This window comes from Salinivibrio sp. IB872 (assembly GCF_001995345.1).
GTDB classification, from domain to species: domain Bacteria; phylum Pseudomonadota; class Gammaproteobacteria; order Enterobacterales; family Vibrionaceae; genus Salinivibrio; species Salinivibrio proteolyticus.
In genome coordinates this window covers 1-57,671 of the sequence record NZ_MUFO01000007.1, presented here as the reverse complement: position 1 = coordinate 57,671, position 57,671 = coordinate 1, and the positions used below count along the sequence as shown (strand labels likewise).

Below are 57,671 nucleotides of genomic sequence, written 5' to 3'. Positions count from 1 at the left end.
AATGAGCAGGTGCACGAAGGCTGCTGCTGGCGTTGTGACACACCGGTTGAGCAAAAAGAAATCCCGCAGTGGTTTATTAAAATCACCGACTATGCAGAAGAACTGTTGCAAGACATCGATAAATTGGATGGTTGGCCAGAAATGGTTAAAACCATGCAACGCAACTGGATTGGCCGCTCTGAAGGGGTTGAACTGACCTTTGAAGTAGAAGGCGATCACCCTGCATTGGATGTGTACACCACGCGTCCTGATACCCTGATGGGCGTCACCTATGTGGGCATTGCCGCTGGTCACCCACTCGCGGATGCTGCTGCCAAACAAAATCCAGCGCTGGCTGAATTTGTACAAGAGTGCCGTAACACCAAGGTTGCTGAAGCAGAGCTTGCAACCATGGAGAAAAAAGGCATGGCAACCGGCTTGTACGCGACACACCCTCTAAACGGTCGTCGTGTGCCTATCTTTGTCGCCAACTTTGTCTTGATGGACTACGGCACAGGCGCCGTCATGGCCGTGCCAGCACACGACCAGCGTGACTTTGAGTTCGCCAGCAAATACGGCCTCGATATTGAACCGGTGATCCTTGACGAAAATGGCCAAGCGCCAGATCTGTCCGAGCTAGCGCATACCGAGAAAGGCAAACTGTTTAACTCTGGCGAATTTGACGGCCTAGACTTTGATGCCGCTTTTAATGCGATTGCCGCCAAGCTTGAATCGCTGGGTAAAGGCAAGAAAACCGTTAACTTCCGTCTGCGTGACTGGGGCGTTTCTCGTCAGCGCTACTGGGGTGCACCTATCCCAATGCTGAACACAGAAGACGGTGAAGTGGTTCCTGTCCCTAGCGAGGAACTGCCTGTCATCTTGCCAGAAGACGTGGTTATGGACGGCGTACAAAGCCCGATCAAAGCCGATAAGCAATGGGCGCAAACCCAGTATCAAGGCAAGCCTGCGCTGCGTGAAACCGACACCTTTGATACCTTCATGGAGTCATCTTGGTATTACGCACGCTATTGTTCGCCACAAGCAGACCAAATGCTCGACCCAGCAGCCGCGAACTACTGGCTGCCGGTAGACCAGTACATTGGCGGAATTGAACATGCGTGTATGCACCTGCTTTACTCACGCTTCTTCCATAAACTACTCCGTGACGACAACATGGTCGACAGTGACGAGCCGTTTAAGCAGCTACTTTGCCAAGGCATGGTGCTTGCCGACGCCTTCTACTACAACGACGAAAAAGGCGTGCGTGTTTGGGTCTCGCCAACCGATGTAACCGTCGAACGCGACAGCAAAGGCAAGATCATCAAAGCTATCGACAGTGAAGGACGCGAAGTCGTGCACACTGGCATGACCAAGATGTCAAAGTCGAAGAACAATGGTATCGACCCACAATTGATGGTCGAAAAATATGGTGCCGACACCGTACGCTTGTTCATGATGTTTGCCGCGCCAGCAGAAATGACCCTTGAGTGGCAAGAGTCAGGCGTCGAAGGCTCTCACCGCTTCTTGCGTCGCGTGTGGAAATTGGTTTACGAGCACAGCGCAAAAGGTGCCGTCGCAGCACTCGATGCTAGCGCCCTGAACAATGAGCAGAAAGCACTGCGCCGTGACGTTCACAAAACCATTGCTAAGGTGAGTGACGACATGGGTCGTCGTCAGACGTTCAACACTGCGATTGCTGCGATTATGGAGCTGATGAACCGTTTGGTGAAAGCACCACAAGAGAGCGAGCAAGACCGAGCCGTGCTGGATGAAGCGCTGAAAGCGATTGTTGTGATGCTCTACCCAATCACCCCACACATCAGCTTTACGCTGTGGGAAGCGCTGGGTGAACAGCACATTGATGACGCCCAATGGCCACAGGCTGACCAAGACGCCATGGTTGAAGATGAAAAGCTCATCATCGTCCAAGTTAACGGAAAACTGCGTGCCAAAATCACCGTTGCCGCTGACGCCGAAAAAGATGCGGTTGAAGCACAAGCGATGGCTGATGAAAATGTGGTTAAGTTTACTGACGGGAAAACCGTGCGCAAAGTCATCTATGTACCAGGTAAACTGGTTAACATTGTTGCTAACTAAACAAGGAGCAGTAGCGTGACCCTGTTTAAACCTGTGTTTCGCTTCCTGCTTGTTGCGGTGGTCGCTTTGACCACCGCCTCTTGCGGGTTTGCCTTACGTGACAGCTACAACTTACCGGACGAGGTCACGCAAGTGTCGTTAACCAGCGTCGACCCCTACGGTGAGCTCACTCGCCAGCTGCGCAATCAACTCAATCAACATAAGGTTGAACTGGTTGCACCAGCCAATACAGTGACCAATATTCACCTGCTTGGCGAAAGCAATAGCGAACAAACTCTATCGCTTTACCAAAACAGCCGTGTCGCAGAGAAAGAGTTCCGCTACGTCGCTCGCTACCGGGTGACTGTGCCGCAAAAAGGCAGTTATACTTTTTCAACCACGCTAAGTCGTAACTTTCTCGATAACCCGCTGACTGCATTGGCTAAATCGGTCGAGCAAGACAAGCTGGTTGCGGAGATGCGGACCGAAGCAACACGCCAAATCATGCGTCAACTCTCTCAGCTTAAAGGTGATATTGCCGAGTTTGAGCGCCGTGAGGCTGAACAAGCAGCGTTGGAACAGCTTGAACAAGGTGAGCGTCCAACCAAGCCAGAAATCATTATTGAAACGCGTCAGACTGAGACTGATACCGCGCAATGATGAGAACCTATCCAGAACAATTGGCGCAGCAGCTCAAGCAGCCACTGCGCCAAACCTATCTCGTGTTTGGCTCTGATCCTCTGCTTAAACTCGAATCACGCGATGCAATTTGTCGCTCCGCTCGAGAGCAAGGGTTTGAAGAGCATCATCGCTTTATCATTGATGCTCAGCTCAATTGGCAGGAGGTGATTGATTGTTGCCAAGCGCTGAGTTTGTTTTCTTCACGCCAGATTATCGAAATCACCTGCCCAGAAAACGGCCTTAACACCACACAAGCCAAGCAATTGGCTGACATCGCGCAATGGCTTAATCCTGATATTTTATTGCTGGTGCAAGGCGAGCGTTTAAATAAAAAGCAAGAGTCTGCCAAGTGGTTCACCGCCTTGTCTCAGCATGGGCTCTATGTGGTGTGTAACACACCCGATGCCCGCCAGCTGCCGCGTTTTATCGAGCAGCGCTGTCAAGGGCTGGGGCTTAAACCGGATCAACCGGCATTGCAGTTATTAGCGCAATGGCATGAAGGCAACTTACTGGCGTTGGTGCAAAGCCTGCACATACTGCAGTTGCTCTATCCGGACGGCGCCTTAACGCTCCCTCGCATTGAAAGCGCCCTGTCGCGCCATCATCACTTTACGCCTTTCCAACTTACCGATGCGTTATTAGAAGGAAAAGCGCAGCGCGCGCAGCGTATTTTGGAGCAGCTCTATGCAGAAGGAAACGAGCCTACCTTATTGCTACGATTGATCCAAAAAGAGCTCAAGCAGCTTTATGTGATTCATGAGCAAGGCCAACAAGGGCGACCATTAAACAAAATATTCGACCAACTGAGGATCTGGCAAACACGCCGACCAATGATGATTGCCGCGCTGAATCGCTTAACGCGACCGCGTCTGACTCAGCTTTTGCGGCAACTGGCTCAGCTCGAAATCGGTCTAAAAACCGATTACAGCCGCGATCCTTGGCCTGAATTGCACTATTTTTGCGCACTCATGTGCCAAACGCCTGAACCTCAGCCGCGCTAATGTGTCCAAATGGCAAGTGAGTGATATACTCGCTTGCCAGTAATCCAAACGGTAACCATAGAGGTCTCTTTTGCAAGCTACCGAGTTACAACAGTTTGTGGCCGATAAGGTCGATGATATGAAAGCCAGTGACATTGTGACACTGGATGTCCGTGACAAATCTTCCATTACCGATTTTATGGTGCTGTGCACCGGTAACTCCCGTCGCCATGTCGCTTCAATTGCAGAGCATGTGCGTGACGAAGCCCAAGCTATCAATATCGGCGCGATGGGCATGGAAGGCCAAGACGACAGCGAGTGGGTCGTGGTCGATTTGGGCGATGTGATGGTGCATGTAATGCAAGAAGAACAGCGCCAGCTCTATCAACTGGAAAAGCTCTGGAACTAATTGATGAAGATTCAGTTGATTGCCGTCGGTAATAAAATGCCGAAATGGGTTGAGCAAGGCTTCGCCGAGTACCAGCGCCGTTTTCCCAAAGATATGCCGTTAGAGCTGATTGAGATCCCCGCGGGAAAACGGGGCAAAAACGCCGACATTGCCCGCATTCTGCAAAAGGAAGGCGAAGCTATGTTAGCCGCGGTCAACCGCGGTAGCCGTATCGTGACACTCGACATTCCCGGTAAACCATGGGATACCCCGCAATTGGCTGAACAGTTAGAGAAATGGAAGCTTGATGCTCGTGACGTGGCGATCTTAATTGGCGGGCCAGAGGGATTGGCACCAGAATGTAAGGCCGCTGCGGAACAAAGTTGGTCTTTATCGCCACTGACACTGCCCCATCCGCTGGTACGTATTGTCATGGCTGAGAGCCTATATCGCGCGTGGAGCTTAACGACTAACCATCCTTACCATCGAGAATAATCACGGATGAAGCGCCAACGAAGTCAAATTCGCGACCATAGCGCCGAAGCGGCGCTGTTTGTCCGCCGAGCGATTGTCTGCTTCGTCGGGATTATTGCCTTAGTCGGGATCTTGCTGACCAACCTCTACCACATTCAGGTGGTTGAGCACCAAGATTATCAAACGCGATCAAATGATAACCGCATTAAAGTGGTGCCTGTCGCGCCCAACCGCGGTCTTATCTATGATCGCAACGGCAAATTGCTCGCAGAAAACCGTCCGGTATATCATCTCGAAATCACCCCTGAGCAAGTCGATGATATGCCCGCCACCTTGGCGCGCTTACAGTCATTACTGTCGCTGTCTGACAGTGATATCGACAACTTCCAAAAAGAACGCAGACGTTCGCGTCGCTTTAACGCGGTACCGCTAAAGACCCAGTTAACCGATAAAGAGGTCGCCATCTTTTCCGCCCACCAGCACCAGTTTTCTGGGGTGGAAATCAAGGCGTATCTAAAACGCCACTACCCTTACGGCGATGCGCTGACCCATGTGCTCGGTTACGTCGCAAAAATCAACGACCGTGATATTGCCAAACTGCGTCAAAAAGATGTGCTTAATAACTATCGCGCGACGCGTGACATCGGCAAACTCGGCATAGAAAAATATTACGAGCCCGTGTTGCATGGTAAAGCGGGCTATCAAGAAGTCGAGGTGAATAGCCGAGGCCGAATCATCCGCACCCTAAAATATGTGCCACCCGTGCCGGGTAAGGATTTGATCCTCAATCTCGACATTGATTTACAACTTTATATCCGTGGCATCCTAGGCGATCGCCGTGGCGCTGTAGTTGTGCTCGATCCGAAAACATCTGGCGTTTTAGCCATGGTATCGACCCCAAGCTATGACCCGAACCTTTTTGTTCACGGCATTTCCAGCACCCAATACAGTGCCCTGCTCAATGACAGAGACAGGCCATTGGTAAACCGTGCGACATTAGGCATCTATCCGCCGGCGTCGACGGTGAAGCCCTTTATTGCCGTCGCGGCACTGGAAGAAGGGATTATTACCACCAAGACGACCCGTAACGACCCCGGTTATTGGCGGATCCCCAACTCTAACACTCGCCCTTTCCGCGACTGGCTTCCATGGGGGCATGGCCGCGTAAATATCGTCCAGTCGATTGAAGAGTCGGTAGACACCTTCTTTTATCAAATCGCCTATGACATGGGTATTGATAAAATCTCTTTGTGGATGGAGAAGTTCGGCTTTGGCCAATACACTGGCATAGATATCCAAGAAGAAAGCAGTGCCAATATGCCTAACCGAGAGTGGAAAATGAGCCGCCACCGCCAACCTTGGTACAAAGGTGACACTATTCCTGTCGGCATTGGTCAGGGCTATTGGACTGCAACCCCAATGCAAATGGTCAAGGCACTGACCGTGGTATTGAACCGCGGCGAAGTCAGAGCGCCTAAATTATTGATGCTATCGCGCGATGAACAAGGCATGCATAAACCAACGCCTGAACCTTACCCACCCATAAAAGGGGTGAGCGATAAGTATTGGGACGTCGCCCTTGAAGGGATGCGATTGGTTAATCACGGTCGTAAAGGCACCGCAAGACGCTCGTTCCGTACCGCAAAGTATGTCTCTGGCGGGAAATCCGGTACCGCGCAAGTGTTCGGTTTGGGCGAAGATGAAGAATACAACGCCGACGAGATTGCTGAGCACTTACGCGATCATGCGCTTTACATTGGCTTTGCCCCCTTTGAACATCCCAAGGTGGCAGTTTCTATGGTATTAGAAAACGCCGGAGGCGGGTCAAGCAACGGGGCGCCCATCGCCCGTCGTATTTTTGATCATATCTTGATTGAAAAAGACGCTGAAGAGAACAAAGAGGCAAAACAATGAGTTCCTTAGCCCAAGTAAGCAGTAAGCGCTCGTTATTCGATCGCTTACACCTCGACTTGCCCTTGCTCATTGGCATTCTATTACTGATGGGCTTTGGTCTTGTGGTTATGTACAGCGCCAGTGGCCAAAGTATGGCGATGATGGAGCGTCAAGCAGTTCGGATGCTGCTAGCCCTGTCGGTGATGTTTGCGCTGGCGCAAGTGCCCCCGCGTCATTATGAGTTTTGGTCACCGTATTTATATGTGATTGGTGTGGCCCTACTGGCGGCGGTCTTATTGGTGGGGGAGACAGCAAAAGGAGCCCAGCGTTGGCTTGACCTTGGCGTGGTCACCTTTCAGCCTTCCGAGATAATCAAACTGGCGGTGCCGCTCATGCTGGCCCGTTTTATCGGCAAGGATCCGCTCCCGCCGAAGTTTACAACCTTGCTGATCGCGCTCTTTTTGTTGTTTATGCCCACCATTATGATCGCGAAGCAACCCGACTTGGGCACCTCTATTCTTATTGCCGCGTCAGGCGTCTTCGTACTCTTTCTCGCGGGGATCAGTTGGAAGCTGATTACCGCCGCTGTCGTTGCTATCGCAGGGTTTATTCCTGTGCTGTGGTTTTTCTTAATGCACGACTATCAGCGCACCCGCGTGCTCACGCTCTTTAATCCTGAGTCTGACCCATTGGGGGCGGGCTATCATATTATTCAGTCTAAAATTGCAATTGGTTCCGGAGGGCTGGCCGGAAAAGGCTGGTTGCATGGCACACAATCGCAGCTCGAGTTTCTCCCTGAGCGCCATACCGACTTTATCTTTGCGGTCATTGCCGAAGAATGGGGATTAATTGGCGTATGCGCCCTGCTCGCCTTATACCTGTTTTTGATTGGTCGTGGGCTCATGTTGGCGAGCCGTGCCCAAACTGCATTCGGCCGTATGATGGCCGGTAGTATCGTACTCAGCTTTTTTGTTTATGTTTTTGTCAATATTGGTATGGTCAGCGGCATTTTGCCTGTGGTTGGGGTACCCTTACCTCTGATCAGCTATGGCGGTACCTCTATGGTGACCTTGATGGCTGGTTTTGGCATTCTCATGTCCATTCATACTCATCGAAAAATGCTATCTAGGGCTTAATAAACATGCGAGCGATTGTAATTCTTTTCGCCATGCTCCTGAGCGCGTGCAGTACGCAACAGGGCCGATATCAAATGGCTGACGACCAAGCACCCGAGCGCCTTCCTGAGCAGGTGCACACTGATGATGCCCAGCCAAGGTATGAGCCTTATAGCTTAGCTGGCAACAAAGACTACACCTTAAATGGTCAACGCTACGAAATACTCCGTGAGCCTCGCGGTTACCAAGAGGCGGGTATTGCCTCTTGGTACGGCCAAAAATTCCACGGCCATAAAACCTCTAATGGCGAAGTGTATGACATGTATTCCATGTCTGCGGCGCACAAAACCTTGCCTTTGCCGAGCTAMGTCGAAGTCACCAATCAAAATAACGGTAAAAAAGCGATTGTACGCGTCAACGATCGCGGCCCTTTCCATAACGAACGCCTGATTGATCTCAGCTATGCGGCTGCAAAAAAGCTCGGTGTTTTGCAAACAGGTACCGCACCAGTCGCACTTCGTTTAATCTCTCCAGAGAAACCCGCGCAAGATGAGTGGCATTCGGCCCGCCACCATGCGTACTATGTCCAGTTGCTTGCATTGTCCGATGGCTTAAAAGCCAGCCAAAGTGCGGAACAATTAGCGAAAGCACACGGTCTACCTACCCACATTGCTCGCCGCGACCAAGTGTACCGTGTGCGTTTTGGTCCGTTTTACGACCGTGGCCAAGCTCAGCAAGCGATGCAAGTTGCTAAACAGCATCAACTGCCGGGCGCTTTTATCGTCACCGAAGCACTTGTTAATGACGACACATCTGTCACAAGTGCTAAAACAAACAATCAGTGAGTTAAAGGAATCGAGCCTGTCTCTCTGTGCCCAATTTGGTATAGTGAGCTTACAGTATCGACATCGATAACCGACAAAAGTACTAAAAATGATGAAAAAATCCGTTTCCCGCATGCGTACATTGCTATCTGCTGCGCTTTTCGTATCAGTGACGGCCCAAGCTGCGCCCGCTGTTGTACCCGATGCTCCACAAATTGCCGCCAAGGGCTACGTGCTTATGGACTACCACTCCGGTGAAGTCCTTGCCGAAAATAATGCCTACAAACGCCTTAACCCGGCCAGCCTCACCAAGATGATGACCAGTTATGTGATTGGCCAAGAGGTTGAGCGCGGTAACATCTCCATGGATGATGACGTGGTGATCAGCGAAAATGCGTGGGCGAAAAACTTCCCAGGTTCATCCAAGATGTTCATCGAAGTCGGGACCACGGTGAAAGCAGCCGACCTTAACCGAGGCATTATCATTCAATCAGGCAACGATGCCTGTGTCGCGATGGCGGAGCATGTCGCGGGCTCTGAAGATGCGTTTGTGGATCTGATGAACCGTTGGGGTGAAACACTGGGCATGGACAGCACGCATTTCTCGAATGTGCATGGCCTCGACTCTAAAGATCTTTACACTACCCCTTATGACATGGCGTTACTGGCGCAGGCGCTGATCCGTGATGTGCCAGCGGAATACCGCATTTACAAAGAGAAAGCGTTTACCTACAACGGGATTACCCAATACAACCGCAATGGCCTATTGTGGGACAAGAGCCTTAACGTTGACGGTATCAAGACGGGCCATACCGATGGTGCCGGCTATAACTTGGTGAGCTCAGCCACTGAAGGCGAGATGCGTTTGATTGCTGTCGTGATGGGCACCAAAAGTGCTAACGCACGTAAAGCTGAAAGTAAAAAGCTATTGAACTATGGCTTCCGTTTCTTCGAAACCGTCGCCCCACACAAAGCAAATGAAACCTTTGTGACTGAAAAAGTGTGGATGGGGGATACCGATGAAGTGTCACTCGGGGTGACCGAAGATACCTACGTCACACTTCCTCGCGGCAAAGCACAAGATCTAAAAGCGAGCTTCGTGCTGGAAAAAAACCTTGAAGCACCGATCAGCAAAGGGGATGTAGTAGGCAAGCTGTTCTATCAAGTGGATGGCGAGGATGTTGCCGAATACCCTCTGGTTGCGTTGAACGACGTCGAAAAAGGCGGATTATTCAGCCGGTTAATTGATTACATTGTTATGATGTTTCAAAACTTACTGGGCTAAGCCGCTTACCATTTAGTCCCATTCCCGCCCACCAACTTGGTGGGCGGCTTGTTTTCTGTCCCAGAGCAGATTAGTATTTCGCGTTAATCGTGATCCATCGCACATAGGTATGCCGTTCTCGGCCTGCCCATTGGGAGTTAACATGCAAGAGCAACCAAAACTAAAAGACTTGCTGGAGTTTCCTTGTCAGTTTACGTACAAGGTTATGGGCCATGCTAAGCCTGAACTGCCGGACCTTGTTCTAGGTGTGATCCAGCAACATGCGCCAGGCGACTACAGCCCAAAGGTGAAACCTAGCGCAAAAGGTAACTATCACTCGGTATCGGTGACCATTACTGCCACCTCTATCGAGCAAGTAGAAACCTTGTATAAAGAACTTGGCGAGATCGAAATCGTTCGTATGGTTCTTTAATCAGAATACCCACACGGCTGGCGGCTTTTAATCGCGCCGCCAACCTCTATAATACCCCCACAGATAACAATATGGGTAATCGGTTTGCAGCACCAACTAGTTGTTAGATATCTGGGCCGCCGACCTTATCCGCAAACCTGGCAGCAGATGCGTGACTTCACGGATAGCCGTGATGCACATACTTGTGACGAAGTCTGGTTGGTCGAACATGATCCCGTCTTCACCCAAGGTCAAGCGGGTAAACCGGAACACGTTTTGGTCCCTGGAGACATCCCCGTCGTACAATCAGATCGAGGGGGACAAGTGACCTATCACGGTCCCGGTCAGTTAGTCGTTTACTTTTTAATTGATTTAAAACGTAAAAAAGTCGGCGTTCGAGAACTGGTTAGCCATATTGAAAATCTCGTTGTCGCTACCCTCGCCCATTATGGCGTAACCGCCTACGCGCGTCCCGATGCGCCCGGTGTGTATGTGGATAGCGCAAAAATCTGTTCCCTTGGGCTCCGTATTCGTCGCGGGTGCTCATTCCATGGACTGGCACTCAACATCAATATGGATTTATCTCCATTTCAGCGCATTAACCCCTGTGGGTATGCGGGGATGGCGATGACGCAACTGAGTGATCAGGTTGAAGGCGCAACCCTAACAGACGTCCAACCTGTGCTAGTAGACACTTTAACTCAACAACTGGGATATACTCAGGTTGAGGTTACAACGGAAAGCAGCGATTTATGAGCAAACCGATTCAGATGGAACGCGGCGTTAAGTACCGCGATGCCGAAAAGATGGCGCTTATCCCGGTCAAAAATATGCCGACCGAGCAAAAAGAAGTGCTGCGCAAGCCTGATTGGATGAAGATCAAGCTCCCTGCCGAAACCTCTCGCATCAAAGAAATTAAAGATGCGATGCGCAAAAACAACCTTCACTCTGTGTGTGAAGAGGCCTCCTGTCCAAACTTGGCAGAGTGCTTTAGCCACGGTACCGCCACTTTCATGATTTTGGGTGCGATTTGTACCCGTCGTTGCCCATTTTGCGACGTCGCCCATGGCCGTCCGGTTGCCCCTGATGCGGACGAACCCAAGCATCTGGCGCAAACTATTAAAGACATGAAGCTTCGTTATGTCGTGATCACCTCAGTTGACCGCGATGACCTTCGCGATGGCGGGGCACAGCATTTTGCCGACTGTACCCGTGAGATCCGTGCGCTCAACCCAGAGATCAAAATCGAAACCTTGGTACCTGACTTCCGAGGCCGAATGGATCGCGCCCTAGATATCCTGCGTGACAATCCACCGGATGTGTTTAACCATAACTTAGAAACAGCGCCTCGCTTGTATCGTAAAGCGCGCCCCGGTGCCAACTATCAGTGGTCACTGGATCTGCTGAAAAAGTTCAAAGACATGCACCCAGATGTTCCTACTAAGTCTGGACTCATGATGGGCTTGGGCGAAACCAAGGAAGAGATCATTGAGGTTCTGAAAGACCTACGTGCCCACGGTGTCACCATGCTGACATTAGGTCAATACCTTGCGCCAAGCCGCCATCACCTTCCGGTTGAACGTTATGTGCCGCCCGAAGAGTTTGATGAGCTAAAAGCTATCGCGCTGGATCTTGGCTTTACCCATGCTGCATGTGGTCCCTTTGTCCGCTCTTCATACCATGCTGATTTGCAAGCCAAAGGTGTCGAGATTAAATAAGTCTCTATGCTGACGATACAAAAAAGCCGCGCTCGCGCGGCTTTTTTACGTTTTGCATATAACTTGCGTTTGTATGCTTAGGTTATTGACGTGTCAGGTAATCTGCTTTGCCGACCCACTTATACGTAGTCAGCTCTTCGAGTCCCATCGGGCCGCGCGCATGCAGCTTTTGCGTTGAAACGGCCACTTCCGCGCCTAAACCAAACTGGGCACCGTCAGTAAAACGGGTTGAAGCATTGACATAGACTGCAGCCGAGCCCGCACCATTGATAAAGGCTTCGGCAGCATCAATATCATTAGTCAGAATCGTATCTGAATGGCTCGCATTGTGTTCGCGCATATGACCGAGCGCGTCGTGCACATCGTCAACCACAGCAACACCGAGCGTTGGGCCCAACCATTCAGTATCAAAGTCTCCCTCAGCGGCTTCACGAAGCTGTGCGACACCGTCAAGGTAGGGCAAGGCACTATTCGCTGCGACAACCTTCAGTTTCTGTGCGTTAAGCGCTGGGATCAGGCGTGTAAACAACTGTGCTGCGACTTGCTTGTGAACCAATAACGTATCCAAAGCGTTACAAGCGGATGGACGATCCGTCTTCGCATTAATAATCACATCCGGTGCGCGTTCAAGATCGGCACTTTGATCCACATATAAATGGCTAATCCCAAAGCCACCAATAATCACCGGAATCGTGCTGTTTTGCTTACACATTTTATGCAAACTAGCACCGCCACGCGGAATAATCATATCCACGTACTCGTCCATGGTCAGCAGCTCTGCGACCAATTCTCGGTCAGGCTTGTCGATGTATTGCACCGCTGATTGCGGTAGCTCAGCCTTGCTCAGTGCAGATTGAATCACAGTGACCAACACTTGGTTGGTCGCAAAGGTTTCTTTACCACCACGTAAAATACTGGCATTGCCCGTTTTTAGGCACAGTGCGGCAATATCGATGGTGACGTTAGGGCGTGCTTCATAAATCACACCGACAACACCCAGTGGCTCACGGCGCTTCGATAACGAAAGGCCATTTTCGAGCACTTTATGGTCAAACTCTTGCCCAACCGGATCGGGCAACGACACCACATTACGCACATCTGCAGCAATCGCCGATAAACGTGCTGGCGTGAGTGCTAAGCGGTCGATCAACGCTTCGCTCATACCCGCCGCGCGTGCGGCTTCTAAGTCCGTTTGGTTAGCCGCTAAAATACTCGCTTGTTGCGCCTCTAGTTCGTCCGCAATGAAGGTCAGCGCGCGATTTTTTTTCGTGGTGGAAGTTGTCGCGAGTTGGTAAGCCGCCTCTTTGGCCGCTTTCCCCATCATTTGTAAACTCATGTTGTGTGCATCTCTTTTATTAATCGCCAATAACGACAAGGTCGTCTCGGTGTATGGCTACCGGTCCATACTCATAGCCTAAAATATCTGCGATTTGTTGGCTATGTGCACCTGCAATACGGCGAAGATCGGCCGCGGAATAACGGCAAATACCGCGCGCAAGGCATTGCCCCTCTACAGAGTAAATGCGTGCGACTTCGCCACGCGCAAAGTCACCTTTGACGCGTACGATGCCTTTACTCAGCAAGCTGCTACCTTTTTGCGTCACTGCCGTCACCGCTCCGGTATCAATGGTAATATCTCCCGCAGGAGGTGGTCCGGCTAGAATCCAGCGTTTACGGCTCTCTAATGGGCTTTCTAGCGGCAAGAATCGAGTGCCTGCACTGTTACCGGCGACCACGTTTTGGATCACTTCAGGCTTGCTGCCAGCGGCAATCGTGACTTCTATGCCCGCACGTCGCCCAATATCTGCAGCCTGCAGTTTCGTTGCCATGCCACCGGTGCCAAGACCTGTGACACTGCCTCCCGCTAATTTGCGTAAGGTTTCATCAATCGTATGGACTTCCCGAATAAGCTCGGCATCGGGTTGCGTTCTCGGATCCGCCGTAAAGAGTCCGGGTTGATCGGTAAGCAGCAATAATTTGTCTGCGTTAGCTAAAATTGCCACCAGCGCAGAGAGGTTGTCGTTATCACCGACTTTGATCTCAGATGTCGCCACCGCATCATTTTCATTCACAATGGGAATGATGCCGTTGTCGAGTAAAGCATGGAGCATGTCTCGCGCATTGAGAAAGCGCTCGCGGTGATCCAAATCAGCGCGGGTCAGCAGCATCTGTCCGACTTGAAAGCCATAAAGACTGAAAAGATGCTCCCAGGTTTGAATTAAACGGCACTGCCCGACGGCTGCGAGCATCTGCTTATTGGCGACCGTGTCAGCCAATACCGGATAATCAAGGTGCTCTCGCCCAGCAGCAATCGCTCCCGAAGAGACAATGATCACTTGATGGCCTTGTTGGCGCAGGCGCGCGCACTGACGAACCAACTCAACCATGTGGGCTTGGTCAAGGCGTTGCGAACCGCCAGTCAGCACACTGGTGCCTAATTTTACAACGATGGTTTGAGAAGAGACGGTGGCTGCAATGTCCCCGTCTCGAAGCGCGTCTTGAACTGTCATGATTGCCTGATTGACTAAAAGATAGATGTCTCTTTTATCAATCCCATGCCCATTTAACAAGGACTGAAATCAGGCAAATCACGTTTTAGTTAGAAAGGGCGAGTTCAGGCTCGGTCAGTTTTTGACTTGGGGAAAGGGAAAGCGATAGTTCATCGACCACCAATTGGCATAATTTGGTGTAGAAACTATCAAGGGTTTTCTCAACCTCAGCGCGCTGTTTGGCAGGGACGGCTTTTGCTAACCATTCCCCGTGCTCGTCATAGAGGCCATAACCGTAGTGATAACGGAACCCATCGTCTTCTGGGGTAAGCACTAGCCACCAGCCCCAGAATTCGCGCGCGTCGGGCTCCTTTTTCGCATCGACGCAGACAGACAAGCTATCGAAAAAATAGCTTTGTTCATCAGATTGCCCATCACGAAAATACGGGCCCAGCGCAGTAAAACGTGWTTTTAACCGTCCATGAGAAAGCGGAAGCGTTTGGGTCATGGTGTCCTCCAGTGGCACTCTATCTACCTAAGCTCAAGGTATATCATGACGTTATCGGTCAGGTGAACGCCAATCCCCCGCTTTCCGCACTCGATCACACCTTCGCCATCTTAGTTACAAAATATTGGCAAACCAAGAGACGGTCTCACACAACGCACGATGATAGCCGTCATGCAAAGGCGTATTCGGCAATGTCACCGCTTTACCACCACGACTATAGGTCGCAATCAGTTTATTGTCGGATTCTGGACAAACCGGATCATCTTTTAAGCTCAAGGCTAAAATGGGCACATCGGTGCGCCGTCCGGTGAGTAAGCCTTGATTTTTGAGTGACCACGCCTGCAAGCGTGTCCGAAGCGTGTCGATAGGAATATGGCGACCGAGCCGTGACCCTAGTGTATCGAGGTACATGGGTGGCATTTTTTTCATCATTGGTGCATTGGTTAATAGCGAATGCACGATGCCTCCCAGCGCCGCACTCGCTTTGACTCTATGTGGTTCAAGAAAGGCTAACCGAACCGCCGGATTGGCGCCAAACCGGATCCCCATGGTGCCCACGCGGTGGTGATCCACCCAAGGTACCTCCGCCAGTTTATCTAACATGGCACGATGTAAGCGGCTGGTATCTTCATTGAGATGCCAATGACTGCTGTGCCCCACTGAGGGCATATCTAAGGTCAATACCGCGATATCTGCGGGAGCAAAGTAATCGACGAATACCCGCCATAAATCGGTTTGCAAACTGTCTAAGCTGCCACTGAGAATAACCACCGGCAGAGTCGCATCGGTTCTTGGCAGATACAGGTAACCTTTTAGCGATTTGCCATCGAGCGTTGTTTCTACGGTTTTAACCGTGAAGGGAAGTTTATCCATGGCATGCTCAAAGGCTTTGTAGGCCAGCGTTTCCGATTGCAAAGCGAGCGTATCGCCTTTGAGGTGAGGATACGCCGCGATACCGAAATAGGTACAGGCTTGCAACCATTGCTGACTCGCTGCTTGATGCTCTCCTTTGTCTGCCAGCGCTTGGGCGCGCTTTTGGTGCTGCATGCCCACTGCTGTCCACTCGTAGTTCCAATTTCCCGAGCGGTAGCCTTCTACCGTATCCAGCAGACTGTCGACGGAGCGTGAATTATCCGAATGAGCAATACGGGCAAAAATGGCCTCCATCTCTATCGGATCTACTCCTTGCCACGTCCATTGTCCACGACGCCGCATTCGATACCAGCTGCGCTCACTATCTCCATCAAACGCCGAATAACTCGCTTGATCGATTTGCTGGATAGCGCCAAACAATGTCGACGTTTCTTTGGCATGTCTGTGTTTGGCAAACAGCTTGACCGACAAATTTTGAGATTCGCTTTCCGACACGTTCACTCCCGAGCGTTCAGTTTATGACGCTCCTAGTGTAAACCATACTCACAGCAAGGCCATGATTTTCAGTCAATCGCGTCCCTAGAAACCAAAAAACGCCGCAACTGTGTGCGACGTTTTGTTGACAGCAGATTATCAATAACCTTGCTGGCTATTATTTGGCAATCGGATCCACATAGCTCACCGCCATATCCCACGGCTGCTCAATCCATGTGTCTTGCGCAATATCGACGATATAATCGTCAACAAGATGCTTACCCGCCGGTTTGGCGCTTACAGTCACAAAGCGTGCTTTGGGATAGAGTTGGCGCACCATTTCTGCGGTTCCGCCTGTATCAACCAAGTCGTCCACCACAATAAAGCCTTCACCATCCCCAGGTGCTTGTTTCACGACACGCATATCGCGCTGATGATCATGATCGTAGCTCGAGATACACACCGTATCGACATAGCGAATGCCTAGCTCACGGGCCAGAATGGCGGCAGGCACCAAGCCACCGCGACTCACAGCAATAATTCCCTGCCACTGGTCAGCGGGCAGCAGCCTCTCCGCCAATTGGCGTGTGTACATCTGCATGTTGTCCCAGGTGATGATGAACTTGTTACTCATGATGAAAACCTCGTGGCGTTTCTCGCCTTGTTATAACGTCAATGTGGGCGGCTGTTTTACACCAAGAAAACGAACTTGAGTAAGAACAATCCAGCCAAGATCCAGATACTGACAGGGACCTCACGCCCTTTGCCCGCAAAGGTTTTTACGGCACAAAACGCAATAAAGCCAAGGCCAATCCCGCTCGCAATCGAGTAAGTGAGCGGCATCAGCAAGCACACCACGACCACCGGTGCGGCTTCGGTCAAATCTCGCCAGTTAATCCCTACAAGACCTGACATCATCAAAATCGCAACATAAAAGAGAGCGCCAGCTGTTGCGTACGCTGGGACCATACCTGCTAGCGGCGCAAAAAATAGCGCAAGCAAGAATAAGATCCCTACAACAACAGCAGTGAGTCCTGTACGGCCACCCGCTGCTACCCCTGACACACTTTCAATATATGAGGTTGTATTCGACGTGCCTAAAAGCGCCCCGACCGATGTCGCGGTACTGTCTGCCAGTAATGCACGATTTAAACGCGGCAGTTTACCATCTTTGTCCAAAAGTTCCGCGCGCTGTGCCACACCCACTAAGGTTCCTGCGGTATCAAAGAGGTCAACAAACAAAAATGCGAACACGATAGACACCAGACCAACTTCAAGGGCTCCGGCAAAATCAAGCTGCATAAAGGTCGGCGCGAGGCTTGGTGGCGCAGACATCACGCCGTGGTAGGGGACATCCCCCGCGACAATACCAATCACGGTGACCACTAAAATCGCAATCATGACCGCCCCTTTTAGGCCACGATGCACCAAACCGATAGTGAGGAAAAAGCCGAGTGCTGCCATCGCCGGGGCAAATGCCGTCACATCACCCAGTGCGACAAGGGTTGCCGGGTGATCCACGACGATCCCCGCATTTTGCAGTGCGATGAGCGCTAAGAACAAGCCGATACCCGCCGAGATACCGGTGCGCAGTGACATAGGAATCGAGTTGATAATCCACTCACGAATTTTCAACACACTGAGTAGAATAAAACACAAGCCCGAAATAAACACCGCAGCCAGCGCAACCTGCCACGAGTGGCCCATTTGCAGCACCACTGTGTAGGTGAAGAAAGCGTTCAGGCCCATACCCGGCGCTTGAGCGACCGGATAGTTGGCGACAATTCCCATCACAAAACAGCCGACGGCAGCAGCCAAACAGGTGGCAACAAATACGGCGCCCTTGTCCATTCCAGCTTCAGCCAAAATAGATGGGTTCACGAAAATGATGTAGGCCATGGTAAGGAAGGTGGTCACACCGGCAATAACTTCGGTGCGAAGATCCGTGCCATGATCGCTGAGTTTAAATAAACGCTCTAACATCGTTGGTATCCCGAATAAAAGGTGGCGCATCATAAGATGCAAAAGGAAAACGTTTGCGTGTCAAAAATTGGCGCAAATCTTACCGATCGATGAAGGAAATTTCCAGCGCGAAACCGCATGAATTGATCGGAATGTCATGGCTCTCGTGATGGTTGCTAACAAGATTGTCTATCATGACTGGCTTATCAGGCACCTGACATACCACCCATAAAAAAAACGCCACAACATTGTGTGGCGCCAGAACTAAAGCGTTTGCTTCTGGATCAGAAATGTCTCTGTAAGAGCGGGGGAATCGTAAAACTTACTTGCGGTACCCGAACGGCGCCGGATACGTAAATCCTTTGGTATACACTGACTGTTGGTTCCAGTAGTAGTTAGATACCATACCTTCCATCGTTTTTACCTCTCTCAAGTTTAAACCTAATGTTGTTCACATTTTGTCTCGGTTCCTTGGAGGCGAATACTCGGGTTCACTCCATGAACAATCGATAACCTGTGTTATCAGTGTCTAAATAATAACCCACACGTAATTATATTACAAGCAATAGAGTGACAAGAGTCACAAAAAGTTCATATTTGGTAGTTTTATTACGCCCACAACGCCTAGATATCCGGCATGCACTCTGTTTTTCCTTCCCTTGATCCTGCGACTGTCACCACCTAGTCGACAGTGGTATGCTTGGTAAAGTCCATCTATTTCAGTAAGGCCTACTGTTTAAAAGGCCAACAATAAAATAAAATGGAGTCTACCGTGTCTGAGATCAGCCAATTATCACCCCAGCCTGTTTGGGCTTTTTTTGACCAGATTTGTGCTATTCCACATCCCTCTTACCACGAAGCACAATTGGCAGCATTCATTGTCGATTGGGCGAAAGGCCGAGGTTTAGAGGTTCGCCAAGATCCCACTGGCAATATTTTTATCCGCAAACCGGCGACGCCGGGAATGGAAAACCGCAAAGGTGTAGTACTACAAGCCCACCTTGATATGGTGCCGCAGAAAAACGAGCACACCGAGCACGACTTTACCACCGATCCGATTCGCCCTTATATCGATGGCGAGTGGGTCACGGCGGATGGCACGACATTAGGCGCCGATAACGGTATTGGAATGGCCTCCTGCCTTGCCGTCTTAGCGGCTGATGACATTGAACATGGTCCGCTCGAAGTGTTGCTCACCACCAACGAAGAAGCTGGGATGGACGGTGCATTTGGCCTAGAAGCAGGCTGGCTTGAAGGAGAAGTGTTACTGAACACAGACTCCGAACAAGAAGGAGAAATCTACATGGGCTGTGTGGGCGGCGTCGATGCTAGCATGCACTTTCCGGTCGAGCGTCATCCCATCGGCGACAATTTTGCGCGTTTTACTGTCGGTATAAAAGGCCTTAAAGGCGGCCACTCTGGGGTGGATATTCACACGGGTCGCGCCAATGCCAATAAGCTACTTGCACGCATGCTCAGCCATCACCTCAGTGAGGTTGATGTCAGTCTGATTGCATTACGAGGCGGCACACTGCGTAACGCCATCCCGCGTGAAGCCTTTGCTGATATTGCCGTGCCAGTCGAGCAAAAAGACGCATTAGCCGCGGCGATAGATAACTACGCCCAGTTGCTTCACGATGAGTTGGGACGCTTGGAGGAGAACGTCACTGTTGTACTCGATGCGTCCGACAATCAAGCCGACCCTTTGACCCGTGCCGTACAATCTCGGCTACTCGCGGCCTTAAACGCGGCGCCAAACGGTGTTATACGGATGAGCGATGATGTTCCGGGTGTGGTAGAAACCTCACTGAACTTAGGTGTTATCCAAACCGATGAGCATACTATTACGGGATTGTTTTTGATCCGCTCATTGATCGATTCAGGGCGAGAAATGGTGCAAGGCATGCTGCGCTCACTGGCCGGTTTAGCAAACGTGACCGTCGAGTTTTCCGGCGCATACCCGGGGTGGAAGCCTGATCCGGACTCTGAAATCATGCATATTTTCCGCGATACCTATGAAGCTATCTATCAGCGTAAGCCTGATATCATGGTGATCCACGCGGGATTAGAATGCGGTCTATTTAAAAAACCTTATCCGGATATGGATATGATCTCGTTTGGTCCAACGATTAAGTTCCCTCACTCACCTGATGAGAAAGTGAACATTGAAAGTGTGGGTCACTATTGGCAACAAATGCGCGCTATCTTAAAAGCGATTCCTGAAAAGCGCGCTTAAGCGAGTAAACTTAGCTGGGGGTCATTGTCGTCCCCCAGCCCTACCGACAAACCAATCAGCCGCACCGCTCTACCCTCGCCTCGATAAAACGCTTCATGCAACAAGGTATCAAATAGCCCTCGATCTAACCGCTCACAGCGGTGTGCAACCGTCGTGGTTTGAAAGTCGTTGAATTTGAGTTTGACTCCTTGGCGACAAATCCGCCCATTCGCATCGGCTTTTTCGAGTCGCCGTTGGAGCTCTTCGTATAAAGTATCTAGCCACTGTAAACAATCATTCAGCGCCGCAAGATCTTGCGATAAAGTGCGCTCTACGCCAACGGATTTACGTATCCGCTCCACTTGCACTGGACGTCGATCAATACCGTGTGCTCGCTGCCATAGTACCTGCCCAAATTTACCAAACCGCTGGATCAGTTCACCATGATCGCTACACTGCACATCTCTACAGGTAAACAAATTCAGTTCATGAAGCTTGGTTAAGGTGACACGTCCTACGCCCGGAATACATTGCAAAGGGAGTTCAGCCACAAAGGTGTCGACCTCGTCAGGGGTGATCACGCATAAGCCATCCGGTTTGTTGATATCTGAGGCGACTTTGGCGAGAAACTTGATTGGCGCGACGCCTGCCGACGCGGTTAATGATAGCTCGTCGCGAATGGTGTGACGAATCGCTTCTGCAATGCGGGTTGCCGAGCCTTGATGACTGTCGCAATCTGTAACATCTAAGTAAGCCTCATCAAGAGAGAGGGGCTCAATAATATCGGTATAACGATGAAAAATAGCATGAAGCTGCTGAGAAACGGCGCGGTACTTGGCCATATTGCCACGCATAACCGTCAGACCGGGACATAGTTTAAGTGCTTGAGCTGTCGCCATCGCGGAACGGATCCCAAAGCGACGCGCGGGATAATTGCAGGTTGCAATCACCCCTCGCCCATCAGGTGACCCGCCAATCGCAAGAGGCACCTGTTGTAAGGCAGGGTTATCACGCATCTCCACTGCCGCATAGAAACAATCCATGTCGATATGGATGATTTTCTTCATGACAATCCTGCATGGCCACCAGATAAGACAGAGTGACTCACTGGTGGCTATCTACTGTACACCTGATCGCGTCAGGTCTCGGCTAGATAATTTGGTTTTTCTTCCACTCACGGGTTTTCTCTGCACGCGCTTCTCGCTTTTTACGTGCATCGCACGGCTCTGGGCAGTCGCATTCTTTTTCAATACCGATTGCGCCTAGGCCACCACAGCTCCCACTGATGGTTTTTTGCTGTACGATGTAGCCGATCGCCATCCCTGCAATCACAAGTACAAAAACAGCAAAGGTGATAAGAAATACTGACATAATTGCTCACCTACTATCGTTATTGCGTATTTAACGCTTTAAATAAGGCTTAAACGCCTCAGATGCGATTTCTTTAAAACCGTCATCCGTTTTCACTACCATAAAGGCAGGAATATTGGCTTGATTTGCCAATGCAACGGCTTTCTCTGGTCCAAGTACCATGAAGCCTGTTGCCAAACCATCCGCCGTCATACAAGACGGATCCAACACAGTGACAGACACTAAGCGATGATGAATCGGTCGTCCTGTTGCTGGATCAATGATGTGCGAATAGCGTACCCCATCATGCTCAAAGTAATTGCGATAATCCCCTGACGTGGCAACCGCCATATCCCCAGGCTCAATAATCTCTTGCACCGACTGTGTGCCGGCACTAGGCTTTTCAATCGCGATGCGCCAAGGTACGCCGTCTTGGTTCACACCTTTTAATTGTAACTCACCACCAATCTCAACCAAATAGTTATCGAGACCAAGTGACGCCAAATACTCAGCGACCACATCTACGCCGTATCCTTTGGCGATCGTTGACAAGTCGACATAAAGGTCAGGATTGGTTTTGGTCAACTGATTGCCCGATAAAGACAGGCTCTCTAACCCCGTCATCGCCATTCGCTGTGCGATTTCTTCGTCGGTCGGAATATTCTCTGGTCGTTTTTCAGGGCCAAAGCTCCAAAGATTCACTAACGGTCCAACCGTGACATCTAACGCGCCATCGGTGAAGGCGTTAAGACGCATCGCTTCTTTCACCACTTTCGCCGTCGCGTCAGATACCTCAACCGGAGAGTCAGCACGATGTTGATTGAAACGGCTCAGCTCCGAATCGTCTCGATACGTCGACATCTGGTCATTGACCAGCTCCAAACGCTTATCGATTTCTTTTTGGATAACCGCCTTCTCGGGCGTGTTTTCCGTTGCAATGTACTTAATGGAGTAATACGTGCCCATTGTACTGCCATTAAGATGGACCAGCTCAGGTGAACGCTCACAACCGACCAAAGCCACGAGCAGTGTCAGCGTTGCCACACAGCCTAACCAAAACTTCTTCATATGGGTGTCCTTCGACGCGAGGTTGATACGTAAAATGGCTGACCCAAAGGCCAGCCATTAAAAGGTAAGTCACACGTTGTGATCTTAGCCGCCGAAGTCATCCAGAAGGATGTTTTCGTCTTCAACACCTAAGTCTTTCAGCATACCGATAACGGCTGCGTTCATCATTGGTGGACCACACATGTAGTATTCACAGTCTTCTGGCGCTTCATGATCTTTGAGGTAGTTCTCATAAAGCACGTTATGGATAAAGCCTGTGTAACCATCCCAGTTATCTTCTGGTAGTGGGTCTGACAGTGCGCAGTACCACTTGAAGTTATCGTTCTGCTCTTGAAGCATATCGAAATCTTCAACGTAGAACATTTCACGCTTAGAACGTGCACCGTACCAGAAGGTGATCTTACGATCTGAGTTCAGACGTTTAAGTTGGTCAAAGATATGCGAGCGCATTGGTGCCATACCGGCACCACCGCCGATAAAGACCATTTCAGCGTCGGTATCTTTCGCGAAGAACTCACCGAACGGTCCTGAGATCGTACACTTATCACCGGCCTTCAGTGACCAAATGTAAGATGACATTTGACCCGGTGGCACATCAGGGTTACGTGGTGGTGGCGTTGCCACACGCACGTTCAGCATGATGATGCCTTCTTCTTCAGGGTAGTTCGCCATTGAGTAAGCACGGATGATTTCTTCATCCACTTTTGACTCATAGCGGAACAAGTTGAACTTCTCCCAGTCTTCACGGTATTCCTCAGGAATATCAAAGTCTGAGTACTTAATGTGGTGCGGTGGCGCTTCAATTTGAATATAACCACCTGCACGGAAAGGTACAGACTCACCGTCAGGAATGCGCAGCTTCAGCTCTTTGATGAAAGTGGCTTTGTTGTCGTTAGAAATAACTTCACAATCCCACTTCTTCACGCCAAAGATTTCTTCTGGCAATTCGATCTTCATGTCTTGCTTTACAGCAACCTGACATGACAGACGCTCACCTTCACGTGCTTCACCTTTGGTGATGTGATCAAGCTCGGTTGGCAGAATATCACCGCCACCTTCTTTGATTTTTACGCGGCACTGGCCACATGAACCACCACCACCACAGGCAGAAGAAACAAACACACCAGCACCGGCCAGTGCACCAAGCAGTTTACCGCCTGGCTGAGTAACGATCGCCTTTTCAGGATCGTCATTGATATCAATTGTGACGTCACCGGTTGGTACCAGCTTGGACTTGGCGAACAAAATCACCAATACCAGCGCCAGTACAATCAGAGTAAACATCACTACACCAAGAATAATGTCCATTGACTATTCCTTTTCTCGCAGTTTACCCGGCTTACAGTTGCACACCAGAGAAAGACATAAAGCCCAATGCCATCAAACCAACTGTGATAAAGGTGATCCCCAAACCACGCAGTGCTGGCGGCACGTCTGAATATTTCATTTTCTCACGGATACCCGCTAGGGCGACGATGGCTAGCATCCAGCCCACCCCAGAACCGAAGCCGTAAACCACTGACTCTGCGAAGTTGTAATCACGCTGAACCATGAATGATACGCCACCGAAGATGGCACAGTTCACCGTAATAAGCGGCAGAAAGATACCCAGCGCGTTGTAAAGCGGCGGGAAGAAGCGGTCGAGTACCATCTCAAGAATCTGTACCAACGCCGCGATAACGCCGATGAAGGTAACAAAGTTCAAGAAACTCAAATCGACGCCTTTCACCAGCGCGTCTTCACGCAGAACCAAGTTGTAAACCAAGTTGTTAACCGGCACTGAGATGGTCAGTACCACAACCACGGCCACACCCAGACCAAATGCGGTTTTTACTTTCTTGGATACGGCCAAAAAGGTACACATACCAAGGAAGAATGCCAGCGCCATGTTCTCGATGAAGATAGAGCGCACTAGCAGGCTCAAATAATGTTCCATGTGCTATTACTCCTTCGCTTCAACTTGTTCAGGTTTGAAGGTACGCACAATCCAAATCAAAAAGCCGATGAGGAAGAATGCAGATGGGGCCAGAAGCATCAAACCGTTTGGCTGATACCAACCCCCTTCATTGACCACAGGTAGAATAGACACACCAAACACTGAGCCAGAGCCCAGTAGCTCACGGAAGAACGCGACTGTCATCAGCACAAAGCCGTAGCCCAGTGAGTTACCAATACCGTCAATAAATGATGGCAATGGCGACGACTTCATCGCATACGCCTCAGCACGACCCATCACGATACAGTTGGTAATGATAAGACCAACGAATACGGACAGCTGCTTAGAAATGTCGTACACGAACGCTTTCAATGCTTGGTCAACCACGATAACTAACGACGCGATGATCGCCATCTGAACGATGATACGTACGCTGTTAGGAATGTGGTTACGGATCAAAGAAACACACAGATTTGACATCGCCGTTACGAACATCACCGCCAACGTCATAACAAATGCCGTTTGCATCTGTGTGGTCACCGCCAAGGCCGAACAAACACCGAGGACCTGTAAGGCAATCGGGTTATTGTCCAGTACCGGTGACAGAAGGTTTTTCTTCAGTTCTTTAGCTTCAGCCATCGATCAGGCCTCCCTCGCGAACTTTTGCTAGGAATGGACCAAAGCCCATGTCACTTAGCCAGAAGTTAAACTGGTTCTGAACACCATTACTGGTTAGGGTCGCACCCGACAATGCATCGATACCGTGCTCACTACCTTGAGGAGCGCCGCCTTTAACGATGCGAATCGCTGGCTCGCCCTGCTCGTTGAATAGCTTTTTGCCATCCCACTGCGCGCGCCATTTCGGGTTTTCAACTTCACCACCTAGCCCTGGTGTTTCACCTTGCTCGTAGTAAACGATGTCAGCAACTGTATTACCGTCGGGTTCTACCGCTACGAATGCGTACATCATGCTCCAAAGGCCAGAACCATTGACGGGCAAAATCAGACGCTGAGTTTGACCTGCCTCGTCTTTGACTAAGTACACCTTAGCGACGTCAGGACGACGACCGATATCGGCAATGTTTTCATCGCCACTCAGCTTTTTCGACAAGGCCGGATCATTGGCAGCCGCACGCTGATCGTAATCAGCTGCCGATTCAACGTTGACCGTCTCAGGGCTAACAAATTCACCGTCATCTAGGCTGACTAGACGAGTCTCAATGTACTTGTTGTAAGCATCATTGATCGCACTTTTGCCACCCGTGACATCAATACCAGCCACCGAAAGGATGTTTTTCTGTACGTCTAGCTTTGCATTAATTTGTTGCAAAGGACGTAGCGCTACTGCTGCACCAGACACCACAATCGAGCACACCAAGCTCAATGCGATAACAACGAGCAGCGTCTTTTTAATACTATCGTTACTACTTGCCATTACGAGCCAGTCTCCGTTTGATGTTGCCCTGAATCACCAGGTTATCGAACAGTGGTGCAAACAGGTTCGCGAACAAGATCGCCAGCATCATCCCTTCTGGGTATGCTGGGTTAACCACGCGAATAATCACGGCCATCGCACCAATCAAAATGCCGTACCACCATTTTGCTTTATTGGTGAACGCAGCAGAGACAGGATCCGTCGCCATGAACATCATACCGAACGCAAAACCACCCAGTACAAGGTGCCAATGAGCAGGCATGCTAAACATTGGGTTGGAATCAGAGCCAATCACATTGAACAAGGTTGCCGCGGCGACCATACCGAGGAAGGTACCCAAGATGATTCGCCATGATGCAATGCGCATGTAAACCAGCGCCGCACCGCCAATCAAGATGGCAAGCGTCGATACTTCACCCATTGAACCTGGGATGTTACCAATGAAGGCGTCCATCCAAGTCATGGTTTGACCGGTCACGTTGTGCATCAGCGCCATTTCACCGCCGGTTGACCATTGACTCAGTGCTGTCGCACCCGAGAAGCCGTCCGCAGCGGTCCATACCAAATCACCAGAGATTTGAGCAGGATACGCGAAGAACAAGAATGCACGGCCAGCCAACGCAGGGTTCAAGAAGTTACGGCCTGTACCACCAAAGATTTCTTTTGCAACCACCACACCAAAGGTGATACCCAAAGCGGCTTGCCACAATGGCAGCGTTGGCGGAACGATCAGTGCAAAAAGAATCGAGGTCACGAAGAAACCTTCGTTCACTTCGTGCTTACGGATAATACAGAACAGTACTTCCCAGAAACCACCCACGATAAACACGGTGGCATAAATAGGCAGGAAGTAGGTGGCACCCAAGACCATTTTGGTGCCCCAACCTGCACTCGCAAGCGGCCCCGCAATCGCCTCAGTCAGCCAATAGTGCCAGTTCCCTTCAATGATTTGCGCAAGCTGCGCGCCTTCATATAAATGGTTCAGGCCCATAATGGCTTGGTTACCTGTGTTGTACATACCCCAGAACATTGCGGGGAACACAGCAAACCACACCATGATCATGATGCGTTTCAAATCGATGCTGTCACGCACGTGAGCGCCAGCTTTGGTCACCATGCCTGGCGTGTACAAAATGGTCGCGACCGCTTCATACAGGGCAAACCACTTCTCGTGTTTACCGCCTGGCTCAAAGTGTGGCTCGATTTGCTCTAAAAAGTTTTTCAGGCTCATCTGTTACCCTTCCTTCTCAATTTTTTCCAGGCTCTCGCGGAGCATTGGGCCAAATTCGTACTTGCCAGGGCAGACAAATGTACAAAGTGCCAAATCCTCAGGATCTAACTCCAGCGCGCCTAACTGTTGCATACTATCTGTATCACCGGCACAGATATCACGCAGCAGCATAGTCGGCTCGATATCCAGCGGCATTACTCGCTCATAGTTACCGATTGGCACCATGGAACGATCACTACCGTTGGTCGAAGTGGTCATATTGAAAAGTTGGCCTTTAAACAGGTGGCCAAGGTACGCACGGGTCACAGAGAAGCGGTTTTTGCCGGGAGATAACCAACCGAACAACTCTTTCTCATTACCTTCGCGTAATACAGACACTTGCAGGTGGAAACGGCCAAGATACGCATGAGGACCAGTCGCTTTAGTGCCCGAGAGTACAGAACCAGAGATAATGCGGCTCTCGCCAGCCATCAGCTCACCGTCCGTCAACTCATCGAGGTTAGCGCCCAGTTGAGTACGTACCAAGCGTGGCTTATTGACCATAGGGCCAGCTAAGGCAACCACGCGATCGGTGTTGATTTCACCGGTCAGAAAGAAATGGCCAAACGCAATGACGTCTTGGTAGTTTAGGTGCCATACCATTTTTTCCATACTTGCTGAGCGCAAGTGATGGATATGGGTACCGACAAGACCAGCTGGGTGAGGACCAGCGAAGACGTGCTGCTCAACGTTTGATTGCTTGCTAGTCGGTAACTCTACGTCTGCTTTACAAACGAATACCGTTTTTTCGGTAAGGCGAGAAACCACATCTAGGCCAGCAACGAAAGCCTCTTTTTGCTCATCAATGATCACTTTCGGATCCGCAGCAAGCGGATTGGTGTCCATGGCATTGACAAAGATAGCTTCCGGCACGGCATCAACCGCAGGCGACTTGCTAAAAGGACGAGTACGAAGCGCTGTCCACATGCCAGACTCGACCAGTTGGTCAACAATGGCTTGGCGATCTAGCGATGCCAACTGTGAGGCTTCGTATTTATTAAACGTGACTTGCTCGTTTCCATCGACTTCAATGACGACAGACTGAAGAACACGCTTGGCACCGCGGTTAACTTCAACCACTTTACCAGCTGCTGGTGCAGTGAATTTCACGCCCGGATTCTTCTTGTCTTCAAAAAGAATCTGACCTTTTTTCACTACATCACCCACACGCGCGTGCATGGTGGGGCGCATTCCAACGTACTCTTCGCCAAGCAAGGCGACTTTCTTGACGGCTGGGCCGTCATTTATCACCTGAGTAGGAGTCCCGGCAATAGGGATATCCAAACCCTTTTTTATTGTAATCATACGCACTTGCACTACATTAACGGGAAAAAGAATTCTGTTATTGCGCAGTTAAAGACACGACTTTCGACTGTTTGGCGGCCATGACGGCCCACCGTCGCAACATCCTGCTAACCAAATCGTTACACAAAGGTAGCCTAGGTTAGTCTTTCAGCGCCGTATTCTATCACTAACCCCAGCGTTGATTCTATGGGTATTGTCACTGGAGCGTGGCAATTATCCATACCTGTACAAACAACACTCGCTATAAGCTCACAGTTTCACTGCTGTTTTTTTGTTCACCTTAGCAGGCAATGCGAATACTCGCCTGTGATGATGAAACGAAAGCCGTACGCAGTTACCACTCACCGAACCGCTCATATTTATGTAAGAATTTGTTGCCACAACGTGAAAACTCAACATCAGCGCTGACGCTATTTGCCCCCACCGCGACAAGCGGGTGAATCCGGAGCTTGCGCTTGTGACGTCCACTCTTGCGGCGTGTAAGTGTGGATCGCCAACGCATGAATATGATGGGCCAACTCATCAGATAAGGTCGCATTCACTGCGCGGTGACGTTGAATTAAACGCTGACCGTCAAATGCCTCTGATACCACCACGACTTTAAAGTGGCTCTCTGACCCTTCTGGCACGTTATGCATAAAGCTTTCATTACGAACATCCAGAAAGCTAGGCGAAAAAGCCTGCTCGAGCTTCTCGGTGATCTGTGTTTGTATTTTCATTTTGCTTCCCACATTTTACACGGGGAGCACAGGTGCTCTCAGTGTAGATGCTATTGATGATTTTGCGACTTTCGCGGTGGCGTGATCTTTCAACACCAGAGATGACGCCACGTTTTAAATTGCAGTCTCTGGCTGAGTGCGACAATATACCCACTTTATCTAGCGCGACGCAAAAACTCCGATGAAGACTGAAATGACGACGCCTGCGGGCCAGCCATTAATACTCCACCGTTATCCCCGACGTAAAAACGAGACGCTGCAAGCGTTCGACGCAGCCGACGAATACTTGATTGAGCACGTGGCTGAGTTGTCATTACCGGCCGGTGCGCGTGTGTTGATCATCAATGATCACTTTGGCGCGCTAAGCTGCTGGGCGTCACAACAAGGCTATGACACGATTCAAATCAGTGATTCTGTGGTGGCACAACAAGCAACTGTCCAAAACTTAGCCGCCAATGCCTTGCCTAGCATCGTCCAATTAACCAGCCTAGAGCCGCTGCCTGAGCGCATCGATGTGGTGCTATTACGGATCCCGAAAAGCACACGCATGTTGTCATGGCAATTACAGCAACTTGCCGCAATCACCGATTCATCCATTCCCGTCATCGCCGCGGCGAAGGCCAAAGAGATTCACACCTCAACGTTAAACCAGTTTGAGCGCCAGCTCGGCAACACAGTGACCTCACTAGCGAAGAAAAAAGCACGCTTAGTATTTTGCACGCCACGTGACGACAAACCCGAGTTAATCGACCAGCTACATACGTTCGATGTGCCTGATTACGCCATGACACTGGCGAATTTCCCCAATGTATTCTCTGCGCAAAAACTGGATATTGCGGCGTATTTGATGTTACCGCACATTCCGAGTGAACCCGGATTAAAAAGGATTGTCGATCTAGGGTGTGGTAATGGTGTGCTTGCCTTGCAAGCCGCTCGAAACAATCCAAATGCCTTTATTCATGCCGTTGACGAAAGCCATATGGCTGTCGCATCGGCGCAACGTAACCTTTTAGCGCATCACATTGCGCCCACGCGCTTTGAGTGTGAAGCGCGGGATTGTTTGAGCGAGTTTGCACACCATGATGTGGACTTGGTGATGTGTAATCCACCATTCCATCAACAACAAGCCATTACCGATCATATTGCTTGGCAAATGTTTTGTGACGCAAAACGTGTTCTGACCAATCATGGCCGCCTTTTAGTCATCGGAAACCGACATCTCGGCTATCATGCTAAGTTAAAACGCCTTTTTGGTAATGTCTCCGTCATTGCGTCGAATAAAAAATTCGTTATTCTTCAAGCAGTACACGCCCAACATTAAGTAAAGGATGCTGAACACAATGAAAAAACTGCTCGTTGCCGCTGCCGTGCTTATCCTAGCAGGCTGTTCATCGCCGCGTGATCCGCAACTGACTATCGCGCCCAAACCCGCCACCTCAAACCAACAGCAAGTGAATAACTTGCCCGTGGTTGTGAAAAGCCGTGATCTGCGTACCGCCCAGTTTGTGGCTGTCATTGACAGTGGTCGCTCTAACGTGAAGCCCCTGCATGCTAGCCAGAATCTGCGCGTTGTCTTAGAAGATACCCTTTCTCGCCAACTTTCTTCGCAAGGCTTCCGTGTAGTGGCGAATGGCCCGGGAACGCTGCGCCTCGATATTCTTGATGCCCTCGTGCGTGTAAAACACACGGTGTTTAAGCACAATATGGAAGCGTCGGTCCAGCTTCAGCTGGTCGCAGAGTCTCCTGATGGTCGCTTCGTGAAGCGTTACACTGGCAAATCAACCCAAGAAGGGATCAGCAGCGCATCGCCTGATGATATCGAAATGGCTCTGAACAACTTGCTTGAGGCGGTACTGCAAGATATTGCCAACGACGAGCAGTTGCTTAAGCACATGAAAGAGCACTTTTAATCATGCGTACCTTCTGCATGATGTGCATGCTTGCATTGGCTGCATTGCCAGCGCAGGCGGAAGTGTTGGTGAAGGTGGATACAACGCTCGGCGCATTTACGCTCAGTCTTGATGAGCAAAAAGCGCCCAAAACCGTGGCTAATTTTCTCCGTTATGTTGATGATGGCAGCTATGTTGGCTCTCAATTTCATCGCGTGATCCCGGGGTTCGTGGTCCAAGGTGGTGGGTTTGATAAAGACCTTGAGCGCCTGCCGGTATATGACACGGTTGACAATGAATCCACTAATGGCCTGAGCAACCGACGCGCCACGATTGCGATGGCCAGAACCAATGACCCCGATTCGGCCACGCGTCAATTTTACATTAATATCAACGATAACGGCTTTCTGGACGCCACGCCCAACAAGCTTGGCTACACCGTTTTTGGTCGAGTGGTTGAAGGCTTTGTCACGGTGCAAAACATTTCATCTCAATCAACCGTGACGATCCCAAGCAAGCGGATGCAAGACGTACCACAACAACCCATTGTGATAAATAGCATCTCTCGAATATCTTCTCAGTAGCTGACAGGCAGGCTTGCGATCATGTTACCTAATCTTAAGGGGGCGCTTGCGCCCTATGCCGACCGCCGACTCCTTTATGTGTTCTTAATGGGCTGCTGTAGCGGCTTTCCTTGGGTGTTAATCGGCTCCAACTTAAACGGCTGGCTCGCGGATGAAGGGCTCTCTCGTACCGCGATTGGCCTATTCGGCTCGGTGTTTGTGCTGTATGCGGTGAACTTTCTCTGGGCGCCTTTGATCGATAGACTCAAAGTGCCCATGCTTAATGAGCGCTTCGGACAACGCCGCAGTTGGATATTGCTCACCCAAGCGCTGATTCTGATCGCAACCTTGGCCTTATCTCAGCTTAATTTACACGGTTTGACAGCCATTGATCCTTGGGTGACCACTGTGGTGCTTTCATCGCTGATTTTTGCGATTGCACTCGCCTCTGCCACCCAAGATATCGCCATTGATGCCTTTCGTATTGATAATTTTGCGGAGCATGAGACCGATAAGTTCCCACTTGCCTCTGCCATGTCCGTCATTGGATGGTGGACGGGATATTCTCTGCCCGGCTACATCGGTTTTATCAACGCTGACGCCATCGGTTGGAATCAGGTGTATGTGATCATGGCCGGGTTCGTAGGCTTAATGTTACTGGCCACCTTATTCGTTAAGGAGCCTGCCAGTGACCGCGAACAGCGCCAAGATGCCGCGACCCGTTACTATCTAGGGAAAGGATACAGCAGTGCACGCACTTGGTTAGCAGTGACTGTGTTTGAACCTTTTGCCGAGTTTTTCCGCCGCAACGGTGTAAAAGTTGCGTTAGCCATTCTGTTGTTTGTTTTTCTCTTTAAGATTGGCGAGGCCTTTTTGGGCCGGATGTCGATTGTCTTTTACAAAGATGTTGGCTTCAGCAATGAGCAAATTGGTTATTACTCCAAGCTCGTAGGTTGGGGACTGACCGTGGTGTATACCTTAATCGGCAGCTACATTAACTTGCGCTTTGGGGTAATCAAAGGCTTGTTTATTGGCGGGGTGGCCATGGCCTCCAGTAATTTGATGTTTGCTTGGCTTGCTGTGGTGGGGCCAGACGAGCACCTGCTGCTAGGCGCGATACTGGTGGATAACTTCACCTCGGCTTTCGCCACCATTGCCTTTGTCTCTTTCTTGACCTTCTTAACCGGGCGCGCTTTTTCCGCCACTCAATACGCGCTGCTTGCATCGTTGGGTAACCTTGGCCGTACCTCTCTCGCATCCTTTAGCGGTATGATGGTGGATTGGCTGGATAGCTGGTCAACATTTTTCGTAATAACCTCATTGATGGTGCTCCCAGGTCTAGTCATGCTGCTCTATATTGGTAGACAATTTAGAAAAGAATCATCGCACCATGACGCACCTTCTGGACAATGTCTAAAAACCCGGCAAGACTAGCGTTTCCCTATCACAGCGGAGTGCAAAAAATTGTGCTCCGCTCGTCATTTTCTTTTAATCAAGATCACACAAAAATGACATGTAATCGGATACATTCCACCTTCAGTCACATCTAAAATTCGTGTCTACATTCGTTACATTCTTTATGGTGAACTTAATCAATATACTGCCTCCATTGAACTCAACGGTTACACACTTAAGCAGAGGCAGTCACCATGAAAAAGTCCCTACTCGCACTTGCCGTCATGGCAGCTAGCGCCGCACCTATCGCCAACGCGGCTGATTACTCAGACGATATCTATAAAAACGATCATAAATGGCTTCAGTTTAACGCCATGTATGCCATCAACGAGAAACCTCAGTTCGGTCCTGACACCGATAAAGATCATAATTACCTCGAGATGGAATTTGGCGGCCGTAAGGGCGTGGTTGATCTCTATGGCTATGTGGACATCTTCGACCTTGCCGAAAGCGATAGCGATAACAACAATAAAAAAGGCGCGCCTAAAGCCTTTATGAAGCTAGCACCACGCTTCTCAATTGACGGCATCACCGGGCAAGACTTGTCGTTTGGCCCTATACAAGAAGTATACTTCTCGACTTTGTTTAACTGGGGTGGTGGCGATAGTGACACTAACAACTCGTTCTGGGGTGTCGGTGCCGATGTTGAACTACCTTGGTTTGGCAAAGTAGGCATGAACCTTTACGGTTTGTATGACATCAACAAAAAAGACTGGAACGGTTACCAATTCTCGACCAACTGGTTCAAGCCTTTCCACTTTTTCGACAACGGTAGCTTCCTGTCATACCAAGGCTATATCGATTACCAATTTGGTGCCGATGACACTTTCAAAGGCAACAGCCAAGCGACCCACGGCGGCGCAATGTTTAACGGCCTATATTGGCACTCAGACAACTATGCCCTCGGTTATGGCCTAAAAGCCTATAACGATGTCTACTTGATTGAAGATGGTGGCACAACGGAAAGCTCAGGTATTTCCCACTACCTAAGCGCCACCTATAAATTCTAACTGACTGCGCCGGCCTCTCGGTCGGCGCTTTTTCCTCCCCCAACTTGTTTCTCTGTCTTGCTCTTACCTCGTGATAAACTATGCACTTTTAACCGCTCTGAGCTTGTCATGAACATAACTTTTATCGGTGTAGGCGCAATTGGTACTTTGTGGGCAACCCAATTAGTGCAAGCCGGTCATCGCGTGCAGGTGATCACCCGTGCAGGCACAGAAGTGTGTCGGCAATTGGTACTCGACAGCCATACCGTGACGGTCCCCGCTAACCAGCCACAAGCCATTACCGATTGCGATCTATTAATGGTGTGTACCAAGGCTTACGACGTCATGCATGCCTTACAACCTCTCATCGAGCAGCTTCATCCCGATACAATTATCGTCTTAATGCACAATGGGATGGGACCGCATGCGCAAATCAAAACGCTAGTGAGTCCGTCGCAACCTTTATTGCTCGCCACCACCTCACACGGCGTCTTTAGCCCCTCTCAAGGGAGCTATCAGCATACCGGCCACGGAGAGACTTACATCGGCGCGGCGAATCAGGCAGGTCAGCAGTGTGCCTTTGTCGCCGAGGTGTTGGATCATGCCTTGTCGCCAGTGTACTGGCACGAAGCGATTATCCATCAGCTATGGCATAAGCTGGCGGTTAATTGTGTGATCAATCCACTCACCGCGATTCATCAAGTGAATAACGGAGCATTGTTATCTGCCGACTACCAAGACACCATCCAGTTACTTTGCCAAGAACTTGCCCGTGTGATGCAAGCTGATGGACTCGCCACCCATGCCGAACAGCTAAAGACACAAGCACTGGCAGTGGCACGCGCCACCGCAAATAACTATTCATCAATGAATCGCGACTGCTATCATGGCAGAAAGACAGAGCTTGAACAGATCACAGGCTATTTACTGGCTCGAGCGGCACATCATCAGATTAAGGTGCCTACTCATCAGGCGCTGTATGACGCCGTGAAGCAACGTGAGGTACAAAAAGGATAATCATGAAACCGATTAACGTCTTAGTATGCGTGGCACCCGGCAGCGAGGAAATGGAAACCGTCACCGCCATTGATGTGATGAAGCGGGCTGGTTTTTGTGTCACCGTTGCCAGCGCCGACCCTGAAGGTTCACTCACTTTAACCTGTTCTCGTGGCGTACAATTAGTGTGCGATGCACCTTTGGCGAGTGTGGCCGACCAGCCGTTTGATTGCGTCATTTTACCCGGGGGTATTGACGGGGCGCAGTGTTTAGGCGACAGCGCGATCGTGATAGAAATTATCAAACAACAGCAAAGTGACCATGCATGGGTCGCGGCTATCTGCGCGGCTCCCGCGCTTGTTCTGCAGCGTCACCAGCTTTACCCCACCTCTCATATCAGTTGCCACCCCAGTGTCAGCGAGCAGATCCCAGAGCAATGGCGCAGTCGTCGCCGTGTGATGACTGATTATGATCACAAGTTGATCACCAGCCAAGGCCCGGGCTCTGCGCTCGAATTTGCCATTGAGATTGTTCACGTCTTGGCAGGGAAAGCACTGGCCTGGCAGGTTGCCGAACCTATGGTTCCCCTCCCAAACTTGCAGTACGAGAAAAAATTCGCCGAATAAAAAACAGGCAGCGAGGCTGCCTGTTTTTCTTTGCTTAAATCGTGCTTTGTCGCGATTAGCCGCGATAGACTTTGACATTTTCAAAGCCCATGTCTTTTAGATACAGCGCTTGAAGGCGGCTCATCACACCACGCTCACAGTACAGCAAGTAGGTTTTGCTTTGGTCTAGGTCGCCAAAGCGGGTCGCTAATTTAAAGAAAGGAATATGAACAACGTCAGTGCCGTCGATGTTCAGTGGCTTTTCCTCTTCTTCATCACTGCTGCGAATATCAATGACAATCGCGCCTTGCTCGGCCTCGTTAACCAGTTCAACCTCGGGAGCCTTTTCCTGACTAAGTTTCTCGATATCGCGAATATCCATCACCGAGGCATTGTTAACCACTTGCTCCAGTAACGCGAAGTCAAATTTCGCTTCCTCGGCCTCAAGTTTGGCTTTCTCGGCTTTGATCGTTGGGCTTTTCGAAATCACACCACAGAATTCAGGCATGGTTTTAGCGAAGTCTTCAGTGCCGATTTTACGGGCTGTCTGGATAATGTCTTCTTTATCCCAGTTGATCAGCGGACGCAGGATTAACGTGTCCGTCACGTTATCAATCATGCGTAAATTGGTTAGAGTTTGGCTCGACACTTGTCCTAAGGCTTCGCCGGTGACCAGAGCTTGAATACCGAAACGCTCGGCAACCATGCTTGCCGCACGCATAAACATCCGCTTTAGCACGACTCCCATCTGACCATCATCGATGTTTTCGAGGATACTGGCGACAACCGGCTCAAAGTCGATAGAAATAAATTTCACTTTCGCCGACGAGCCAAACTTGTTCCACAGGAAGTGAGATACCTGCTGCACACCCGTTTCATGGGTTTTGCCGCCTAAATTGAAGAAGCAATAATGGACCTTGCTACCGCGCTTAATATGCAAGTAACTCGACACCCCTGAGTCGAATCCTCCCGAGATCAAGCTCAGCACATCTTCTTGCGTGCCGAGAGGGAAGCCACCCAAGCCAGTATGACGGTGCTTTACCAAGTTCAGCTTATCGTGGTCCACTTCCATCATCACGGTCACGTCAGGCTTTTTCAGCTGTACGCTGGCGGTCGGAACGGCTTGGTTTAACCCACCTCCTACGTAACGCTCTACATCAATCGAGGTAAAGTCATGCTGGCCGCGGCGTTTAGCACGCACGCAAAAGGTTTTTCCTTCGATTTGATGACGAACACCCTCAAGGGTGAGTTCATAGATGTGGTGTAAATCGTTAAATAACGTTTGCTCAACCTCAAGCACCGTCTGCACGCCCGGCGTGTTGGTTAATACATCCAGGACAAGCTGACGCTCGTTTGGTTGTTTTAACGTCACCTCAATGTGATCCCTACGGTTATATACTGCCGTATTATCTGTCCGACGCTTTAAAATATTACGAATATTGCATTCGAGGATTTTAGTAAAACGCTTTCTAACAGACTCACTTTTGACGATCACCTCAGGGTGAATTTTAACGATAAACTTCATAACCGGTTCGATACAGCTGGAAACAAGGTCGCGGATTATACAATAACCACGTCCCAGCTGAAACCGGGTATTTTTGCGTCTAAACAAAAGTGAAAAATCCGACCGTAATAAACGTTTTTAATCAATCCATTACGGTCAGAATCTAGCTTATGGGGTAGGTGCAGCCGCATTGTCGGCCGATATTTCATCTGAAAAGCTGGGTTTTCCTTGAATCACAGCGATTTCCACACGGCGATTGGCTGCACGATTATCGGGCGAGTTATTGGGCGCGCGAGGCTGAGTGTCTGCCAACCCTTCCACTTTCATGCGCAAATGGTTAAACCCGGGCACTTTTTCCATTTCTTGCGCTACCGATACCGCACGCTGCGCGGATAAATCCCAGTTGGAACGGTACAGCTCCGATTCCAAAGGTGTGCTGTCCGTGTGGCCTGACACTTTGATTTCACCGGGCACGTCTTTTACCAATTCCGCAATTTGGCGCACCATGGGGCGGAACTTGGGTTGCAAAAAGGCCGAATTTTGTGGAAATGCGCCTTTTTCCCGAATACGGATCACCAGTTGTTGACCCAAGTTTTCAACTTCAACGGCTCCTTCTTCGATTTCACGCTCTAACGCCTGCACAATCATCTTTTGCAACTGTTCCATTTGCTGCTGGCTTTGTTGCTGCTCCAGTTGAGAAGCAACCTGTGCACTGGTGCCTCCCTCCATATCCGACGCAGTGCGTTGTGAGCCGCCCGAGCGGTCCGATTCGCCTTCTTGGAAATTAAGCGTTCGTTGGGTCATGTCGATGGTTTGCTGCATGATCACTTCGATAGGGGTCGGCTCTGGTCGCCCCGGACGGAACTCTTGCGCAATCACACTGGTACCTTTGGGAATGTCTTTGACTTCCAGAACATTTTGTACCCCGAAGGCAAACTTCATCGACCCTGCTATCTGCTTAAACTTCAAAACGTCCATCTCAGAGAAGGACAGCAAAAGCACGAAAAAGCACATCAGCAGTGACATCAGGTCAGCGAACGTCCCCATCCACGGCGGCAGGCCGGGCGGTGGACATTTGCATTCCTCTTCTTCTTGTTGTGCCATCTAGACTCCTTACCCACGGTTCACTGGCGTGATCGGCCAGTGCTTAATTATCGACATCCACTTCACGTTTGCTCTCGTTGAGGTAGTTTTTCAAAAATCCGTCGATAACACGCGGGTTTTGCCCATCCTGAATGGCCAACAAGCCATCCATAATTAAGCGCCGATTCAGTTTTTCTTGCCCTTTACGCAACGCAAGCTTGTTAGCGATCGGTGTTGCAACCATATTGGCGAGCATGGCGCCATACATGGTGGTCAACAAGGCCACGGCCATCGCAGGGCCTATGGCTTTCGGGTCATCCATATTGGAGAGCATCGCCACCAGACCAATCAAGGTCCCGATCATCCCCATTGCCGGCGCAACATCGGCTAACGCCGCATAAAAACTGATCCCGTGGTCGTGACGCTCCTCGGTCAGACTAATGTCTTTTTGCAGGGTGGCTCGCACCACATCCGCATCGTGTCCATCCACCAGTAAGTCGACCCCTTTTTGCATAAACGAGTTACTGACTTCCATCTCTTCTAACGCCAAAAAGCCGCCTTTACGGGCCGCATCTGCCATTTCAATAATCTTGGCAATCAAGTCTTCCGGATCGTCCGACTTAAACATGAACGCCTTGCCTGCAATCTTAAAGCAAGCAAAAAACTGTCCCATGGTGTAGTTGGTCAACACCACGAAAAGACTGCCCCCGATAACAATCAGTACGGACGGCACGTCGAAGTACATGTTCATGGTGCCGCCCAACAGCATGGCCATAATGACGAATGCGAACGAGCCTATAATGCCGATGAGCGTCGCTATATCCACGTCAGTCTCCCTTAGATTACATCGGTTCGTTATTATTTGTTTTTGTTGTCTTTGGTTGTATCGGCAACCAATCCTATAGGTTTAGCGCAAATCCGCAAATACCAACAAGCAGAATGCGTGATTTGCAAAGCAGCGTTTGGGGCACAAAAATCGCCTGATGAATTTGACCCCCTGTCAGCACTGGGTTAACGTCTGCCCCTCCCTCTCTAATTTTATTGCATCATGGCTGTGAAGAAACCAGAAAATATGACCTTTGAGGACACCCTCAAAGAGTTGGATGCGATCGTCGGTGCTTTAGAGACTGGCGACCTCGCCCTTGATACGGCAATGAAGCGCTTTGAGCGCGGTATTGCGCTTGCGCGCCAAGGACAAAAAACCTTAGCAGATGCTGAACAGCGCGTTGAGATTCTGCTTTTTCAAGATGATGACGCGCCACTGACTGAATTTTCTCACGACGACAATGACTGATTCCGTTGTACAGCTCGCGCTGCGGGAGACGCAACACCGCAGCAACCAACAGCTATCGCGTTGGCTAAACACACTCTCGCATCAAGATTTGCCGCTTATTAAAGCAATGCGCCACGGCTTACTGCTCGGCGGCAAGCGCGTTCGTCCTTTCTTGACCTATGCTACCGGACAATTGTTTGGCGTGCCCATCACTGATTTGGACACGCCCGCTGTGGCGGTAGAGTGCATTCACGCGTACTCCTTGATCCACGATGATTTGCCCGCCATGGATGATGATAGCCTGCGACGAGGTCAACCGACTTGCCATATCGAGTTTGATGAAGCGACCGCCATTCTCGCCGGGGACGCCTTACAAACCTTGGCGTTTACGGTGTTATCCGAAGGGTCGCTCAATCCAAACGCTGAATCTTACCGTATCGATATGATCAGAACGCTGGCAAACGCCAGTGGCGCCAGTGGAATGTGTCTAGGTCAAGCGCTCGATCTCACCGCCGAAGGCCAACACGTCGGGTTAGAGGCGTTAAAACAAATCCACCGTAACAAAACGGGGGCATTAATTAGAGGCGCGGTCAGACTGGGGGCTTTTGCCGCCGGCGAGAAAGGGGTGACGCACCTTGACGAGCTGGATACCTTTGCCAACGCCATTGGCCTCGCGTTCCAAGTGCAAGATGACATTTTAGATATCACAAGCGATACCCAAACATTGGGGAAACCGCAGGGATCTGACATGAGCGCGGATAAAAGTACCTACCCTGCGCTACTCGGTTTACAGGGCGCGCAAGAAAAAGCACAGCAACTTTACCAAGAAGCACTACACGCGCTGCATGCGATCCCCTACAATACCGAACAACTGGAAGTTTTTGCCCGATATATCATCGAGCGCAACAACTAGCATTACCAATAAAAGCGCCGAACCACTATGACACTGGATATATCAAAGTACCCTACACTCGCGTTGGCTGATACGCCGGAAGAGTTACGCACCATTCCGCGTGATCACCTTCCTGAACTGTGTGATGAGCTGCGTACCTACTTACTTAATACGGTTAGCCACTCAAGTGGTCATTTTGCGTCTGGACTTGGCACTGTCGAGCTGACTGTCGCACTCCATTATGTCTATAACACCCCTTTTGATCACCTTGTTTGGGATGTCGGTCACCAAGCCTACCCACATAAAATTTTGACGGGTCGGCGCGAAAAAATGCCGACGATTCGCAAAAAGGGCGGATTGCATCCCTTCCCGTGGCGCGAAGAAAGCCCCTATGATGTGTTGTCGGTAGGCCACTCTTCGACGTCAATAAGCGCCGCATTGGGGATGGCCATTTGTGCCGAAAAAGAAGGGAAAAACCGCAAAGTCGTGAGTGTGATTGGAGACGGAGCCATCACCGCGGGTATGGCATTTGAGGCGATGAACCATGCTGGGGACGTGAAACCCGACATGCTGGTGATCCTCAACGACAACGAAATGTCGATTTCAGAGAATGTTGGTGCTCTCAACAATCATCTGGCGCAGCTTCTTTCTGGTAATTTGTATACCACCATCCGAGAAGGGGGCAAAAAAGTCCTGTCGGGCGCGCCACCAATTAAAGAGCTGGTCCGTCGTGCTGAAGAGCACCTCAAGGGGATGGTAGTACCGGGGACCATGTTCGAGGAACTCGGCTTTAACTATATCGGCCCTATCGATGGTCATGACGTGGAAGAGCTGGTTAAAACGCTAAAGAACATGCGTAACCTGAAAGGGCCACAGTTCTTGCACGTGATGACGAAAAAAGGCAAAGGCTACGCGCCTGCGGAAAAGGATCCGATTGGGTATCATGCCGTTCCTAAATTCGATCCAAGCGTGCATACCCTACCGAAATCAAAGCCGGCCAGCCCGACATTTTCCAATGTCTTTGGTGACTGGCTGTGTGATATGGCCGAGCAGGACGACAAACTGCTCGCCATTACCCCGGCGATGCGTGAAGGCTCTGGTATGGTGCGCTTTTCCAAGGCGCACCCTGACAAATACTTCGATGTTGCGATTGCCGAACAACATGCCGTCACCCTAGCGGCAGGTATGGCGATTGGTGAGTACAACCCTGTGGTAGCTATCTACTCCACCTTCTTACAGCGTGCGTACGATCAGCTGATCCATGATGTCGCCATTATGAACTTACCGGTGTTGTTCGCGATCGACCGCGGTGGCATCGTGGGCGCCGACGGCCAAACGCACCAAGGGGCATTTGATTTAAGCTACCTAAGATGCATCCCGAATCTAGTGGTGATGACGCCAAGCGATGAGAACGAATGCCGGCAAATGCTCTATACCGGTCATATTCATCAGGGCCCGGCCGCAGTGCGCTACCCACGCGGGGGAGGCATGGGCGTTGATATTGAGCGCGATATGCATGCACTCCCTATCGGTAAAGGCGTACAAAAACGCCAAGGAAAGCGCATTGCGCTACTTAACTTTGGTACTCTGTTGCCCGGCGCCCTCGCGGCAGCAGAAGCGCTTGATGCAACCGTGGTAGATATGCGCTTTGCTAAACCTCTGGATACCGATTTAGTGGCAGAAATGGCGAAAACGCATGATTGCCTTGTCACTATTGAAGAAAACGCCACCGCTGGCGGGGCGGGAACCGGTGTGATTGAAAGCTTAATGACGCAAGGTGTCATCAAGCCGGTATTGCAAATTGGCTTGCCCGATCGCTTTATTCCACAAGGCACTCAGCAAGAATTGCATGCTGAGCTGCAATTAGATGGTGAGGGGATCGAAGCGCAAGTGCGTACTTACCTCGATAAAATAGGCCTGTCTTTATAAGACGGGACATTTAGACTAAAAAAGCCCGCGACACTAAGCGGGCTTTTTGATCCGTTATTACGCCATCACCTTGGCGATGATGACGATTACTTGGTACCGAAGATTTTATCGCCGGCATCACCTAGGCCGGGTACGATATAGCCTTTGTCATTCAGCTTTTCATCGATAGCTGCAGTATAGAGCTCGACATCCGGATGCGCTTTTTTCAACGCTTCAATACCCTCTGGGGCAGAGACTAACACCAACACTTTGATATGTTGACAGCCTTGCTCTTTGAGCAAATCGATAGTGGCAATCATAGAACCACCCGTTGCCAGCATAGGATCGACCACCAGCGCCATACGCTCGTCGATATTGCTCGCCAACTTGTGGAAATACGGTACAGGCTCTAGCGTTTCTTCATCACGGTAAATGCCGACCACACTGATACGGGCACTTGGCACATGCTCCAGCACACCGTCCATCATACCGAGCCCTGCACGCAAAATAGGCACCACGGTGACTTTTTTACCTTTGATTTGATCAACGCTGACTGGACCGTCCCAACCTTCGATGGTCACTTTTTCTGTTTCGAAGTCTGAAGTGGCTTCGTATGTCAGTAGGCTACCCACTTCAGTGGCAAGCTCACGAAATCGCTTAGTGCTAATATCCCGTTCACGCATCAATCCAATTTTATGCTTCACTAACGGGTGCCCGACTTCCACGACCTTCATCTTAGACTCCTTACAAAAAACAAATTCTCGGTAGTATACACGAAAGAGTTTTGCTAGCGTAGATCAAAGGCTTGACATCTCGCCTATTTCCTCACCAAACAGCTGACGCAAACGTTTTCCTTTCTAATTATCTACTGATAGAATAGCGCCGACTTTTGACTTCCAACTCCGGCGAGGAATTGCAGTGAGCGGTAAACAATCATCTCTTAGCTACAAGGATGCAGGTGTCGATATTGATGCGGGTAACGCCCTAGTCGACCGTATCAAAGGCGTCGTCAAACAAACTCACCGTCCTGAAGTAATGGGCGGCTTGGGCGGGTTTGGTGCCCTGTGTCAGTTACCGACCAAGTATAAAGAACCCGTGCTGGTGTCCGGCACTGATGGGGTAGGAACCAAATTACGTTTAGCGCTTGATGCCAATAAGCACGATACGATCGGCATTGATTTGGTCGCCATGTGTGTGAACGATCTAATTGTTCAAGGGGCTGAACCACTCTTTTTCCTCGACTACTACGCGACCGGAAAATTAGACGTCGAGACAGCGGCCGATGTGGTCACAGGGATTGCTCATGGATGCCAACAAGCCGGTTGTGCCCTGATCGGTGGCGAAACCGCTGAAATGCCGGGCATGTACTCAGGGGATGATTATGATGTCGCTGGGTTTTGTGTCGGGGTCGCGGAAAAATCCGCATTAATTGATGGCAGTAAGGTCGGTGAAGGCGATGCTCTGATTGGTCTGGCTTCTAGCGGTCCTCACTCAAACGGCTACTCTCTGATCCGCAAGATCTTGGAAGTCAGCGAGGCTGATTTAACCATGCCACTCGAAGGTAAACCTTTGGTTGAGCACTTGCTGGCACCGACCCGTATCTACGTGAAGTCAGTACTCACTTTACTTGAGCAATACCCTGCTCACGCCATTTCTCATATTACCGGTGGCGGCTTCTGGGAAAACATTCCCCGCGTATTGCCTCAAGGTACAAAAGCCGTTATTGATGGAAATAGCTGGCAATGGCCAGCCATCTTTAACTGGTTGCAGGCACAAGGCAATGTCAGTGACTATGAAATGCTGCGCACCTTTAACTGTGGCGTCGGCTTAGTCATCGCGCTACCGCAAGCACATGCCGAACAAGCGATCGCACTGCTCAATGAGTCAGGGGAAACCGCTTGGCAGTTGGGCCATATTGCAACAAGTGCTGAAGGCGAAGCGCAAGTGGAGTTGGTGTAATGACAAAACGCATCGTGGTGTTGATCTCGGGAAGTGGCAGTAATCTTCAGGCCTTAATCGATAAGAGCCCGCAAAACGCAAAGATTGTCGGCGTGATTGCAAACAAGCCAGATGCCTACGGCCTAACCCGCGCGGATAATGCTGGAATCGAGACTCGCGTGCTCGAAAACTCGCGCTATGACACTCGCGACGCTTACGATCATGCGTTGGCAACCGCCATTGATGCGTTGGCCCCTGACTTGGTCGTTCTCGCCGGCTTTATGCGTATACTCACCCCAGCCTTTGTCGAGCACTACCAAGGACGGATGCTGAATATTCATCCGTCGTTGCTCCCCAAATACACGGGCTTACATACCCACCAGCGCGCGATTGATGCGGGTGATACCGAGCATGGCACCTCAGTGCATTTTGTCACAGAAGAATTGGATGGTRGCCCGGTGATTTTACAAGCACGTGTCCCCATTTTTTCAGAAGACGACGCCAATACCGTTGCAGCACGGGTGCAACAACAAGAGCACCAGATTTATCCTTTGGTTGTTCGCTGGTTTGTCGAAGAGCGCTTACGCATGGAAGCTGGCCAAGCTTGGCTCGACGGCGCGCCGTTGGGCCCTGCTGGCTATGCCGCTGATGACGATGACGACCTAAAAGCCTAGTTTGATTCGCCCTGATCAAAAAAGGCGCCTGATGGCGCCTTTTCTATGCTGGCAAGACCGCAATCAGGTCGTTGCATACTGATCTTGATTGGTGCAATACACTTCACCAAAATGGAAGACGCAGTACTCCCCTTCTGCCATTTTGTGCCAGTTTTCATTATTGGTTAGCGGCTGGGTCGCGATCACAGTGACGACATCATTGGGCGTAGTCTCCTCATGAAAATCAACCGTCATTTCCTGATCGATCAAGCTCGCTTTACCAAACGGGGCCCGCCGCGTAATCCAGTGCAAGTTATTACTGCAATACGCCATCACATAGTCACCATCGCTAAACAGCATGTTGTACACTCCAAGTGCACGTAACCGATCGCAGCGCGAGGCGATAAAGTCGAACACCTCACACATATTATCGGGTTGCTGTGGATAGTGCTTGTATAGCTCATTAAGCAGCCAACAGAAGGCTTTTTCGCTGTCGGTTTCTCCCACAGGCTTAAAGTGGCCCGTTTCTAAGCTTTCAAACCCAGATAGCTGACCATTGTGGGCAAACGTCCAATAACGTCCCCAAATTTCGCGAGTAAAAGGATGCGTGTTTTCAAGGCTGACGCCACCTCGATTAGCCTGACGAATATGACTGACTACCGCACAGCTTTTGATCGGATAACTGGTTACCAACTCGGCCACTTTAGATTGGCAGCTTGGGGCGGGATCTTTAAAGGTGCGAAACCCTTTCCCTTCGTAAAAGGTAATGCCCCAGCCATCTCGATGCGGCCCTGTTTTTCCGCCGCGCTGAATAAGCCCAGTAAAACTAAAACAGATATCCGTAGGCACATTGGCACTCATGCCAAGCAGTTCACACATTCTTTCATCTACCTCCGAGCATTAGGCCGCCATTTCCTTTTCCACCAGCTGGATAAGAATATGGATAATCTTAATATGGACTTCTTGAATACGATCCGCATAGCCAAAATGAGGGACACGAATTTCGATATCCGCAAGACCAGCCATTTTGCCGCCGTCTTTCCCAGTCAGCATGATGGACTTCATGCCTTTCGCTTTCGCCGCATCGATCGCGTTAAGAATGTTACCGGAGTTTCCTGAGGTAGACAGACCAAAGAGGACGTCGCCTTTCATGCCGACGGCTTCAACATAGCGTGAAAAAACAAACTCATAGCCAAAGTCGTTGGAAACACAAGAAAGGTGGCTTGGATCAGAAATCGCAATCGCAGGATACCCCGGACGGTTTTCACGATAACGGCCCGTTAACTCCTCAGCAAAATGCATGGCATCACAGTGCGAGCCACCGTTCCCACACGAAAGCACCTTGCCACCCGCTTTGAAGCTATCGGCCAATAGCTTGGCAGCTTCTTCAATTTGTTGAATGTTTTTGTCGTCACTTAAAAAGGCATTCAAAACGGTAGCTGCTTCCGACAGCTCACCGCGAATAATATCTTGGTACATGGCATGTTCCCATCGTTGAAAAAGGCCAGGCTCTCACTCTGTGCACCGGGGGTGAGAGCGGATTTAAGGTCAGTGTAACCGTATCGTTTTGTGCCTGTCGACTGCCGCTTGCGTGTTGGTCTCGAGCTAGGTCACGTTTGTTCAAATGGCAACCTATCTTTCCAACTTTGGCGGAGAATGATTGATGATTTTCTCACCTTGCAAGCCACATCACACCGTACCAATTTACAAATATTTAAATTTTTGCTTACATTAAGTGGTACGACCTCTTACCTCATTTGAGGAGAGGCTAACTAAACCGAAGGAGATGACGTGATGGCGACAGGGTTATTTATCGCTGCCATGCTAATTGTGGCATGCGTACTCGCATACCATCGTGCCAATTTGCTGGTTTCAACAGCTGTATTGGCTGCGGGACTAGTAGTAGGGACTTTACTGGGGAGTGTTGGACAGATCACTTGGCTGATCTTTGCCGTAATCGCACTGCCACTTAATATCGCGACATTCCGTCGCAACTGGATCAGTAAACCAGCGTTTAAAGCATTTAAATCTGTGATGCCAGAAATGTCAGCCACAGAAAAAGAAGCCATCGACGCAGGTACAGTATGGTGGGAAGCAGATCTTTTCCGTGGTACGCCTGACTGGAACAAATTGCATGATATCCCAGCACCACGTTTAAGTGCCGAGGAGCAAGCGTTCCTGGATGGCCCTGTGAATGAAGTCTGCCGTATGGTTGATGACTATCAAGTCACCCACGAGCTGGCAGATTTACCACCTGAGGTATGGCAATACCTGAAGGACAACAAGTTCTTCGCCATGATCATCAAAAAACAATATGGTGGCCTCGAGTTCTCCGCTTACGCCCAGTCTTTGGTGTTACAAAAACTGTCTGGCGTGTCAGGCGTACTGTCATCTACGGTCGGGGTCCCTAACTCTCTCGGTCCGGGTGAGCTATTGCAGCACTATGGTACCGAAGAGCAAAAAGACCACTACTTACCGCGCCTTGCCGAGGGTAAAGAAATTCCATGCTTTGCCTTAACCAGCCCAGAGGCAGGCTCCGATGCGGGCTCGATCCCTGACTACGGGGTTGTCACAAAAGGGATGTGGGAAGGCAAAGAAGTGCTGGGGATGAAAATCACCTGGAACAAACGCTACATCACCCTAGCTCCTGTCGCTACCGTACTCGGTCTCGCGTTTAAACTTCGCGATCCGGACCATCTACTTGGCGATCAAGATGAACTTGGTATTACCTGTGCACTGATCCCGACCGATTTAGAAGGTGTCGATATCGGCCGTCGTCACTTCCCTCTCAACGTTCCATTCCAAAATGGACCGACACAGGGTAATGACGTCTTCGTTCCAATGGACTTTATTATTGGCGGCCAGAAAATGGCGGGCCAAGGTTGGCGTATGCTGATGGAGTGTCTGTCGATTGGTCGCGGTATCACCCTGCCATCGAACACCACTGGCGGCTTGAAGTCAGCAGCATTGGCAACCGGTGCTTATGCGCGTATTCGTCGTCAGTTCAAATTGCCGATCGGTAAAATGGAAGGTATTGAAGAGCCTCTAGCACGTATCGCAGGCAATGCTTACGTAATGGACGCCGCCAGTGCCCTGACCGTGACTGGGATTGACTTGGGAGAAAAACCGTCGGTAATCTCCGCCATCGTCAAATATCACTGTACGCATCGTAGTCAACAAGGTGTGATTGATGCGATGGATGTTGTGGGCGGTAAAGGTATCTGCCTTGGTCCTAAAAACTTCTTGGGACGCAACTATCAAGGCTCACCGATCGCCATAACCGTTGAAGGTGCGAACATTTTGACGCGTTCGATGATCATCTTCGGTCAGGGGGCGATCCGCTGCCATCCGTTCGTACTGGATGAAATTCGTGCCAGCGAAGACACCGATTCGCAACGTGCGTTAAGTGCCTTTGATCGCGCACTGTTTGGTCACGTTGGCTTTGTGATGAGTAACCTTGCTCGCACATTGTGGCTGGGCCTGACCGATGGACGCTTCTCGAAAACACCACGTAAAGACGAAACACGCCGTTATTACCAGCAAATGAACCGCTACAGTGCGGCATTAGCGCTGCTGGCTGACGTTTCAATGGCGGTTCTCGGGGGTAATTTGAAGCGTAAAGAGCGTCTGTCTGCGCGTCTGGGTGATGTGCTTAGTCAGCTTTATCTTGCCTCTGCAACCATGAAACGTTACGCCGATGAGGGCTATCAGAAAGACGATCTGCCATTAGTTCATTGGGGTATGCAAGATGCCATGTACCAAACTGAGCAAGCGCTGGATGAGTTCCTTGCCAACTTCCCAAATCGTATGATTGCAGGATTGGTACGTGCCCTCGTGTTCCCATTAGGTAAAGGTCGCCGCAAACCAAGTGATCGCTTAGACGGTAAGCTTGCGGTAATTTTGCAATCGCCAAGTGCAACACGTGATCGCATTGGCCGTGGACAATTCTTCGAGCCTGGTAATGCCATTGGGAATATCGAAAAAGCGCTTCACGACATTCTCACTGCAGAGCCGATCCACAAAAAAGTTTGTRACGGTATCGGCGAGAAACTGCCATTTATGTTCTTAGACCAAGTGGCACAGAGAGGTCTGGATGCGGGCGTGATCAGCGAACAAGAAGCACAGCTGCTCCGTGACGCCGAAGTGGGTCGACTAGAAACCATCAATGTTGATGACTTCGATCCTGCAGAGCTTCCTGCTGCATCGACCAAAGTGGGAAAGATGCATGATGCAGCTTAATGATTCGCGTTAAGCTGCCCAACCAAAAAGAGAAGGCAATTGCCTTCTCTTTTTTATTCTTTATCCGGTTTATCCATGTCCAACTCATCGCCCATCTCTTCACGCGTGCCTTCATCGGGTGGCGGCGCTTCCAACTCTTGAGCCGCTTCAGCGAGCTTACGGGCTTTGCGCTTTTTCAACACAAACCAAACTGCTGCGCCGAGCAAAAGAATCAATAGATTCCCTACACCGATAATCAATAACGATGTCGTGCGTGCCTTTTCCTTCTCTCGCTCACGACGCCGCTCTTCCGCTGCCGCTTGCAATTCGCGCTCACGCGCCAACCGCTCGGCTTCTGCTTGTTCAAGCGCTTCATAATCAGTCACCGCAAACGCCTGCTCAGGTAAACTAAAAACCAGCGGTCGGCCTGACAATAAATCCGTCGCATAAAGCATACTGCTCCATTTGTACTGGCCCGGCGTGGATGCATACGGGATGTCCAGTGTCATCGTCATGGATTTATCATCGTTCGATGTTTGGTAAACTGTGGTCTTCCCTTCCGTGTCGATAAATTTAGCATGCACCGATATGCTACCCGGCTCAATACTGGCTTCCTCGGCCTGAATAACCAGCTTGTGTGGCTCATCATCAATTTGGCTTTGTTTAAACGTCGCCATCAATGGCGTCGGGTACACCAGCACTTCTTGCTCTAAGGTGCGGAAAAAAATGCCATTGCCTGACGTCACACGCGCTCGGTATTTACCGGGCATCACATTCACCGGCAGTGCGACGGTGAAGATACCATCATTGGGCTTTTCATCTAACCCCGTCCCGTCGTCACTAAAATGCCCGAGTGAGCGAGGCTGAGGGCGCTGATCAGGGTTGAGCGATTCAGGATCTTCGACGTACTCGGTAAAGGTGACATTCAAATCAACGCGCTCGATGAAATCGCGCAGGATGAGAGGCTCATCGCCAAGTTTTAATCGCGCCGTGAATTTCACCGTTTCCCCCTGATATAAACGCGGAGGAAGATCATCAACCTGCATACGCAGATCGCTTAGTACTTTTACTTTGTTATCAGGGCTAACTCGGCCAATCGCTTGCCACGGACCGGGCATGGGATCAGTGATAGAAACTATGTCCATGTCCGATTCTTGGTGCCAAGAAACTTTATCTGGGTGTCGCCATGCGTAGTACTTAGTGCCGTCGGGGCGCACAAGGACCACAGGGACACTGGGATCTTCTCGGTAAATCACGAACGCGGCACGCTCAATGGTAGGATCAACCCGAAAGCGGTTTTCCAGCAGACGTATTTCTTGCTCACTGGCTTGCGCCAATAATGGGATACAAAGACAGGCAGTCCACCACCGCTTTTTCATGTGCTCTCCTACTGTCGCCAAAGACAGCTACCATTTTGCTCAATAAAATCTAAACGCGCTTCGTGTGCACTTAGTTCATCGGCGGATGCGGGGATAATCTTTAGCGGTTTCTGACGTTTGACCGAACGCGGCGCCATTGGGCTCGCATTGTCCGTATCGGTTCCCGCGTTAAAAGACAAGCTGGTTTGCCCGCCCGTCATCAGTAAGTAAACGTCGGCTAAGATCTCGGCATCAAGTAATGCCCCGTGCAACGTGCGGCGAGAATTATCAATACCATAGCGCTCACATAAAATATCTAAGTTATTGCGCTTACCCGGGAAGATTTTCTTCGCCATAGCAAGGGTATCTGTAATTGAACAGATCTCGCTCGTCTTTAACGCCACTCCCAGGTTTTTAAACTCGTAGTCCATGAAGCCGACGTCAAAGGGCGCATTGTGGGCAATTAGCTCCGCCCCTTCTACAAAGGACACAAATGCCTGATGCACATCGGCGTATGTCGGTTTGTCGGCGAGAAAAGCATCCGTGATACCGTGTACTTCAATAGCTTCAGGATCAATCGCACGTGTCGGTTTAATGTAGGCATGAAAGTGCCGACCGGTTAGCTTACGATTGATAATTTCAACCGCGCCGATTTCGATAATGTTGTGTCCCTGGTAATGAGGGCCACCTTCGCGGTTCATACCTGTGGTTTCGGTATCAAGAACAACAAGGCGATCGTAATTCGCTTTCATGGCAATACTTATGTCAAACTTGGCAGATTCTAATTCCCGATAGTACCAAAGATGACCAAGCAGGTAGAAATTTTCACAGACGGTTCATGCCTCGGTAACCCAGGTCCCGGTGGTTACGGTGTGGTGATGCGTTATAAACAGCACGAAAAAACCTTGAGCGCCGGTTATACCCTCACAACGAATAACCGTATGGAGCTCATGGCGGCTATCGTCGGGCTGAACGCCCTTACCGCGTCATGCGAGGTCGTGCTTACCACAGACAGCCAATACGTGCGCCAAGGGATCACACAATGGATCCATAATTGGAAAAAACGTCAGTGGAAAACTGCAGATAAAAAGCCAGTGAAAAACGCTGATTTATGGCAGCAACTCGATGCTGCGGCCGCCAAGCATACGGTGACTTGGAATTGGGTAAAAGGCCACGCTGGCCACCCAGAAAACGAACGCTGTGATGAATTAGCCCGAGAGGCGGCCAATCACCCTACTCTGGTTGATGAAGGGTATCAGCCGCAATAAGCAGGTTTTTATCCACCGTTTGGCACGACTCCACCTAAAGGCGCAACGGCTTTTTTCAGCTTCCAGCGTGGTTTGATGGGTTTTAACGGATAGCTGCGTTTACGGGCGATAATAAAGTAGACGCAGCCGACAAAGGGCGTGAATTCAGCAAAGCTGCTTTCTACCCAAGCGTGTCTCGCCTTGGGCTGTTTCGTTGGCCACAAACCAAAGTGCGTTGCAGTGGTCACCTCATAATTCATCACACTTAGCCAATCGCGGATCCTCAGTGGAGAAAACATACGTCCACTCCATGGCAGTCGCTGGCCGCGTCCCCGCAATACACGCTTGATTCCCATCACGCTGGTCGGGTTGACGCCGGATAAAATAAGATATCCATCGTCAATCATCACGCGATCCACCTCACGCAGCAGCCGGTGAGGGTCATCGCTATAGTCGAGCTGATGAGCCAGCAAGCACGCATCAAACGATTTTTCGATGAAAGGAAGCGCATAATGGTCTGCGGTTAAGTTGCGCATTGGATTACGTTTATCCACACAGACTTGGTGTTGAATGTTACACTGTTGGCTGACCAGTTCGCAGCTTAGCCCGCCGAGCTTCAGTAAATGGTAGCCAAACAGGTTAGGCAAACATTCATCTAAACGCGTTTGTAACTGCGCTCGTGTCCAATCCCCATACGCAACTTGGTCCCACGTATAGGGGTAATCATAGTGATAATCGATGCGCGCTGGTTTCATGGTCAAGGCTCATTCTATTGCTGGAGAACCCAATGCTCAGTGTCAAAAGCATACCTGCATTTAACGATAATTACATATGGCTCATTATTAGTGAAGATAACCGTTGTGCGGTGGTCGATCCGGGTGAAGCACATCAAGTTATCGACTACATTCAGGCACATGAGTTGACCTTATCCTGCATTTTAATCACACACCATCACTGGGATCACACCAATGGCATTGAAGATTTAGTACGCTTTGCGCCAAGTGCTGCGGTGATAGGTCCCGATGTAAAGCCTATCCCTCGACTTACGATGGCAGTGAAAGACGGTGACCAGATCGATGTGTTTGATCACCGTTTTCTGGTGGTGGGCGTAGAAGGCCATACCGAGGATCATATCGCGTTTGTCGGCGATGGTAAGCTATTCTGCGGCGATGCTCTATTTTCAGCAGGATGCGGCCGCTTACTCGGTGGCACCGCAGAACAAGCCGTTAACTCATTGAAAAAGCTTGCATCCTTACCGATCGAAACTCAGGTTTTTTGTGCGCATGAATACACGGCGGCCAACGTCGCTTTCGCATTAACCGTTGAACCGGAAAATGATGCGCTACATTTGTATAGAGAAGAAGTAAATAGGTTGCGTGCGCAGCAAAAACAGACTCTACCGAGTACCATTGAGCGCGAACGGCGCATAAACCCATTTTTACGAACGAGCGAACCGACTGTGATTCAAGCGGTGAGTGGCCGAGCCACTGATGACAGTGAGCTAGAAGTATTCAGGGCTCTGCGGCAGTGGAAGGACGAATTTTGAGCTGAGTCTCTTGTCATCAATAGAGCCAGCCCCTATTATCATCGGCTATTTTGGACGAAGGTTTTATGCAATGAAGTACCGTTTTGTTATCTTGAGCACCCTGTTGCTGAGCGGCTGTCAGCTGACAGGTGATGCTCAGAATACGGATATCGCAACAAAAAAGGCCCCAGTCGCGGCTACTCCGGTTAAAGCAACACCGACCGTTTCCGCGACCAAGAAACAACCGACCCCAGCGACACCAACGGTACTTTCACCGCAAATGCAGGAGGATGTGTGGCAACGAATCAGCATGCAGCTGTCACTGCCCGTCCCTAATAACAGCGCTATCCGCCAGTACCGCAATTGGTACCTGAAATATCCAAACCACATTGCCACCGTCGCGGAACGTGCCACTCCTTTCTTGCACTTAATTGTTGAGAAAGTAGAAGCGCGCAATATGCCGCTTGAGATCGCATTGCTACCTATCGTCGAAAGCTCGTTTGATCAATTTGCTTACTCTCACGGTCGTGCCGCTGGCTTATGGCAGTTTGTACCAGCAACCGGTGAACGCTTCGGACTGGAACAAAATTGGTGGTATGACGGTCGTCGTGATGTGGCAAAAGCCACCGATGCCGCCTTGGACTATTTGGAATACCTTAACGGTATGTTTGATGGCAATTGGCTTCACGCTATTGCCGCCTACAATTCCGGTGAAGGCCGCGTTGCTCGTGCGATTCGTAACAATGAGAAACGGGGCAAGCCAACCGACTTTTGGCACCTCGATTTACCCAAAGAAACCAGTAGCTACGTCCCCAAGCTGATTGCATTGGGCGACGTCATTCGTCATAAAGATAAATATGGCCTTGAGGTTCCCGCCATCGCGAACAAACCTGCACTGGCATTGGTTGAACCCAATATCCAAATGGACCTAGCACTGGCAGCCAACTATGCTGGCCTGAGCGTGTCAGAGTTACAAAGCCTTAATCCGGCTTACAACCACTGGGCAACCGCGCCTGCCGGTCCGACCCACTTGTTACTTCCCATCGATAAAGTCGATCGTTTCAACACCGAACTGGCGAAAAATAACAACCAAGGGCTACGTGTGGAGCGTTATTACGTCCAATCGGGCGATAGCCTGAGTGAAATTGCCGCCCACTACAACACGACGGTCAAGGTACTACAGCGCGCTAACCAACTGAGTACCACACGTATCCGTGTCGGTCAGCCTCTGATGATCCCAGTCTCATTGAAAGACGAATCTCAGTACACCTTAAGCGCCCCTCAGCGCCTTGCAGCATTACAAGCCGCTGAGCGCGACGGTTACAAACGTACCCATACCGTGCGTAAAGGGGATAGTTTCTGGACAATTGCTCGCCGTTATGACGTTGACTACCGACAACTGGCAAAATGGAATGGCATGAGTCCTCGAGATACCTTGAGTATTGGGCAAAAGCTGGTCGTTTGGGATAAAAACGATAACGCAAAACGTGTTCGTACCATCACTTATCAGATTCGCCAAGGCGACTCCCTAAGCAGTATCGCGCAGCGTTACAATGTGTCCGTGTCTGATCTGGTTAAGTGGAATCAGCTACGCAAGAACGCCTATATTCAGCCGGGCCAGCGCCTCACCCTGCATATTGATATCTCGCGGAGTAGCGGCTCATGATGGTAGCGTCCTCTAACCCTTTGTTCGCCTTGCGTGATATCGTAATCCGGCCGAGTGCCTGCTTTGCCGCATTGAGCCAGCGTCCTGCATGGGCGTGGCTGGCATATTTATTACTGTGCTTTAGCTCAATGGCGTTTTGGAACGCCTATTTCGACCACACTGATCTGGCTACCCTTCAGCGAGTGTTAATTCAAACACTCTCTATGTCCGAAGGCGATGCCCAGCAATGGTTGGAGCGTGAGACCCTATTGGCGTCAGAGGTGCTAGGAGACTGGTTTGGACGCGCGGCGGTCATCTTCGCGCTGGCACTTTGGTTCCGTCTTGCCACTAAACAAGAAGCACCAACTTTTGGCTACCGACATTGGCTTGCGGCAACCAGCTTTATCCTACTGCCCGCAATCGTGGGTGATCTGGCCAGCTATACCAATATGATGTTGTCACCGAGTTTCATTCTACCTGCCCACGCAGATCTCAACAGCCTTAACGGGCTGTTAAAACTGCCGTTGACGTCAGAGTGGAGTGCTTGGGCGGCGAGTCTCCCCATTCTTCTTCCTTGGTATTGGGTGCTCAGTATTACCGTCTTGGCCCTCTGGACGCCGCTTGAACAAGGTAAAGCTATTGTGGTTGCCACCCTGCCTTGGTTTGCCGTCTTTGGTGGATGGGCCCTGATGATTGCCGTTAGCTAATCACCCTCAACTGCGCCTCCATCGGAGTATGATCGGAGGCGCCGTTATCCAACGCTTTTGCGCCTTCCACCACTAACCCTCGATAAAAAACATGATCCAACGGCAAGCCAAATTTCGTGATCCGCTCATCAGGGCTAAACGCCATTTCCTGAAGCGATAATCTAGAGACCATTGCCCTTACCGCCTCTAAACGACGCTGAGACCAAGTATTGAAGTCTCCAGCGAGAATAATCGGCCCTTCAACCTGCGCGAGCACTTTTTCTAACGCCGCCAGCTGTTTCTTATACGCTGACATGGCGTACGTAAAGTTAATGCTATGAATATTTACCACTGCCAGTCGCTGACCATTAGACAGTTGATATTCGCTGTACAAAGCACTTTTCGGCAGCCTTAGATAAGGTTCAACGGCGGTATATGCACAGCTATGCATCGGGTTAACCTGAGACAAATTCATCACCCCAGCCACAGCATCTTGCATAGCAAACGCATAAGCCTGATCGTAGTGAAGTGACGCTTGATTTATCCAGCGAGCAAGCTGAGGACCAAAACTGGCTTCTTGCAATAACATTAACCGGTGAGGGTCACGGTATTGACTCAGCGCCGTCTCCCAATGAGGACGTTGCTGTTTATAAATATTCCACACCAGTAATGAAAAATGCCCGTCTTCATCCAATGGAGAAGCATGAATATAATCAACACATTGCCGGTGAATACCTGAGACGGTATGCAACTGGGTACTATCTGGCACGGTAAAATAGCCATTTACACCCACCACAGCGGCCGGCACTAGAATCGCTGTGCCCCACGCCATCGCTTTACCAATTCGCCGTTTCATCACGTCTACCACTTTTGATTACTCAGCCACTGTGAGTATAACCTGCCATCAGTTCGGGCGCCGATTTTGCGCGTCTTGCGGTTAAAATACAAGCAAAGATCTCACTTTATGACTTGCCGATAATCGAGCCCCAGAGATAGGATGTGAAAGCAATAATAACAATATACATTCAAGGAGCGACGCCACATGCTCAATAACCTATTTGTGTATGGCACCCTGTGTCCGGGGGAACGGAATCATTATTTACTTGCTGATGTTCAAGGAGACTGGTATCCCGCTACATTACAAGCAGTACGCACGGATCGTGGATGGGGATCGGCAAAAGGCTATCCAGGGATTGAACTCAGTGACAATCCCGACGATATCGTGCACGGTTGGTTGCTAAAAGCAAAAGACCTCACGGCGACCATCCCCCAATTAGATGAATTCGAAGGGGCGGGCTATCAACGCGTTATTGTAGAAATTCGTTATCAACCAAATATGGATATGGTACAGACCACGACCGCCTTCACTTATGAGCTCTGCTTCAGCCATCAGCCAGAAGAAGCGGGCCCAAGCCAGTTTGTCGCCAAAAACTATTAGCGCTGTCAGACAGTCAAAAGCACCGACAAGCGTCAGTGCTTTTTGAGTAGCAGAGATAGATGGGTTCGATCGGTAATATTGATGTCAAAAAAAAGCACCGACAAATGTCGATGCTTTTTAGGTGGCAGGGGTGGAGGGATTCGAACCCCCAACACGCGGATTTGGAATCCGCTGCTCTGCCAATTGGAGCTACACCCCTATAAGTAGTGGCGGAGTGGACGGGACTCGAACCCGCGACCCCCGGCGTGACAGGCCGGTATTCTAACCAACTGAACTACCACTCCGCACCAATTCTGTATGATTAAAGGCTTATATCTCTTTGCTTTAATCAATTGTATTCAAAGCCTGGCGATGTCCTACTCTCACATGGGGAGACCCCACACTACCATCGGCGCTGC

General features: G+C 50.3%; 57 protein-coding genes and 2 tRNA genes (1 of these 59 running past the window's edge). 31 read left to right on the top strand and 28 right to left on the bottom strand.

Annotation, left to right across the window (positions count from 1 at the left end):
- The 12 genes from leuS to lipA form a co-directional block, all read left to right on the top strand.
- On the top strand, positions 1 to 2,076 hold the 3' portion of the coding sequence (leuS, locus tag BZJ18_RS05115) for a leucine--tRNA ligase (RefSeq protein ID WP_077455583.1). 501 nt of this gene lie to the left of the window's left edge; only the last 2,076 of its 2,577 coding nucleotides appear in the window; its start codon lies beyond the left edge, outside the window; the stop codon is at positions 2,074 to 2,076.
- Between the two features lie 15 nt (positions 2,077 to 2,091).
- Positions 2,092 to 2,715, top strand: a complete 624-nt coding sequence (locus tag BZJ18_RS05110; RefSeq protein ID WP_069587420.1) for an LPS-assembly lipoprotein LptE — start codon at positions 2,092 to 2,094, stop codon at positions 2,713 to 2,715.
- A complete protein-coding gene (gene holA, locus BZJ18_RS05105; RefSeq protein ID WP_077455611.1) occupies positions 2,715 to 3,737 on the top strand; it encodes a DNA polymerase III subunit delta in 1,023 nt (340 codons plus the stop codon). The genes BZJ18_RS05110 and holA overlap by 1 nt, the downstream gene beginning before the upstream one ends.
- A gap of 70 nt (positions 3,738 to 3,807) precedes the next feature.
- Complete coding sequence (gene rsfS, locus BZJ18_RS05100) at positions 3,808 to 4,125, top strand: ribosome silencing factor (RefSeq protein ID WP_069587421.1); 318 nt, start codon at positions 3,808 to 3,810, stop codon at positions 4,123 to 4,125.
- A 3-nt stretch (positions 4,126 to 4,128) separates the two neighbouring features.
- Positions 4,129 to 4,599, top strand: a complete 471-nt coding sequence (rlmH, locus tag BZJ18_RS05095; protein WP_069587422.1) for a 23S rRNA (pseudouridine(1915)-N(3))-methyltransferase RlmH — start codon at positions 4,129 to 4,131, stop codon at positions 4,597 to 4,599.
- A gap of 6 nt (positions 4,600 to 4,605) precedes the next feature.
- Complete coding sequence (gene mrdA, locus BZJ18_RS05090) at positions 4,606 to 6,492, top strand: penicillin-binding protein 2 (RefSeq protein ID WP_077455582.1); 1,887 nt, start codon at positions 4,606 to 4,608, stop codon at positions 6,490 to 6,492.
- A complete protein-coding gene (rodA, locus tag BZJ18_RS05085) occupies positions 6,489 to 7,607 on the top strand; it encodes a rod shape-determining protein RodA (RefSeq protein ID WP_077455581.1) in 1,119 nt (372 codons plus the stop codon). The genes mrdA and rodA overlap by 4 nt, the downstream gene beginning before the upstream one ends.
- Before the next feature lie 5 nt (positions 7,608 to 7,612).
- Positions 7,613 to 8,431, top strand: coding sequence for a septal ring lytic transglycosylase RlpA family protein (locus BZJ18_RS05080; protein WP_077455580.1), 819 nt, complete (start codon positions 7,613 to 7,615; stop codon positions 8,429 to 8,431).
- A 91-nt stretch (positions 8,432 to 8,522) separates the two neighbouring features.
- Positions 8,523 to 9,695, top strand: a complete 1,173-nt coding sequence (locus BZJ18_RS05075) for a serine hydrolase (RefSeq protein ID WP_077455610.1) — start codon at positions 8,523 to 8,525, stop codon at positions 9,693 to 9,695.
- Between the two features lie 142 nt (positions 9,696 to 9,837).
- On the top strand, positions 9,838 to 10,107 hold the full coding sequence (ybeD, locus tag BZJ18_RS05070) for a DUF493 family protein YbeD (protein ID WP_069587426.1): 270 nt from the start codon (positions 9,838 to 9,840) through the stop codon (positions 10,105 to 10,107).
- Positions 10,108 to 10,191: 84 nt separating this feature from the next.
- On the top strand, positions 10,192 to 10,842 hold the full coding sequence (gene lipB, locus BZJ18_RS05065; RefSeq protein ID WP_069587427.1) for a lipoyl(octanoyl) transferase LipB: 651 nt from the start codon (positions 10,192 to 10,194) through the stop codon (positions 10,840 to 10,842).
- The gene (lipA, locus tag BZJ18_RS05060; RefSeq protein WP_069587428.1) at positions 10,839 to 11,804 is read left to right on the top strand and encodes a lipoyl synthase; all 966 of its coding nucleotides are present in this window, start codon (positions 10,839 to 10,841) and stop codon (positions 11,802 to 11,804) included. The genes lipB and lipA overlap by 4 nt, the downstream gene beginning before the upstream one ends.
- Before the next feature lie 82 nt (positions 11,805 to 11,886).
- Here lipA and BZJ18_RS05055 read toward each other — a convergent pair whose 3' ends face one another.
- The 6 genes from BZJ18_RS05055 to BZJ18_RS05030 all read right to left on the bottom strand — a co-directional run bounded on the left by BZJ18_RS05055 (position 11,887) and on the right by BZJ18_RS05030 (position 18,131).
- Positions 11,887 to 13,140, bottom strand: a complete 1,254-nt coding sequence (locus BZJ18_RS05055) for a glutamate-5-semialdehyde dehydrogenase (protein ID WP_077455579.1) — start codon at positions 13,138 to 13,140, stop codon at positions 11,887 to 11,889.
- Positions 13,141 to 13,159: 19 nt separating this feature from the next.
- The gene (gene proB / locus BZJ18_RS05050) at positions 13,160 to 14,314 is read right to left on the bottom strand and encodes a glutamate 5-kinase (RefSeq protein WP_077455578.1); all 1,155 of its coding nucleotides are present in this window, start codon (positions 14,312 to 14,314) and stop codon (positions 13,160 to 13,162) included.
- Positions 14,315 to 14,399: 85 nt separating this feature from the next.
- Positions 14,400 to 14,801 carry a sigma factor-binding protein Crl gene (crl, locus tag BZJ18_RS05045; RefSeq protein WP_077455577.1) on the bottom strand — a complete coding sequence of 134 codons (402 nt, stop codon included), beginning with the start codon at positions 14,799 to 14,801 and terminating at the stop codon, positions 14,400 to 14,402.
- 114 nt (positions 14,802 to 14,915) lie between these two features.
- Complete coding sequence (gene frsA, locus BZJ18_RS05040; protein WP_077455609.1) at positions 14,916 to 16,169, bottom strand: esterase FrsA; 1,254 nt, start codon at positions 16,167 to 16,169, stop codon at positions 14,916 to 14,918.
- 157 nt (positions 16,170 to 16,326) lie between these two features.
- Complete coding sequence (gene gpt, locus BZJ18_RS05035) at positions 16,327 to 16,782, bottom strand: xanthine phosphoribosyltransferase (protein WP_069587432.1); 456 nt, start codon at positions 16,780 to 16,782, stop codon at positions 16,327 to 16,329.
- 56 nt (positions 16,783 to 16,838) lie between these two features.
- Positions 16,839 to 18,131: an NCS2 family permease gene (locus BZJ18_RS05030; protein ID WP_069587433.1), complete on the bottom strand. Its 1,293-nt coding sequence runs from the start codon at positions 18,129 to 18,131 to the stop codon at positions 16,839 to 16,841.
- Positions 18,132 to 18,870: 739 nt separating this feature from the next.
- Here BZJ18_RS05030 and BZJ18_RS05025 point away from each other — a divergent pair.
- Complete coding sequence (locus BZJ18_RS05025; RefSeq protein ID WP_077455576.1) at positions 18,871 to 20,346, top strand: aminoacyl-histidine dipeptidase; 1,476 nt, start codon at positions 18,871 to 18,873, stop codon at positions 20,344 to 20,346.
- On the opposite strand, the gene dinB is transcribed toward BZJ18_RS05025, so the two are convergent.
- The 10 genes from dinB to bolA all read right to left on the bottom strand — a co-directional run bounded on the left by dinB (position 20,343) and on the right by bolA (position 29,408).
- The gene (gene dinB / locus BZJ18_RS05020) at positions 20,343 to 21,392 is read right to left on the bottom strand and encodes a DNA polymerase IV (RefSeq protein WP_077455575.1); all 1,050 of its coding nucleotides are present in this window, start codon (positions 21,390 to 21,392) and stop codon (positions 20,343 to 20,345) included. The two genes, BZJ18_RS05025 and dinB, sit on opposite strands and share 4 nt — an antisense overlap.
- An 82-nt stretch (positions 21,393 to 21,474) precedes the next feature.
- Positions 21,475 to 21,696: a (Na+)-NQR maturation NqrM gene (gene nqrM, locus BZJ18_RS05015; protein WP_069587436.1), complete on the bottom strand. Its 222-nt coding sequence runs from the start codon at positions 21,694 to 21,696 to the stop codon at positions 21,475 to 21,477.
- 30 nt (positions 21,697 to 21,726) lie between these two features.
- A complete protein-coding gene (locus tag BZJ18_RS05010) occupies positions 21,727 to 22,743 on the bottom strand; it encodes an FAD:protein FMN transferase (RefSeq protein WP_069587437.1) in 1,017 nt (338 codons plus the stop codon).
- Positions 22,744 to 22,827: 84 nt separating this feature from the next.
- On the bottom strand, positions 22,828 to 24,051 hold the full coding sequence (gene nqrF / locus BZJ18_RS05005) for an NADH:ubiquinone reductase (Na(+)-transporting) subunit F (protein ID WP_077455574.1): 1,224 nt from the start codon (positions 24,049 to 24,051) through the stop codon (positions 22,828 to 22,830).
- A 31-nt stretch (positions 24,052 to 24,082) separates the two neighbouring features.
- Positions 24,083 to 24,679: an NADH:ubiquinone reductase (Na(+)-transporting) subunit E gene (nqrE, locus tag BZJ18_RS05000; RefSeq protein WP_069587439.1), complete on the bottom strand. Its 597-nt coding sequence runs from the start codon at positions 24,677 to 24,679 to the stop codon at positions 24,083 to 24,085.
- A gap of 6 nt (positions 24,680 to 24,685) precedes the next feature.
- The gene (locus tag BZJ18_RS04995; protein WP_077455573.1) at positions 24,686 to 25,318 is read right to left on the bottom strand and encodes an NADH:ubiquinone reductase (Na(+)-transporting) subunit D; all 633 of its coding nucleotides are present in this window, start codon (positions 25,316 to 25,318) and stop codon (positions 24,686 to 24,688) included.
- Complete coding sequence (locus tag BZJ18_RS04990) at positions 25,311 to 26,114, bottom strand: Na(+)-translocating NADH-quinone reductase subunit C (protein WP_077455572.1); 804 nt, start codon at positions 26,112 to 26,114, stop codon at positions 25,311 to 25,313. The genes BZJ18_RS04995 and BZJ18_RS04990 overlap by 8 nt, the downstream gene beginning before the upstream one ends.
- On the bottom strand, positions 26,104 to 27,345 hold the full coding sequence (locus BZJ18_RS04985) for an NADH:ubiquinone reductase (Na(+)-transporting) subunit B (protein ID WP_069587442.1): 1,242 nt from the start codon (positions 27,343 to 27,345) through the stop codon (positions 26,104 to 26,106). Before BZJ18_RS04985 ends, BZJ18_RS04990 begins: the two co-directional genes overlap by 11 nt.
- Positions 27,346 to 27,348: 3 nt before the next feature.
- Positions 27,349 to 28,689 carry a Na(+)-translocating NADH-quinone reductase subunit A gene (locus BZJ18_RS04980; RefSeq protein ID WP_077455571.1) on the bottom strand — a complete coding sequence of 447 codons (1,341 nt, stop codon included), beginning with the start codon at positions 28,687 to 28,689 and terminating at the stop codon, positions 27,349 to 27,351.
- Positions 28,690 to 29,099: 410 nt separating this feature from the next.
- Complete coding sequence (gene bolA / locus BZJ18_RS04975) at positions 29,100 to 29,408, bottom strand: transcriptional regulator BolA (protein ID WP_077455570.1); 309 nt, start codon at positions 29,406 to 29,408, stop codon at positions 29,100 to 29,102.
- Positions 29,409 to 29,601: 193 nt separating this feature from the next.
- On the opposite strand from bolA, the gene BZJ18_RS04970 reads away from it, so the two are divergent.
- From BZJ18_RS04970 to BZJ18_RS04940, 7 genes are all read left to right on the top strand, one after another.
- Entirely contained in the window at positions 29,602 to 30,729 is a 1,128-nt protein-coding gene (locus tag BZJ18_RS04970; RefSeq protein WP_241824918.1) for a methyltransferase, read from the top strand.
- A 19-nt stretch (positions 30,730 to 30,748) separates the two neighbouring features.
- Complete coding sequence (locus tag BZJ18_RS04965; RefSeq protein ID WP_069587446.1) at positions 30,749 to 31,318, top strand: YajG family lipoprotein; 570 nt, start codon at positions 30,749 to 30,751, stop codon at positions 31,316 to 31,318.
- 2 nt (positions 31,319 to 31,320) lie between these two features.
- Entirely contained in the window at positions 31,321 to 31,881 is a 561-nt protein-coding gene (locus BZJ18_RS04960; RefSeq protein WP_069587447.1) for a peptidylprolyl isomerase, read from the top strand.
- A gap of 21 nt (positions 31,882 to 31,902) precedes the next feature.
- Positions 31,903 to 33,294, top strand: a complete 1,392-nt coding sequence (locus BZJ18_RS04955) for an AmpG family muropeptide MFS transporter (protein WP_077455568.1) — start codon at positions 31,903 to 31,905, stop codon at positions 33,292 to 33,294.
- Positions 33,295 to 33,509: 215 nt separating this feature from the next.
- Entirely contained in the window at positions 33,510 to 34,325 is an 816-nt protein-coding gene (locus tag BZJ18_RS04950; RefSeq protein ID WP_077455567.1) for a nucleoside-specific channel-forming Tsx family protein, read from the top strand.
- Positions 34,326 to 34,433: 108 nt separating this feature from the next.
- Positions 34,434 to 35,321 (top strand): 2-dehydropantoate 2-reductase, encoded by an 888-nt coding sequence (locus BZJ18_RS04945; protein ID WP_077455566.1) that lies wholly within the window; start codon positions 34,434 to 34,436, stop codon positions 35,319 to 35,321.
- A 2-nt stretch (positions 35,322 to 35,323) separates the two neighbouring features.
- A complete protein-coding gene (locus tag BZJ18_RS04940) occupies positions 35,324 to 35,926 on the top strand; it encodes a DJ-1 family glyoxalase III (RefSeq protein ID WP_077455565.1) in 603 nt (200 codons plus the stop codon).
- Between the two features lie 55 nt (positions 35,927 to 35,981).
- Here the strand turns inward: BZJ18_RS04940 and thiI are convergent, their stop codons facing one another.
- From thiI to pomA, 3 genes are all read right to left on the bottom strand, one after another.
- Positions 35,982 to 37,430, bottom strand: coding sequence for a tRNA uracil 4-sulfurtransferase ThiI (thiI, locus tag BZJ18_RS04935; RefSeq protein WP_069587452.1), 1,449 nt, complete (start codon positions 37,428 to 37,430; stop codon positions 35,982 to 35,984).
- A gap of 147 nt (positions 37,431 to 37,577) precedes the next feature.
- Positions 37,578 to 38,513, bottom strand: coding sequence for a flagellar motor protein MotB (locus BZJ18_RS04930; RefSeq protein WP_077455564.1), 936 nt, complete (start codon positions 38,511 to 38,513; stop codon positions 37,578 to 37,580).
- 43 nt (positions 38,514 to 38,556) lie between these two features.
- Positions 38,557 to 39,318, bottom strand: a complete 762-nt coding sequence (pomA, locus tag BZJ18_RS04925) for a flagellar motor protein PomA (protein ID WP_077455563.1) — start codon at positions 39,316 to 39,318, stop codon at positions 38,557 to 38,559.
- A 222-nt stretch (positions 39,319 to 39,540) separates the two neighbouring features.
- Here pomA and xseB point away from each other — a divergent pair, with 222 nt between their 5' ends.
- Genes xseB through dxs form a run of 3 tightly spaced genes read left to right on the top strand, consistent with a single transcriptional unit; the run spans position 39,541 to position 42,586 of the window.
- Positions 39,541 to 39,786, top strand: a complete 246-nt coding sequence (gene xseB / locus BZJ18_RS04920; protein ID WP_077455562.1) for an exodeoxyribonuclease VII small subunit — start codon at positions 39,541 to 39,543, stop codon at positions 39,784 to 39,786.
- On the top strand, positions 39,779 to 40,678 hold the full coding sequence (ispA, locus tag BZJ18_RS04915) for a (2E,6E)-farnesyl diphosphate synthase (RefSeq protein WP_077455561.1): 900 nt from the start codon (positions 39,779 to 39,781) through the stop codon (positions 40,676 to 40,678). Before xseB ends, ispA begins: the two co-directional genes overlap by 8 nt.
- Before the next feature lie 27 nt (positions 40,679 to 40,705).
- The gene (gene dxs / locus BZJ18_RS04910) at positions 40,706 to 42,586 is read left to right on the top strand and encodes a 1-deoxy-D-xylulose-5-phosphate synthase (protein ID WP_077455560.1); all 1,881 of its coding nucleotides are present in this window, start codon (positions 40,706 to 40,708) and stop codon (positions 42,584 to 42,586) included.
- A gap of 86 nt (positions 42,587 to 42,672) precedes the next feature.
- Here dxs and upp read toward each other — a convergent pair whose 3' ends face one another.
- Positions 42,673 to 43,299, bottom strand: coding sequence for a uracil phosphoribosyltransferase (upp, locus tag BZJ18_RS04905; protein ID WP_069587458.1), 627 nt, complete (start codon positions 43,297 to 43,299; stop codon positions 42,673 to 42,675).
- Between the two features lie 184 nt (positions 43,300 to 43,483).
- Here upp and purM point away from each other — a divergent pair, with 184 nt between their 5' ends.
- Together purM and purN are read left to right on the top strand one after the other, a co-directional pair.
- Positions 43,484 to 44,524: a phosphoribosylformylglycinamidine cyclo-ligase gene (gene purM / locus BZJ18_RS04900; protein WP_077455559.1), complete on the top strand. Its 1,041-nt coding sequence runs from the start codon at positions 43,484 to 43,486 to the stop codon at positions 44,522 to 44,524.
- Positions 44,524 to 45,177 (top strand): phosphoribosylglycinamide formyltransferase, encoded by a 654-nt coding sequence (purN, locus tag BZJ18_RS04895; RefSeq protein WP_077455558.1) that lies wholly within the window; start codon positions 44,524 to 44,526, stop codon positions 45,175 to 45,177. Before purM ends, purN begins: the two co-directional genes overlap by 1 nt.
- Positions 45,178 to 45,240: 63 nt before the next feature.
- On the opposite strand, the gene BZJ18_RS04890 is transcribed toward purN, so the two are convergent.
- Both BZJ18_RS04890 and lpcA read right to left on the bottom strand, forming a co-directional pair.
- On the bottom strand, positions 45,241 to 46,035 hold the full coding sequence (locus BZJ18_RS04890) for a class II glutamine amidotransferase (RefSeq protein WP_077455557.1): 795 nt from the start codon (positions 46,033 to 46,035) through the stop codon (positions 45,241 to 45,243).
- Between the two features lie 21 nt (positions 46,036 to 46,056).
- Complete coding sequence (gene lpcA, locus BZJ18_RS04885) at positions 46,057 to 46,635, bottom strand: D-sedoheptulose 7-phosphate isomerase (RefSeq protein ID WP_069587462.1); 579 nt, start codon at positions 46,633 to 46,635, stop codon at positions 46,057 to 46,059.
- A gap of 315 nt (positions 46,636 to 46,950) precedes the next feature.
- Between lpcA and fadE the strand changes: the two genes are divergently transcribed.
- Positions 46,951 to 49,395, top strand: a complete 2,445-nt coding sequence (gene fadE / locus BZJ18_RS04880; protein ID WP_077455556.1) for an acyl-CoA dehydrogenase FadE — start codon at positions 46,951 to 46,953, stop codon at positions 49,393 to 49,395.
- Positions 49,396 to 49,448: 53 nt separating this feature from the next.
- On the opposite strand, the gene BZJ18_RS04875 is transcribed toward fadE, so the two are convergent.
- Both BZJ18_RS04875 and dnaQ read right to left on the bottom strand, forming a co-directional pair.
- Complete coding sequence (locus BZJ18_RS04875; RefSeq protein ID WP_077455555.1) at positions 49,449 to 50,753, bottom strand: TIGR03503 family protein; 1,305 nt, start codon at positions 50,751 to 50,753, stop codon at positions 49,449 to 49,451.
- Between the two features lie 8 nt (positions 50,754 to 50,761).
- On the bottom strand, positions 50,762 to 51,484 hold the full coding sequence (gene dnaQ / locus BZJ18_RS04870; RefSeq protein ID WP_096631103.1) for a DNA polymerase III subunit epsilon: 723 nt from the start codon (positions 51,482 to 51,484) through the stop codon (positions 50,762 to 50,764).
- 51 nt (positions 51,485 to 51,535) lie between these two features.
- Between dnaQ and rnhA the strand changes: the two genes are divergently transcribed.
- A complete protein-coding gene (gene rnhA / locus BZJ18_RS04865; protein ID WP_069587466.1) occupies positions 51,536 to 52,000 on the top strand; it encodes a ribonuclease HI in 465 nt (154 codons plus the stop codon).
- A gap of 8 nt (positions 52,001 to 52,008) precedes the next feature.
- On the opposite strand, the gene BZJ18_RS04860 is transcribed toward rnhA, so the two are convergent.
- Entirely contained in the window at positions 52,009 to 52,734 is a 726-nt protein-coding gene (locus tag BZJ18_RS04860; protein ID WP_069587467.1) for a methyltransferase domain-containing protein, read from the bottom strand.
- 32 nt (positions 52,735 to 52,766) lie between these two features.
- Between BZJ18_RS04860 and gloB the strand changes: the two genes are divergently transcribed.
- The 3 genes from gloB to BZJ18_RS04845 all read left to right on the top strand — a co-directional run bounded on the left by gloB (position 52,767) and on the right by BZJ18_RS04845 (position 55,856).
- Entirely contained in the window at positions 52,767 to 53,525 is a 759-nt protein-coding gene (gene gloB / locus BZJ18_RS04855; RefSeq protein WP_069587468.1) for a hydroxyacylglutathione hydrolase, read from the top strand.
- 70 nt (positions 53,526 to 53,595) lie between these two features.
- A complete protein-coding gene (locus tag BZJ18_RS04850; RefSeq protein ID WP_108743118.1) occupies positions 53,596 to 55,170 on the top strand; it encodes a lytic transglycosylase in 1,575 nt (524 codons plus the stop codon).
- Positions 55,167 to 55,856 (top strand): YIP1 family protein, encoded by a 690-nt coding sequence (locus BZJ18_RS04845; RefSeq protein WP_077455554.1) that lies wholly within the window; start codon positions 55,167 to 55,169, stop codon positions 55,854 to 55,856. Before BZJ18_RS04850 ends, BZJ18_RS04845 begins: the two co-directional genes overlap by 4 nt.
- Here the strand turns inward: BZJ18_RS04845 and BZJ18_RS04840 are convergent.
- On the bottom strand, positions 55,849 to 56,691 hold the full coding sequence (locus tag BZJ18_RS04840) for an endonuclease/exonuclease/phosphatase family protein (RefSeq protein WP_096631098.1): 843 nt from the start codon (positions 56,689 to 56,691) through the stop codon (positions 55,849 to 55,851). The genes BZJ18_RS04845 and BZJ18_RS04840 overlap by 8 nt on opposite strands.
- Before the next feature lie 186 nt (positions 56,692 to 56,877).
- Between BZJ18_RS04840 and BZJ18_RS04835 the strand changes: the two genes are divergently transcribed.
- Positions 56,878 to 57,273: a gamma-glutamylcyclotransferase family protein gene (locus BZJ18_RS04835; protein WP_069587470.1), complete on the top strand. Its 396-nt coding sequence runs from the start codon at positions 56,878 to 56,880 to the stop codon at positions 57,271 to 57,273.
- Between the two features lie 122 nt (positions 57,274 to 57,395).
- Here the strand turns inward: BZJ18_RS04835 and BZJ18_RS04830 are convergent.
- Both BZJ18_RS04830 and BZJ18_RS04825 read right to left on the bottom strand, forming a co-directional pair.
- Positions 57,396 to 57,472, bottom strand: a tRNA-Trp gene (locus BZJ18_RS04830).
- An 8-nt stretch (positions 57,473 to 57,480) separates the two neighbouring features.
- Positions 57,481 to 57,557: transfer RNA gene (locus tag BZJ18_RS04825), tRNA-Asp, on the bottom strand.
- Positions 57,558 to 57,671: the final 114 nt, after the last annotated feature.

Bases quoted from the DNA above. Each gene is read 5' to 3' on its own strand.
- holA (WP_077455611.1), top strand. From the start codon at position 2,715: ATGAGAACCTATCCAGAACAATTGGCGCAGCAGCTCAAGCAGCCACTG.
- rlmH (WP_069587422.1), top strand. From the start codon at position 4,129: ATGAAGATTCAGTTGATTGCCGTCGGTAATAAAATGCCGAAATGGGTT.
- mrdA (WP_077455582.1), top strand. From the start codon at position 4,606: ATGAAGCGCCAACGAAGTCAAATTCGCGACCATAGCGCCGAAGCGGCG.
- rodA (WP_077455581.1), top strand. From the start codon at position 6,489: ATGAGTTCCTTAGCCCAAGTAAGCAGTAAGCGCTCGTTATTCGATCGC.
- BZJ18_RS05075 (WP_077455610.1), top strand. From the start codon at position 8,523: ATGAAAAAATCCGTTTCCCGCATGCGTACATTGCTATCTGCTGCGCTT.
- ybeD (WP_069587426.1), top strand. From the start codon at position 9,838: ATGCAAGAGCAACCAAAACTAAAAGACTTGCTGGAGTTTCCTTGTCAG.
- lipA (WP_069587428.1), top strand. From the start codon at position 10,839: ATGAGCAAACCGATTCAGATGGAACGCGGCGTTAAGTACCGCGATGCC.
- BZJ18_RS05055 (WP_077455579.1), bottom strand. From the start codon at position 13,140: ATGAGTTTACAAATGATGGGGAAAGCGGCCAAAGAGGCGGCTTACCAA.
- proB (WP_077455578.1), bottom strand. From the start codon at position 14,314: ATGACAGTTCAAGACGCGCTTCGAGACGGGGACATTGCAGCCACCGTC.
- gpt (WP_069587432.1), bottom strand. From the start codon at position 16,782: ATGAGTAACAAGTTCATCATCACCTGGGACAACATGCAGATGTACACA.
- BZJ18_RS05030 (WP_069587433.1), bottom strand. From the start codon at position 18,131: ATGTTAGAGCGTTTATTTAAACTCAGCGATCATGGCACGGATCTTCGC.
- BZJ18_RS05025 (WP_077455576.1), top strand. From the start codon at position 18,871: ATGGAGTCTACCGTGTCTGAGATCAGCCAATTATCACCCCAGCCTGTT.
- dinB (WP_077455575.1), bottom strand. From the start codon at position 21,392: ATGAAGAAAATCATCCATATCGACATGGATTGTTTCTATGCGGCAGTG.
- nqrM (WP_069587436.1), bottom strand. From the start codon at position 21,696: ATGTCAGTATTTCTTATCACCTTTGCTGTTTTTGTACTTGTGATTGCA.
- BZJ18_RS05010 (WP_069587437.1), bottom strand. From the start codon at position 22,743: ATGAAGAAGTTTTGGTTAGGCTGTGTGGCAACGCTGACACTGCTCGTG.
- nqrF (WP_077455574.1), bottom strand. From the start codon at position 24,051: ATGGACATTATTCTTGGTGTAGTGATGTTTACTCTGATTGTACTGGCG.
- nqrE (WP_069587439.1), bottom strand. From the start codon at position 24,679: ATGGAACATTATTTGAGCCTGCTAGTGCGCTCTATCTTCATCGAGAAC.
- BZJ18_RS04995 (WP_077455573.1), bottom strand. From the start codon at position 25,318: ATGGCTGAAGCTAAAGAACTGAAGAAAAACCTTCTGTCACCGGTACTG.
- BZJ18_RS04990 (WP_077455572.1), bottom strand. From the start codon at position 26,114: ATGGCAAGTAGTAACGATAGTATTAAAAAGACGCTGCTCGTTGTTATC.
- BZJ18_RS04985 (WP_069587442.1), bottom strand. From the start codon at position 27,345: ATGAGCCTGAAAAACTTTTTAGAGCAAATCGAGCCACACTTTGAGCCA.
- BZJ18_RS04980 (WP_077455571.1), bottom strand. From the start codon at position 28,689: ATGATTACAATAAAAAAGGGTTTGGATATCCCTATTGCCGGGACTCCT.
- bolA (WP_077455570.1), bottom strand. From the start codon at position 29,408: ATGAAAATACAAACACAGATCACCGAGAAGCTCGAGCAGGCTTTTTCG.
- BZJ18_RS04970 (WP_241824918.1), top strand. From the start codon at position 29,602: ATGACGACGCCTGCGGGCCAGCCATTAATACTCCACCGTTATCCCCGA.
- BZJ18_RS04965 (WP_069587446.1), top strand. From the start codon at position 30,749: ATGAAAAAACTGCTCGTTGCCGCTGCCGTGCTTATCCTAGCAGGCTGT.
- BZJ18_RS04960 (WP_069587447.1), top strand. From the start codon at position 31,321: ATGCGTACCTTCTGCATGATGTGCATGCTTGCATTGGCTGCATTGCCA.
- BZJ18_RS04955 (WP_077455568.1), top strand. From the start codon at position 31,903: ATGTTACCTAATCTTAAGGGGGCGCTTGCGCCCTATGCCGACCGCCGA.
- BZJ18_RS04950 (WP_077455567.1), top strand. From the start codon at position 33,510: ATGAAAAAGTCCCTACTCGCACTTGCCGTCATGGCAGCTAGCGCCGCA.
- BZJ18_RS04945 (WP_077455566.1), top strand. From the start codon at position 34,434: ATGAACATAACTTTTATCGGTGTAGGCGCAATTGGTACTTTGTGGGCA.
- BZJ18_RS04940 (WP_077455565.1), top strand. From the start codon at position 35,324: ATGAAACCGATTAACGTCTTAGTATGCGTGGCACCCGGCAGCGAGGAA.
- thiI (WP_069587452.1), bottom strand. From the start codon at position 37,430: ATGAAGTTTATCGTTAAAATTCACCCTGAGGTGATCGTCAAAAGTGAG.
- BZJ18_RS04930 (WP_077455564.1), bottom strand. From the start codon at position 38,513: ATGGCACAACAAGAAGAAGAGGAATGCAAATGTCCACCGCCCGGCCTG.
- xseB (WP_077455562.1), top strand. From the start codon at position 39,541: ATGGCTGTGAAGAAACCAGAAAATATGACCTTTGAGGACACCCTCAAA.
- ispA (WP_077455561.1), top strand. From the start codon at position 39,779: ATGACTGATTCCGTTGTACAGCTCGCGCTGCGGGAGACGCAACACCGC.
- dxs (WP_077455560.1), top strand. From the start codon at position 40,706: ATGACACTGGATATATCAAAGTACCCTACACTCGCGTTGGCTGATACG.
- upp (WP_069587458.1), bottom strand. From the start codon at position 43,299: ATGAAGGTCGTGGAAGTCGGGCACCCGTTAGTGAAGCATAAAATTGGA.
- BZJ18_RS04890 (WP_077455557.1), bottom strand. From the start codon at position 46,035: ATGTGTGAACTGCTTGGCATGAGTGCCAATGTGCCTACGGATATCTGT.
- lpcA (WP_069587462.1), bottom strand. From the start codon at position 46,635: ATGTACCAAGATATTATTCGCGGTGAGCTGTCGGAAGCAGCTACCGTT.
- BZJ18_RS04875 (WP_077455555.1), bottom strand. From the start codon at position 50,753: ATGAAAAAGCGGTGGTGGACTGCCTGTCTTTGTATCCCATTATTGGCG.
- dnaQ (WP_096631103.1), bottom strand. From the start codon at position 51,484: ATGAAAGCGAATTACGATCGCCTTGTTGTTCTTGATACCGAAACCACA.
- rnhA (WP_069587466.1), top strand. From the start codon at position 51,536: ATGACCAAGCAGGTAGAAATTTTCACAGACGGTTCATGCCTCGGTAAC.
- BZJ18_RS04860 (WP_069587467.1), bottom strand. From the start codon at position 52,734: ATGAAACCAGCGCGCATCGATTATCACTATGATTACCCCTATACGTGG.
- gloB (WP_069587468.1), top strand. From the start codon at position 52,767: ATGCTCAGTGTCAAAAGCATACCTGCATTTAACGATAATTACATATGG.
- BZJ18_RS04850 (WP_108743118.1), top strand. From the start codon at position 53,596: ATGAAGTACCGTTTTGTTATCTTGAGCACCCTGTTGCTGAGCGGCTGT.
- BZJ18_RS04845 (WP_077455554.1), top strand. From the start codon at position 55,167: ATGATGGTAGCGTCCTCTAACCCTTTGTTCGCCTTGCGTGATATCGTA.
- BZJ18_RS04840 (WP_096631098.1), bottom strand. From the start codon at position 56,691: ATGAAACGGCGAATTGGTAAAGCGATGGCGTGGGGCACAGCGATTCTA.
- BZJ18_RS04835 (WP_069587470.1), top strand. From the start codon at position 56,878: ATGCTCAATAACCTATTTGTGTATGGCACCCTGTGTCCGGGGGAACGG.